The organism is Vreelandella halophila (assembly GCF_009856365.1).
GTDB classification, from domain to species: domain Bacteria; phylum Pseudomonadota; class Gammaproteobacteria; order Pseudomonadales; family Oleiphilaceae; genus Halospina; species Halospina utahensis_B.
In genome coordinates this window covers 395267-452457 of the sequence record NZ_WMEX01000002.1, presented here as the reverse complement: position 1 = coordinate 452457, position 57191 = coordinate 395267, and the positions used below count along the sequence as shown (strand labels likewise).

At 61.2% G+C, this 57191-nt stretch carries 52 protein-coding genes (2 of these 52 running past the window's edge); 30 read left to right on the top strand and 22 right to left on the bottom strand.

The window, feature by feature from the left end:
• The 4 genes from GLW01_RS05385 to GLW01_RS05370 all read left to right on the top strand — a co-directional run.
• Positions 1–488, top strand: the 3' portion of a protein-coding gene (locus tag GLW01_RS05385; protein WP_160898403.1) for an acyl-CoA dehydrogenase C-terminal domain-containing protein. The gene continues 1288 nt to the left of window position 1, outside the view; the window shows 488 of its 1776 coding nt (coding positions 1289–1776); its start codon lies off the left edge, out of view; the stop codon is at positions 486–488.
• A gap of 78 nt (positions 489–566) precedes the next feature.
• Entirely contained in the window at positions 567–1472 is a 906-nt protein-coding gene (locus tag GLW01_RS05380) for a phospholipase A (RefSeq protein WP_160898402.1), read from the top strand.
• A 213-nt stretch (positions 1473–1685) separates the two neighbouring features.
• Positions 1686–2561, top strand: a complete 876-nt coding sequence (locus tag GLW01_RS05375) for a LysR family transcriptional regulator (RefSeq protein ID WP_151440683.1) — start codon at positions 1686–1688, stop codon at positions 2559–2561.
• Positions 2562–2622: 61 nt separating this feature from the next.
• Positions 2623–4482: a sensor domain-containing diguanylate cyclase gene (locus GLW01_RS05370; protein WP_160898401.1), complete on the top strand. Its 1860-nt coding sequence runs from the start codon at positions 2623–2625 to the stop codon at positions 4480–4482.
• Between the two features lie 5 nt (positions 4483–4487).
• Here the strand turns inward: GLW01_RS05370 and GLW01_RS05365 are convergent, their stop codons facing one another.
• Positions 4488–5129 carry a TetR family transcriptional regulator gene (locus GLW01_RS05365; RefSeq protein WP_095616398.1) on the bottom strand — a complete coding sequence of 214 codons (642 nt, stop codon included), beginning with the start codon at positions 5127–5129 and terminating at the stop codon, positions 4488–4490.
• Positions 5130–5211: 82 nt separating this feature from the next.
• Between GLW01_RS05365 and GLW01_RS05360 the strand changes: the two genes are divergently transcribed.
• From GLW01_RS05360 to GLW01_RS05350, 3 genes are read left to right on the top strand one after another with little or no spacing between them, the layout of a single operon-like run.
• Positions 5212–6393 (top strand): NAD(P)/FAD-dependent oxidoreductase, encoded by a 1182-nt coding sequence (locus GLW01_RS05360; RefSeq protein ID WP_160898400.1) that lies wholly within the window; start codon positions 5212–5214, stop codon positions 6391–6393.
• A gap of 9 nt (positions 6394–6402) precedes the next feature.
• Positions 6403–7272: an EamA family transporter gene (locus tag GLW01_RS05355; protein ID WP_160898399.1), complete on the top strand. Its 870-nt coding sequence runs from the start codon at positions 6403–6405 to the stop codon at positions 7270–7272.
• Complete coding sequence (locus tag GLW01_RS05350; RefSeq protein ID WP_160898398.1) at positions 7269–8189, top strand: alpha/beta fold hydrolase; 921 nt, start codon at positions 7269–7271, stop codon at positions 8187–8189. Before GLW01_RS05355 ends, GLW01_RS05350 begins: the two co-directional genes overlap by 4 nt.
• Here GLW01_RS05350 and GLW01_RS05345 read toward each other — a convergent pair.
• From GLW01_RS05345 to GLW01_RS05320, 6 genes are all read right to left on the bottom strand, one after another.
• Positions 8164–11352, bottom strand: coding sequence for an efflux RND transporter permease subunit (locus GLW01_RS05345; RefSeq protein ID WP_160898397.1), 3189 nt, complete (start codon positions 11350–11352; stop codon positions 8164–8166). The genes GLW01_RS05350 and GLW01_RS05345 overlap by 26 nt on opposite strands.
• Entirely contained in the window at positions 11352–12341 is a 990-nt protein-coding gene (locus tag GLW01_RS05340) for an efflux RND transporter periplasmic adaptor subunit (RefSeq protein WP_160898396.1), read from the bottom strand. Before GLW01_RS05340 ends, GLW01_RS05345 begins: the two co-directional genes overlap by 1 nt.
• A gap of 124 nt (positions 12342–12465) precedes the next feature.
• Positions 12466–13905 carry an efflux transporter outer membrane subunit gene (locus tag GLW01_RS05335; RefSeq protein ID WP_151440690.1) on the bottom strand — a complete coding sequence of 480 codons (1440 nt, stop codon included), beginning with the start codon at positions 13903–13905 and terminating at the stop codon, positions 12466–12468.
• Complete coding sequence (locus tag GLW01_RS05330; protein ID WP_160898395.1) at positions 13898–17038, bottom strand: efflux RND transporter permease subunit; 3141 nt, start codon at positions 17036–17038, stop codon at positions 13898–13900. Before GLW01_RS05330 ends, GLW01_RS05335 begins: the two co-directional genes overlap by 8 nt.
• Positions 17038–18252 (bottom strand): efflux RND transporter periplasmic adaptor subunit, encoded by a 1215-nt coding sequence (locus tag GLW01_RS05325; protein WP_160898394.1) that lies wholly within the window; start codon positions 18250–18252, stop codon positions 17038–17040. The genes GLW01_RS05330 and GLW01_RS05325 overlap by 1 nt, the downstream gene beginning before the upstream one ends.
• A gap of 56 nt (positions 18253–18308) precedes the next feature.
• Positions 18309–18929, bottom strand: a complete 621-nt coding sequence (locus tag GLW01_RS05320) for a TetR/AcrR family transcriptional regulator (protein WP_160898393.1) — start codon at positions 18927–18929, stop codon at positions 18309–18311.
• 142 nt (positions 18930–19071) lie between these two features.
• Between GLW01_RS05320 and tcdA the strand changes: the two genes are divergently transcribed.
• The 8 genes from tcdA (at position 19072) to GLW01_RS05280 (ending at position 28568) form a co-directional block, all read left to right on the top strand.
• Positions 19072–19890, top strand: a complete 819-nt coding sequence (gene tcdA, locus GLW01_RS05315) for a tRNA cyclic N6-threonylcarbamoyladenosine(37) synthase TcdA (RefSeq protein WP_160898392.1) — start codon at positions 19072–19074, stop codon at positions 19888–19890.
• Positions 19891–19892: 2 nt separating this feature from the next.
• A complete protein-coding gene (locus GLW01_RS05310) occupies positions 19893–20738 on the top strand; it encodes a fructosamine kinase family protein (protein ID WP_160898391.1) in 846 nt (281 codons plus the stop codon).
• Between the two features lie 94 nt (positions 20739–20832).
• Positions 20833–22215 carry a diguanylate cyclase gene (locus GLW01_RS05305; protein WP_160898390.1) on the top strand — a complete coding sequence of 461 codons (1383 nt, stop codon included), beginning with the start codon at positions 20833–20835 and terminating at the stop codon, positions 22213–22215.
• On the top strand, positions 22215–23531 hold the full coding sequence (locus tag GLW01_RS05300; RefSeq protein ID WP_160898389.1) for a glycosyltransferase family 2 protein: 1317 nt from the start codon (positions 22215–22217) through the stop codon (positions 23529–23531). Before GLW01_RS05305 ends, GLW01_RS05300 begins: the two co-directional genes overlap by 1 nt.
• 1 nt (position 23532) lies before the next feature.
• A complete protein-coding gene (locus GLW01_RS05295) occupies positions 23533–25662 on the top strand; it encodes a TolC family protein (RefSeq protein WP_160898388.1) in 2130 nt (709 codons plus the stop codon).
• A complete protein-coding gene (locus GLW01_RS05290) occupies positions 25659–26702 on the top strand; it encodes an HlyD family secretion protein (protein WP_160898387.1) in 1044 nt (347 codons plus the stop codon). The genes GLW01_RS05295 and GLW01_RS05290 overlap by 4 nt, the downstream gene beginning before the upstream one ends.
• Positions 26703–26826: 124 nt before the next feature.
• Complete coding sequence (locus tag GLW01_RS05285; RefSeq protein ID WP_202405575.1) at positions 26827–27363, top strand: DUF6795 domain-containing protein; 537 nt, start codon at positions 26827–26829, stop codon at positions 27361–27363.
• Positions 27364–27395: 32 nt separating this feature from the next.
• Positions 27396–28568 carry a lipase family protein gene (locus tag GLW01_RS05280; RefSeq protein WP_160898386.1) on the top strand — a complete coding sequence of 391 codons (1173 nt, stop codon included), beginning with the start codon at positions 27396–27398 and terminating at the stop codon, positions 28566–28568.
• A gap of 12 nt (positions 28569–28580) precedes the next feature.
• Here the strand turns inward: GLW01_RS05280 and GLW01_RS05275 are convergent, their stop codons facing one another.
• The 4 genes from GLW01_RS05275 to GLW01_RS05260 are packed head-to-tail and all read right to left on the bottom strand — an operon-like array spanning position 28581 to position 31878.
• Positions 28581–29525 (bottom strand): NADP-dependent oxidoreductase, encoded by a 945-nt coding sequence (locus GLW01_RS05275; protein ID WP_160898385.1) that lies wholly within the window; start codon positions 29523–29525, stop codon positions 28581–28583.
• A gap of 18 nt (positions 29526–29543) precedes the next feature.
• A complete protein-coding gene (locus tag GLW01_RS05270) occupies positions 29544–29987 on the bottom strand; it encodes an acyl-CoA thioesterase (protein WP_160898384.1) in 444 nt (147 codons plus the stop codon).
• The gene (locus GLW01_RS05265) at positions 29980–31077 is read right to left on the bottom strand and encodes an SMP-30/gluconolactonase/LRE family protein (protein WP_160898383.1); all 1098 of its coding nucleotides are present in this window, start codon (positions 31075–31077) and stop codon (positions 29980–29982) included. The genes GLW01_RS05270 and GLW01_RS05265 overlap by 8 nt, the downstream gene beginning before the upstream one ends.
• 21 nt (positions 31078–31098) lie before the next feature.
• The gene (locus GLW01_RS05260; RefSeq protein ID WP_237416490.1) at positions 31099–31878 is read right to left on the bottom strand and encodes an alpha/beta fold hydrolase; all 780 of its coding nucleotides are present in this window, start codon (positions 31876–31878) and stop codon (positions 31099–31101) included.
• 105 nt (positions 31879–31983) lie between these two features.
• On the opposite strand from GLW01_RS05260, the gene GLW01_RS05255 reads away from it, so the two are divergent.
• Both GLW01_RS05255 and GLW01_RS05250 read left to right on the top strand, forming a co-directional pair.
• Complete coding sequence (locus tag GLW01_RS05255) at positions 31984–32433, top strand: PilZ domain-containing protein (protein WP_151440701.1); 450 nt, start codon at positions 31984–31986, stop codon at positions 32431–32433.
• Between the two features lie 224 nt (positions 32434–32657).
• Positions 32658–33692 carry an AraC family transcriptional regulator gene (locus GLW01_RS05250; RefSeq protein WP_151440702.1) on the top strand — a complete coding sequence of 345 codons (1035 nt, stop codon included), beginning with the start codon at positions 32658–32660 and terminating at the stop codon, positions 33690–33692.
• On the opposite strand, the gene GLW01_RS05245 is transcribed toward GLW01_RS05250, so the two are convergent.
• Positions 33689–34474 (bottom strand): hypothetical protein, encoded by a 786-nt coding sequence (locus GLW01_RS05245; RefSeq protein WP_160898382.1) that lies wholly within the window; start codon positions 34472–34474, stop codon positions 33689–33691. The genes GLW01_RS05250 and GLW01_RS05245 overlap by 4 nt on opposite strands.
• A gap of 2 nt (positions 34475–34476) precedes the next feature.
• On the bottom strand, positions 34477–34836 hold the full coding sequence (locus GLW01_RS05240) for a DUF1499 domain-containing protein (protein WP_160898381.1): 360 nt from the start codon (positions 34834–34836) through the stop codon (positions 34477–34479).
• Positions 34837–34915: 79 nt separating this feature from the next.
• Here GLW01_RS05240 and GLW01_RS05235 point away from each other — a divergent pair, with 79 nt between their 5' ends.
• The gene (locus tag GLW01_RS05235) at positions 34916–36103 is read left to right on the top strand and encodes a M24 family metallopeptidase (protein WP_160898380.1); all 1188 of its coding nucleotides are present in this window, start codon (positions 34916–34918) and stop codon (positions 36101–36103) included.
• Positions 36100–37377 (top strand): D-amino acid dehydrogenase, encoded by a 1278-nt coding sequence (locus GLW01_RS05230; protein WP_160898379.1) that lies wholly within the window; start codon positions 36100–36102, stop codon positions 37375–37377. Before GLW01_RS05235 ends, GLW01_RS05230 begins: the two co-directional genes overlap by 4 nt.
• Here GLW01_RS05230 and GLW01_RS05225 read toward each other — a convergent pair.
• Positions 37334–38005, bottom strand: coding sequence for a class I SAM-dependent methyltransferase (locus GLW01_RS05225; RefSeq protein ID WP_237416489.1), 672 nt, complete (start codon positions 38003–38005; stop codon positions 37334–37336). The genes GLW01_RS05230 and GLW01_RS05225 overlap by 44 nt on opposite strands.
• Before the next feature lie 73 nt (positions 38006–38078).
• Between GLW01_RS05225 and GLW01_RS05220 the strand changes: the two genes are divergently transcribed.
• Entirely contained in the window at positions 38079–38963 is an 885-nt protein-coding gene (locus GLW01_RS05220; protein ID WP_160898377.1) for an alpha/beta fold hydrolase, read from the top strand.
• A gap of 78 nt (positions 38964–39041) precedes the next feature.
• On the opposite strand, the gene GLW01_RS05215 is transcribed toward GLW01_RS05220, so the two are convergent.
• Positions 39042–39650, bottom strand: coding sequence for a superoxide dismutase (locus tag GLW01_RS05215; protein ID WP_095616373.1), 609 nt, complete (start codon positions 39648–39650; stop codon positions 39042–39044).
• A gap of 201 nt (positions 39651–39851) precedes the next feature.
• Between GLW01_RS05215 and GLW01_RS05210 the strand changes: the two genes are divergently transcribed.
• The 8 genes from GLW01_RS05210 (at position 39852) to GLW01_RS05175 (ending at position 48300) form a co-directional block, all read left to right on the top strand.
• Positions 39852–40547 (top strand): GntR family transcriptional regulator, encoded by a 696-nt coding sequence (locus GLW01_RS05210; protein WP_160898376.1) that lies wholly within the window; start codon positions 39852–39854, stop codon positions 40545–40547.
• Entirely contained in the window at positions 40544–40876 is a 333-nt protein-coding gene (locus GLW01_RS05205; RefSeq protein WP_160898375.1) for a hypothetical protein, read from the top strand. The genes GLW01_RS05210 and GLW01_RS05205 overlap by 4 nt, the downstream gene beginning before the upstream one ends.
• A gap of 12 nt (positions 40877–40888) precedes the next feature.
• On the top strand, positions 40889–42928 hold the full coding sequence (locus GLW01_RS05200; protein ID WP_202405574.1) for a glycosyltransferase: 2040 nt from the start codon (positions 40889–40891) through the stop codon (positions 42926–42928).
• 567 nt (positions 42929–43495) lie between these two features.
• Positions 43496–44395, top strand: a complete 900-nt coding sequence (locus GLW01_RS05195) for a glycosyltransferase family A protein (protein ID WP_160898374.1) — start codon at positions 43496–43498, stop codon at positions 44393–44395.
• Between the two features lie 52 nt (positions 44396–44447).
• A complete protein-coding gene (locus GLW01_RS05190; protein ID WP_160898373.1) occupies positions 44448–45350 on the top strand; it encodes a glycosyltransferase family 2 protein in 903 nt (300 codons plus the stop codon).
• A 98-nt stretch (positions 45351–45448) separates the two neighbouring features.
• Positions 45449–46345 carry a glycosyltransferase gene (locus GLW01_RS05185; protein ID WP_160898372.1) on the top strand — a complete coding sequence of 299 codons (897 nt, stop codon included), beginning with the start codon at positions 45449–45451 and terminating at the stop codon, positions 46343–46345.
• Between the two features lie 30 nt (positions 46346–46375).
• On the top strand, positions 46376–47215 hold the full coding sequence (locus tag GLW01_RS05180) for a glycosyltransferase family 2 protein (RefSeq protein ID WP_160898371.1): 840 nt from the start codon (positions 46376–46378) through the stop codon (positions 47213–47215).
• Between the two features lie 380 nt (positions 47216–47595).
• Positions 47596–48300, top strand: coding sequence for a sulfotransferase family 2 domain-containing protein (locus GLW01_RS05175; RefSeq protein WP_160898370.1), 705 nt, complete (start codon positions 47596–47598; stop codon positions 48298–48300).
• Here the strand turns inward: GLW01_RS05175 and GLW01_RS05170 are convergent.
• Genes GLW01_RS05170 through GLW01_RS05160 form a run of 3 tightly spaced genes read right to left on the bottom strand, consistent with a single transcriptional unit; the run spans position 48297 to position 51069 of the window.
• Positions 48297–49373 (bottom strand): CDP-glycerol glycerophosphotransferase family protein, encoded by a 1077-nt coding sequence (locus GLW01_RS05170; protein WP_160898369.1) that lies wholly within the window; start codon positions 49371–49373, stop codon positions 48297–48299. The two genes, GLW01_RS05175 and GLW01_RS05170, sit on opposite strands and share 4 nt — an antisense overlap.
• Positions 49373–50341, bottom strand: a complete 969-nt coding sequence (locus GLW01_RS05165; RefSeq protein ID WP_160898368.1) for a glycosyl transferase family 90 — start codon at positions 50339–50341, stop codon at positions 49373–49375. The genes GLW01_RS05170 and GLW01_RS05165 overlap by 1 nt, the downstream gene beginning before the upstream one ends.
• The gene (locus tag GLW01_RS05160; protein WP_160898367.1) at positions 50338–51069 is read right to left on the bottom strand and encodes a 3-deoxy-D-manno-octulosonic acid kinase; all 732 of its coding nucleotides are present in this window, start codon (positions 51067–51069) and stop codon (positions 50338–50340) included. The genes GLW01_RS05165 and GLW01_RS05160 overlap by 4 nt, the downstream gene beginning before the upstream one ends.
• A 179-nt stretch (positions 51070–51248) precedes the next feature.
• On the opposite strand from GLW01_RS05160, the gene GLW01_RS05155 reads away from it, so the two are divergent.
• Complete coding sequence (locus GLW01_RS05155; RefSeq protein WP_160898366.1) at positions 51249–52316, top strand: glycosyltransferase family 9 protein; 1068 nt, start codon at positions 51249–51251, stop codon at positions 52314–52316.
• Between the two features lie 7 nt (positions 52317–52323).
• Here GLW01_RS05155 and GLW01_RS05150 read toward each other — a convergent pair whose 3' ends face one another.
• Both GLW01_RS05150 and GLW01_RS05145 read right to left on the bottom strand, forming a co-directional pair.
• Complete coding sequence (locus tag GLW01_RS05150; protein ID WP_160898365.1) at positions 52324–52722, bottom strand: DUF6165 family protein; 399 nt, start codon at positions 52720–52722, stop codon at positions 52324–52326.
• A 49-nt stretch (positions 52723–52771) separates the two neighbouring features.
• Positions 52772–53332 (bottom strand): hypothetical protein, encoded by a 561-nt coding sequence (locus GLW01_RS05145; protein ID WP_160898364.1) that lies wholly within the window; start codon positions 53330–53332, stop codon positions 52772–52774.
• 168 nt (positions 53333–53500) lie between these two features.
• On the opposite strand from GLW01_RS05145, the gene GLW01_RS05140 reads away from it, so the two are divergent.
• Positions 53501–53869 carry a hypothetical protein gene (locus GLW01_RS05140; RefSeq protein WP_151440723.1) on the top strand — a complete coding sequence of 123 codons (369 nt, stop codon included), beginning with the start codon at positions 53501–53503 and terminating at the stop codon, positions 53867–53869.
• A 6-nt stretch (positions 53870–53875) separates the two neighbouring features.
• Here the strand turns inward: GLW01_RS05140 and GLW01_RS05135 are convergent, their stop codons facing one another.
• Positions 53876–57055: an ATP-binding protein gene (locus GLW01_RS05135; RefSeq protein WP_160898363.1), complete on the bottom strand. Its 3180-nt coding sequence runs from the start codon at positions 57053–57055 to the stop codon at positions 53876–53878.
• A protein-coding gene (locus tag GLW01_RS05130) for a GGDEF domain-containing protein (RefSeq protein ID WP_160898362.1) crosses the window boundary here: on the bottom strand, positions 57055–57191 show its 3' portion. The gene runs 1579 nt beyond the window's last position; 137 of the gene's 1716 nt are visible here — the last part of the coding sequence; its start codon lies off the right edge, out of view; its stop codon occupies positions 57055–57057. The genes GLW01_RS05135 and GLW01_RS05130 overlap by 1 nt, the downstream gene beginning before the upstream one ends.

Below are 57191 nucleotides of genomic sequence, written 5' to 3'. Positions count from 1 at the left end.
GTCGCATCGCGCGCATCTATGAAGGCACCAATGGCATCCAGGCCATGGACCTGGTCGGACGCAAGCTCAGCCTGCACAAGGGCCGCCTGGTGCAGAGCCTGTTCGCAGACATGACCGACTACCTGAAACAGCATCCCGACTGCGCTCACCGGGACCAGCTGAAAGCCGCACTGGCAACCCTCGAGGAAGCCGTCAACTGGCTGAACACCAACGCACGGCAGGACCCGGAGCAGGCTGGTGCCGCGGCCACGCCCTTCCTGCGACTCACGGGGCTTACCGTCATCGCCTTCATGTGGGTGCGCATGGCTGAGGCTGCCCGGCAGGCTATCGCCAGTGGCGAGGGCAACCAGGCCTTCAATGAGGCCAAACAGGTCTCAGCGCGTTTCTTCTTCGACAAGCTTCTTCCGGAGAAGGATGCCCTGCTCGCGGACATCGTGGACGGCAAGGAGAGTCTTATGGCCCTCGATGACGACCAGTGGGCCCTGTAAGCCATCACGCCGCACCCGACGCCGGGCCCAGTGCCCGGCGTTTTTGTGTGCGACCCATGCCTGGCGTAAACTCCGACTATGAAGCGACTACACCACCTGACACTGCTGATGACCTTCCTGATCGGGCTCTACACGGTCCCCAGCCCGGCACACCCTCATGAGGACACCGACAGCGAAGCGGAGGCAACCTCCGAACCGCACCCCCGGGAGCGCATGCTCGGCGAGTCAAGCATCCTCCAGCCGCACCGGCGTAACTACCTGCTGCCGGCCACGCGGACGGGATCGCCCAACCAGATACCCACCACCCCCACCTATACGCCGCAACCCCATGGCGAGCAGGTGGAAAAGGAGGAGGTCAAGTTCCAGCTCAGCTTCCGCCTGCCCCTGCTGACCGGTGTGTTTGAAGGCCCCAACCGGCTGTGGTTCGGCTACACCCAGCTGGCGTTCTGGCAGCTGTACAACACCGAGGAATCCTCGCCGTTCCGCGAGATCAACTTCGAACCCGAAATCTTCATGACCCATAACCTGGGGTGGGAGATTGGCCCGGGCGAACTCGAAACGCTCATCATCGGTCTCAATCATGAATCGAATGGCCGTGAAGAGCCTTTTTCGCGCAGCTGGAACCGCGTGAAGGCGGGCATGGTCTACAGAACCGACAACTGGACGATCGCCCTGGAGCCCTGGTACCGGCTCAAGCCCTCAAGGGCAGAAGACGATAACCCGGACATTGAGCGGTATCTCGGATATGGCGAGCTCAACGCGGTCTACAACCCCACGGGAACCCACGCACTCGGCATCTCGCTGATGAATAATCTGAGGGATGAAAACAACCGGACCTCCGTCGAGATCAACTGGTCCTTCCCGGTAAGCGAGTCCATCAAGGCCCACATCCAGTACTACAACGGCTACGGTGAGTCCCTCATCGACTACAACGAACGCACCCACCGCATCGGGCTGGGCGTCTCCCTGAACGACTGGCTCTGAGCAACAGCGGAATCGGAAAGGAATGGGCAGGCGGACGCCTGCCCATGGAAGGGGCTGCCGGCCAGCCGAGGAGCCTGACCGGTAACCGGCTGCATCACAATGCACGGGCAAACCCGCTCTTCCCTGAACCCGCGCCTTGATGCTGGTTACACTTTACTCACGGCAATCGATGATGGAAAATGATTATTTCTATTCGATCCGTGAGTTCTGCTCATGATTCAGCGGCACCATCTTGAAATCCTCATGGCCCTGCACGAAAAGGGCACCCTTGGCGAAGCCGCCAGTCACCTCTGCCTGACCCAGTCGGCCCTCTCCCATTCCATGCATAAGCTGGAGGAGCAGAGCGGGGCCCGGCTGTGGTCCAAGCAGGGCCGGCGCCTGCAGCTGACGCAGGCCGGCAGCTACCTGCTGGAACTGGGCCAGCAGCTGCTGCCGCGTCTGCAGGAGGCGGATGCGACCCTGCGCGCCTTCGGTGAAGGGCGGCGCGGCCGCCTGCGGATCGGCATGGAATGCCATCCCTGCTACGAATGGCTGCTGACGGTTGTCCAGCCCTACCTGCGGCGCTGGCCGGACGTGGATCTGGACGTGATCCAGAAGTTCCGCTTCAACGGCCTCGAAGCCCTGACCCAGCACCGGATCGATATCCTCATCACCAGCGATCCCGTGTTCAGCAGTGACCTCTGCCACACACCGGTCTTTGACTACGAGCTCATGCTCGTGGCCGCGCAGGAACACGCCCTTGCCGGCGGCGGTGCCGTCACGCCGGAGCGCCTCAGCCAGACACGACTGATCCACTTCCCGGTGGCCCGGGAACGGCTGGATGTGTTCACTCACTTCCTCTCACCGGCCGGGCTGGAACCGCTTCACCAGCAGGAAGTGGAAGCCATGGAGATCATGCTCCAGCTGGTGGCGGCCAACCGGGGGGTCTGTACCCTGCCGGACTGGCTGGCTGAACGCTATCGCGACAGCCACCCCATCGCTACCCGGCGCCTGGGTGAGGAAGGGGTCCACAAGACACTGTATCTGGTGTACCGCCAGGCCGACGCCGGCATTGATTACCTGGCGGACTTCGTGGGTTACGGTCGGTAACCAGAGAGCAACACGGCATCCCGGGGCCGCCACTACACTGAGCGGAAAAGGGATGCTGATAATGAGCCGCATACTGATTCGGTTGCTACTCTACGGACTCCTGCTGCTGGCAAGCCCCGCGTCCGCAGAGACTGCCCAGTGGTCCGGGAACGAACGGAACCTCCCACTTGAGGGCCATACCCAGTCGTGGGTCGACACCAGTGGCGACGCCAGCCTCGGTGACGTCCGCAGCCTGCCGCGTGAAGCCTGGACCCCGGAAGAGCCGCCGTCCATCAGCCACGGCTATGTGGATGAGCCCTACTGGTTCCGGACCCGGATCCACAACCCCACGGACGCCCCGCTCAGTCCCTATCTGGAAATCGGTTACCCCGCACTGCACCACATTGACCTGCATGTACTCAGTGGTGGCGAGACGGTCCAGACACAGACCATGGGCAATCAGCTGCCTTTCGGGCAGCGCCCGCTGGAACACCGTAATTTCGTGATTCCGCTGCAACTCGCACCCGGGGAAACACTGACGGTGCTCATGCGCGTGGAGACGGGCAGCTCCATGCAGGTGCCGCTGACCCTCTGGGAATCGGAAGCGTTTCTGGTCTATGAACAGTCCGACCTGCTGTTCCAGGGCATCTATTTCGGCATTGCCGTGGCCATGATCTTCTATCACATCTTCGTCTACATCGCGGTGCGCGAACGGGCCTTCCTCTACTACATCGGTTACATCTCCGCCATGCCACTGTTCCTCGCCACGCTTGGCGGCCTCGCCTACCAGTTCCTCTGGCCCGGCGCGACCTGGTGGAACAACCAGCTGATGATGATCTTCCTGATGAGCGTGGTGGTCTTCGGTGCCCTGTTCACCATCCGCTTCCTGTCCATCAACAGCGACAACCATCCCTTCCTGCTGCGGGCTACCTCAAACCTGATCGCTGCCGCCCTGCTCATCATCCTGGTGGCCCTCTTCGTGCCCTTCAGCACCATTGTACTGCCGAGCATCGGCGTGGCCTTCGTGGCCTGCTGCCTGATGCTTCTTGTGGGGATTGTCCGTCTCCTCAAAGGAGTACAGGCAGCGCGTTACTATACGGTTGCCTGGTTCGCGATGCTTGCCGGCGGCATCATCCTGGCCCTGAGCAAATTCGCCCTGCTGCCCAACACCGTGTTCACCCAGAACGCGGTCCAGGTGGGCTCGGGCCTCGGAGTCATTGTGCTCTCATTCGCCATTGCGGATCGCCTCAACAAGGAGAAAAAAGCGGCGCTGGAGGCTCAGCAACAGGCCCTGAGGGAAGAGCGCAATGCCCGAATGGCGCAGGCGGAGACACTGCGGGTCCAGGAAGAGGCCAATACACGCCTGGAGCATCGGGTGCACGAGCGTACCGAGGCCCTGGAAGCCGCCAATGCCAAGCTGCTGGAATTCAGCACAACGGACGCCCTCACCGGCCTGCGCAACCGCGGCTACTTCGAAGAGGTTTTTCCGAACTATTGCGTGGAAGCATTCCGTTACCGCCAGCCGCTGTCCGTAATGGTCCTGGACATTGACCACTTCAAGGCCTTCAACGACCGTTACGGGCACCTGGTGGGTGACGACTGCCTGCGGATGGTGGCGGAATGCATTGCCAACCTGGTGACACGCCCCGAGGACATTGTCGCCCGCTATGGTGGCGAGGAGTTCGTGGTGGTGCTCCCGGATACCACGGCTGAAGGGGCCCGCTGCGTGGCCGAGCGGATCCGCCGGCGGGTGGCCGAAACGCCTTTCCAGGTCTCCCGGGAGACCATCCACCTGACGGTAAGCATCGGCATCAGCGGCCGGATTCCCGAGACGGTTGAGATCACGCAGCGCCTGTTTGAGGACGCGGACCAGGCCCTATATGCCGCCAAGCATTCCGGACGCAACCGGGTCACTGTCGACGGCGACGGGCAGCCGGCCTGAGTGCTCTAGGAGCCTGCCAGCCTGGCATCCAGACCCGGGGAAAGGATCTCGGCCATGGCCCCCATGAACTGGCGGCGCAGGAAGCGCTCCGTCTCCTTCTGGATGGCTTTCTGCTGCTCCGGGTACTCAATGTAATCCATACCGCGGAACAGCATGAACCGGACCACGGTCCGGGCAATGTCCAGCACCGTGGTCCGGTCCACCTGGGGGACCAGCTCCCGCTCGGTCACGTCATCGGCCATCTCGCTGGCGGCCTCCTCCAGCTGCCGCGCCAGGGCCTGCCTGAGCACCAGTGAGGGCCCGTGAAGTTCCCGCACCGCGACCATGACCACCGCCGGGTTAACGCGGAAGTACTCGTACACGAAATAGACCGAATCGTGGGCTGCCTGGTCCGAGGTCGCCGCCGCTGTGCGCAGACGCCGGACCTGACGCTTGACCTCGGAGGCGATGCATTCGAGCACGAACAGGCCGAAATCATCCAGATCCGAGAAGTGACGGTAAAAGGTGTTGGGATTGAGGCCGGCTTCACGGGCCAGCTCCCGGATACCCAGCGAACTGATGCTGCGACTGCTGGTCACCAGGCGCAGCGATGCCTGGAGCAGTTTCATCTTCCCTTCCGGGATGGACTGGGTGCCAGGTCCGATCATCGGCCTCTTTCCACTGGTTCACTCGGGTTCACGGGCCTTAGAATACGCGCTCAGCAGCACATTCGGACAGGCCACCCCCATCATGCCCACCACCTATGACGTCATCATCATCGGCGCCGGCGCCGCCGGGCTCATGTGCGCCGCGACTGCCGGCTACCGTGGCCGGCGTGTGCTGGTGATCGAGCACGCACGCCGCCCCGGGCGCAAGATCCTGATGTCCGGTGGGGGGCGCTGCAATTTTACCAACCTCAACAGCACCCCGGCGAACTTTCTCTCGGACAACCCGGGGTTCTGTATTTCCGCCCTCAAGCGCTACACCCCCGAACACTTCCTTGAGCTGGTGGAACGCCATGGCATCGAGCACGAGGAAAAAGCGGCGGGGCAGCTGTTCTGCCAGGACTCAAGCCGCGAGATCGTGGATCTTCTGATGACCGAGGCCGAGTGGGCTGGCGTCGATGTCATGACGCGCACGACGGTGGCAACGGTCGCCACCTCCGATAGCGGCTATACACTGGCGACCAGCGCTGGCGAATTCCACGCGGAAGCCCTGGTGGTTGCCTGCGGCGGCCTTTCCATCCCCACCATGGGGGCCACTGGTTTCGGCTATGAGCTGGCCCGCCAGTTCGGGCTCGATATCATACCCACCCGGGCCGGCCTGGTGCCCTTTACGCTGGCGCCGGAGCTCCGGGAGCAGCTGGCGCCACTGGCGGGCATCAGCTGCCCGGTGGCGGTCTCGTGCAACGGCGAACGATTCCGGGAACCCATGCTGGTGACCCATAAAGGGCTGAGCGGCCCCGCCATGCTGCAGATCTCCAGCTTCTGGGAACCCGGTGATGCCCTGGGGATCGACCTGCTGCCGGATCAGGATGCGAGCCAGTGGCTGACGGAACAGCGCCAGAAGCACCCGAACCGCAGCGCTGCACGGGCCCTCGGCGAGGAACTTCCGAAGCGCTTTGCCCAGGCCTTCTCGGAACTCCAGGGCTGGCGGGAACCGCTCCAGCATTTCAGCAGGGCAGACCTGACGCAGGCGGCACAGACCCTCAATGGCTGGCAGTTGACGCCGGCGGGCACCGAGGGTTACCGGACCGCCGAGGTTACCCTGGGCGGCGTGGATACGCGCTCGCTGTCCTCAAAAACCATGGAAGTCCACGACCAGCCCGGGCTTTTCTTCATCGGCGAGGTGGTGGACGTCACCGGCCACCTCGGCGGGCATAATTTCCAGTGGGCCTGGGCCTCCGGCGTCGCCGCCGGCCAGGCGGTCTAGGAGCAGCGTATGATCATCCTTGTTCTCGTCACCATCCTCTGGGCCTTTTCCTTCAGCCTGATCGGCGTCTATCTCGCCGGGAACGTGGACAACGACTTCGCCGTGCTGACCCGTGTGCTGTGCGGCGCGTTGGTGTTCCTGCCGCTTCTGCGCTGGCGCGGCGTTCCAGGCGGCTTCCGGCTGGGGATGATGCTGGTCGGCGCCAGCCAGTTCGGCATCACCTACCTGCTGCTGTACCGCTCATTCGCCTTCCTGACGGTGCCGGAGGTGTTGCTGTTCACGGTCTTCACGCCCATCTACATCACGCTTATGGATGACGCCCTCCACCGCCGGTTTGCCCCGGTGGCCCTTATGGCTGCCGCACTGGCCACGCTGGGGGCGGCGATCATCCGCTACGATGGGCTCAGTGAGTCCTACATCACCGGCTTTGTCATGCTGCAGGGCGCCAATCTCGCCTTTGCCGCCGGCCAGGTCGGGTACCGGCGCCTCTATGAGCGCTATTCGCTGACGGCGCCCGCCTGGCGGCTGTTCGGCTACTTCTTCCTGGGCGCCATACTGGTGGCGCTGCCGTCCTTCCTCATATTCGGCGACCGCACCATGCTGCCCGCCACGCCCTGGCAGTGGCTGGTTCTGGGCTGGCTGGGCTTCGCCGCCTCCGGGGCCGGCCTGTTCTTCTGGAACCAGGGGGCACGGAAAGTGGATGCGGGCACCCTGGCAGTCATGAACAATGCCCTGGTGCCCGCGGGACTGCTGGTGAACCTGCTGATCTGGAACCGGGATGCGGACCTGCTCGCGCTGGCTCTCGGCGGGGGACTGATCGGGATTTCGCTCTGGGTCAACCAGTACTTCCGCCCTGACCTGAAGGACGCTGCGGCATGAGCATCGACATAGAGGAACCTACACAGGTCCATACCCTGCGGACACCGGATAACCGGCAACTGGTGGGCCTGGAAACGGGCGCGGAAGACGGCATACCCGTGGTCTACGCGCACGGCATGCCCGGCTCAGCGCTGGAGGCTCTGTTCTTCCATGAACAGGCACGGATAGCCGGTTTCCGGATACTGGCGCTGGACAGGCCCGGCATCCGTGGCTCCAGTTACCAGCAGGACCGGACGCTGCTCGACTACCCCCGGGACCTGGCCCTGTTCCTGGATCACCTGGGGATCGATCGCTGCATCCACATGGGCTGGTCCAGTGGCGGATCCCGCACCCTGGCTGCCGCCCATGAACTGCCCGGGCGGATACGGCTCGCGATACTGCTCTCCAGCTATACCCATTTCCGGGAAATGGCCGGTGCCCGGCGACTGTTGCTGCGCACGCTCTGGCCCGGGCCTGTCATTGCGGATATCAGTCCCGCCCTGTTCCGGGCGACCGTCGCGCTGATCACCGCCATTGCCCAGCGGCGGCCTGATTTCTACATGGCCCGGGCACGCAGCCTGTTCAGCGACGCGGACCACGCCATCCTGGGAGATCCTGGCCAGATCCGGCGCTTCCGCGCCAGCCAGCTGGCCTGCCTCAACTCAGGCGCCCACGCCATTGCCACGGACCTGCTCACGGAGATGGGCGACTGGGGATTCCGGCTCGGGGCCATCCGGACACCAACACTGGTCCACCAGGGCGCCGAGGATCAGCTCCTGCCCCCGGCCTACGCCCGGCACCTGGCCGCCACACTCCCTGATGCCGAACTCACCATGCTCCCCCACTCCGGCCACTTCTATCCCCTGAGCCGGCCCTTCCAGGGGGATCTGTTCCAGCGTATCCAGGAGGCGCTCAGCGCACCTCCCGCTCACCGATGAACAGATAGTAGGCCAGCGGCACCACGATCACCGTCAGCAGGGTGGACATGGCCAGCCCGAAGATCAGTGAGATCGCCAGACCGTTGAAGATCGGGTCCGTCAGGATGAAGAAGGCCCCCAGCATGGCGGAGACGGCGGTCAGCGCTATGGGCTTGATGCGCACGGCGCTGGCCGTCACAACCGCCTCTTCCAGCGGTGTCCCCTCGCGCAGCAGATCCCGGATGAACACCACCAACAGGATGGAGTTGCGCACGATGATGCCGGCCAGCGCGATCATGCCGATCATGCTGGTCGCGGTGAATTCCTTACCCAACAGCGCATGGCCCGGCATGATCCCGATGAGCGTCAGTGGGATGGGCATCATCACGATCAGCGGCAGCCCGTAGGAGCCGAACTGCGCCACCAGAAGCAGGAAAATGGCGATGATCCCAACGGCATAGGCGATCCCCATGTCCCGGAAGGTCTCATAGGTGATCTGCCACTCCCCGTCCCATTTGATGGCAGCCTCACCCGGCCATTCCGGCTGCTGGATGTAGTACTGGGGCAGGTCTTCCAGGTCCTCGGCCATACGGAACATGCCGTACAGCGGGGAGTCCACGTCGCCGGCCATGTCGGCAGTGACGTAGGTAACCGGCATCAGGTTCTTGTGATGGATCGCCCCGGGCCAGCTGCTGGGCTCGATTGAGGCCACCTGCGCCAGCGGCACCCTATCGCCTGAACGGCTCCGGACCTTGAGGGACAGCAGCGCCGCTTTCTGAGCCCTGTCGCCTTCATCCAGGATCACCCGTATCGGAACAGCGTACTTGGCGTTCGGATCGTGGAAGTATTCAAGATTGCGCTTGCCCAGTGTGGTCGAGAGCAGCTCCACCACCTGGGCCTGGGAAACGCCCAGCGTGGCCGCCCGCTGGCGGTCAACCACCACACGCCAGCGCTCCACAGGGGCCTCCACCGTGGTGTCGATATCCACCAGCCCCTCGACACCTTCCATGCGCCGTGCCAGTGACGCCGCCTCCCGGGCACGCACCTCCGGACTGGGGCCGTAGACCTCAGCAACCAGCGGCGACAGCACCGGAGGCCCCGGCGGCACCTCCACCACCTTCACGGCAGCCCCATAACGTTCACCAATCTCTGTGAGGGGCTCACGCATCGCCTGGGCAATATCGTGGGAAGCCTTTTCCCGCTCGTCCTTCAGGTTGATCTGGAGATCGCCCTGCCAGGGTTCCTGGCGCAGATAGTACTGGCGCACCAGCCCATTGAAGTTGATGGGTGACGCCGTACCAGCATAGGCCTGCCAGTTGGTAACAGCCTCGTGACTCTCCAGATAACCACCCATCTCCGTCAGGACTTTCTGGGTGGTTTCCATGGGGGTGTCCTCAGGCATATCCACCACCACCTGGAGCTCCGACTTGTCATCAAAGGGGAGCATCTTGAGGATCACCAGCATGAACACCGGCAGGGCGGCAGCGCCCAGCGTCAGCGCGATGACCCCGGATGCCAGCCCATGGCGCCGCCAGCTGTGATTGCCCATGAAGGGCGTCAGAACCCGGCTGAAGAGACGGTAGAGGCGGGGGTTAACTTCCTCCGCTTCAGCACCCTCCGCCTCTTTCGCCCGGTCCCGGGGACGCACCAGCCGCAGTGCCAGCCAGGGAGTAAGGATGAACGCCACGAGCTGTGAAAGCACCATCCCGGCCGAGGCATTGATGGGAATAGGGCTCATATAGGGGCCCATAAGCCCCGTCACAAATGCCATTGGCAGAAGGGCGGCCATGATGGTGAGGCTCGCCATGATGGTTGGGGTCCCAACCTCATCCACCGCAGCAGGGATCACCCGGATGGCAGGGGCATCGGAGTTATGGATGCGCCGGTTGACGTTCTCGACGATCACAATGGCGTCATCCACCAGGATCCCGATGGCGAAGATGAGCGCGAACAGGGATACCCGGTTCAGGGTGAAGCCCCATGCCCAGGAAAACACCAGCGTCAGGAGCAGGGTCAGAAGCACCGAAAGACCGACCACCATGGCCTGGCGCCACCCCATGAACGCCAGAACCAGAAGCATGACGGACAGGGTGGCCATGATCAGGTCCGAGATGAGCTTGCGTGCCTTGTCACTGGCGGTCTGCCCATAGTTGCGGGTGGTGAGCACCTCAACATCATCGGGAATCACCCGCCCCCGCAGCTGTTCGAGCCGGTCTGAAACAGCGGCGGTTACATCAATGGCGTTCTCGCCGGCTTTCTTGGCAACGGCCACCGTCACTGCCGGATAGCGCTGACCGGGTTGGCCCTCACCCGCAGGGCCAAAGCCCAGCTGCACCGACGCATCCGGTACCGTGCCGCCACGGCTGACCGACGCCACATCCGAAAGGTGAACGGCAGCCCCATTGCTGTGCGCCACAACGAGCGACCTGAGCTCCTCGACCTGCTGGAGTGGCTCCCCCGGCTGAACCGGGATGGACAGCCCCGCACGCGTAACCCTGGTTTCCTGGCCGGTGGCATTGGCGGCCCGGACCGCCTGCTGGAGATCACTGATGCCCAGGCCATAACCGGCCAGGCTGGCGGGCTCAACCCGCACATCGATGCGATCCGGCACACCACCGACCGTGTAGATATCCCGTGTACCGGGCACCCGCTTGAGTTCCGTCTCCAGGGTATGGGCAAGACGGGTCAGGTCTTCGCCACTCTGGCGCCTCTGCGGGTCATAGAGAGTCAGGGTCATGACTGGAACGTCATCAATGCCCCGTGGCTTGACCACGGGTTCGCCCGCTCCCAGGCCCTCGGGGAACCAGTCGCGGTTGGACTGGACCTTGTTGTGGATGCGCACCAGGGCTTCCCGACGCGGCAGCCCCACCTCGAACTGGACCGTAATGACCGCCTGGCCCTGGCGCGAGACCGAATAGATGTCCTCAACGCCCCGGATCTCGTCCAGGATCTGTTCGCCCGGGGTGGCGATCAGGCTCTCCACCTCACGGGCACTGGCCCCGGGAAACGGCACCATGACGTCCACCATGGTGACGTCGATCTGGGGTTCTTCCTCCTTGGGCGTCACGATGACGGCAACAATACCGAGCAGCAGCCCGATCAGTGCAAGCAGAGGGGTGAGGCGACTGTTCTGGAAGACACGCGCGATCTGTCCGGATGGGCCCAACCTGCCATTCGGTGCCATCAGTACAGGGCCTCACGACGCACGGATTCACCCTCACTGACACCGGAGAGCACTTCCACCAGCCCATCCCGTCGGCTCCCGAGACGCACCTGGCGCAGACGGGGCTCGTCATCCGGGCCGCGCACGAACACGGCACGCAGTTCACCACGCCGATAGATGCTGGACTCGGGCACCCAGAGTGCCTCGCGCGTATCGGTCGGGATGCCCACACGCACCAGCATACCGGGGAAGAGACGGGCTTCGGGGTCGGCAAGCTCAAGCCTCAGCCGGAAGCTGTGGCTACGCTGATCCGCATAGGGATAGAACGTCATCCCATCGGTTTCGAGCTGTGCCCCGCCATTGAGGGTAACCACTGCCTCACGCTCAGAGCGCACGCGCTCCGCGTACTGCTGGGGAAGAGAGACCACCACCCGCAGCTGCTCCAGCGACAGACCCCGCATCAGCGGCTGCCCTGGCGAGACGGATTCCCCCACCTCGACCATGCGCTCGGTCACGATGCCACTGTAAGGGGCGTGTACACGGGTGTAACTGAGCTGCTCCCGTGCTTCGGAAAGTGCGCCTTCGGCGCGTGAGACACGGGCTCTGGCTGCATCAAAGCGATTCCGCGCCTGATCCAGTTCCTGCTGTGAGGCGACATCGCGTTCGTGCAGCTGCTCCACGCGCCCCAGGTTCTGGCGGGCATCCGTCAGGTCGGCGCGGGCCTCGTCCAGGCTGGCCCGGGCCTGCTCCACACGAGCCTGTTCATCACTGTCCTCAAGCCGGACAATCAGCTCGCCCTCCGGAACGGCGTCGTCGACGTCGTAGGGCAGCTCGACAACGGCTCCCGCTGTCTGGGCGGATACTGTGCTTTCCCGCACAGCCTCGATCATGCCATCAAGGCGGAGGGTTTCTGTCAGCGTTTCCCGCTTCACATCCACCCACTGTGCTGAGGCGGCCTGGACTGCGCCCGAAAGGCAGAAGCAGAGAACCATCATGAGGGCTCGGCGCATGCCTGCCTCCTTAAATTTAGTGTAACCTAATATTTAAGTCTAGCACCCGCATGGCCTGGCAGGAAGGTGGCGGCTGCCGGCTCCGCGCTTACACGGGCCGGCAAACCTGTAAACAGAGCCCTGGTCAGGAGTCTCCGCTCTCCGGCTCAACCGCCTTGCCGTCGGCCCAGCCGCCGCCCATCGCCTTGAACAGCGTGGCCGTGGCGTTGAGCCGGTCGCGGATGGCATTGGTGAGGGTCAGCTCCGCGTCCAACAGGACCCGCTGGGTATCCTGCACCGTCAGGAAGTCCGTGAGGCCTTCCTCGTAGCGCAGCTCGGCCAGCTCCAGCGTTTTCTCCAGCGCCTCGACCTGATCCCGGAGCCGGCTTACCCGTTCATCCGTGGCCTCATACACGGCCAGCGCATCGCGGACCTCGCGGAACGCCTGCTGCAGAGTGACCCGGTACTGGGTTTCAGCCTGGTCACGCAGGCTCTGGGCCGCCTCCACACGTGCTTTGTTACGGCCGAAGTCGAAGATGGGGCCGAGCACGGAGGCGCCGATTTCCCAGGTTTCCGCCGGACCGGTAAACAGGTCATCCGACTCGATGGCCGCGCTGCCGAAGGAGCCACGCAGATTGAAACTGGGCAGGCGCTGCGCCTGGGCGACGCCGACCTCCTCGGTCGCCGCAATGATGGCCGCCTCGGCCGCACGGATATCCGGCCGCCGCTCCAGCAGATCCGAGGGCAGCACTTCCGGGACTTCCTCAGGCAGGGTGATGTCACTGAGGCTGCCTTCGCCGAAATCCAGCTCGCTGGTGAGTTCGCGCGGGGTCATGCCCACAAGCACACCCAGAGCCGTCTTGAGCTGGGCGACACGCTGACGCTGCTGGGGCACCAGCGCACGGGTGGCTTCCAGTTCGGACACCGCCTGGCGCAGGGTCAGCTCATTGGTATCGCCGCCCTCGTAGCGCGCCCGCTCGATCCGCACGGTTTCCTCGCGCGTCTCCAGAGTGCGCTCGGTGATGGCGAGGGAGCGCTGGGCCGCTCGCAGCTCGGTGTAGGTGGCCACCACATCCGCAACCGTGCTCAGACGCACCGAGTCATGGGTGAACACCGATTCCTGCAGCGCCGCCTCGGCGGCATCGCTCTGACTCTCGAGCTTCCCCCAGAGGTCCACCTCATAGCTCAGAAGGCCGGTTACCGAGAACATGTTGCTGGTGGTACCGCCACCCAGCGGGTTGGCCGCCCCGGATTCACGCCCACGGGCGGCATCGGCCTGGCCTTCGACAGTCGGCATCTGCTGGGCGTCCGCCAGCCCCAGCCGCGCCCGCGCCTCCTGCAGCCGCTGGTACTGCAGCTGCATGTTGAGGTTGTCGTCCAGAGCCCGTTCCACCAGACGGTTGAGCACAGGGTCGTCAAACCGGTGCCACCAGTTGGACCAGTCAGCACGCTCCTCGCCGGTCAGCAAGACCTCGTCCGGCCATTCCTCCGGCAGATCCACCTGGGGCTCTTCGTATGCTGGGCCGACCGCACAGCCGGCCAGGAGCAGAGGGAACATCAGTGTTGCGAACAGTATCCTACGCATCGGAAACCTCTCTGGAGCTGTTGTTGCTCCCGCGATTGCTCAACCAGATCGAGAACTCCTCGAACAGCCGGTAGAACAGCGGCACGAAGAACAGGGCCAGGGTACTGGCGACGATCATGCCACCAACCACCACGGTGCCGATCTCCTGCCGGCTGGAAGCACCGGCGCCGGTCGCCACTACCAGTGGCAGCGAACCGATGATGAAGGTCAGCGCCGTCATCATGATGGCCCGGAAACGCTGCTGGGCTGCCGCAATCGCAGCATCCTTCGGTGACAGGCCCTCGCTGCGGTTCTGGGCCGCGAACTCCACAATCAGGATGGCGTTCTTCGCCGCCAGGCCGATCAGCACCAGCAGCCCCACCTGGAAATAGATGTCGTTGGGGAAGCCACGCAGCAGGGCGGCCAGAGCCGCGCCGAATACGCCGAAGGGGATGGCCGTGGCCACCGCCAACGGGAGCGTCAGGCGTTCATACTGCGCCGCCAGGATCAGGAACACCATGACCAGGCCCAGAGCAAACGCGATGGTCCCGGCCTGGCCGGCAGCCTGGAGCTGATAACCCTGGCCAATCCACCCGAGTGGCGTGTTGGCCCCCAGATTCTCGTCAGCCACCTCGCGCAGCGCCTTCATAGCATCGCCGGTGGTGTAGCCCGGTGCCGGGTCGGCGGCGATGTTGGCCGCGGGGTAGACATTGAATCGGTTGATGATATCGGCCCCGGTCTCGCGGGTCAGTGTGACCAGCGAGCTGAGAGGGATCATCTGACCGCTGTTGGAACGCACGAAGACACGGCGCAGATCCTCGGGCCGGCTGCGGAACTCGCCCTCGGCCTGCATGTTCACCTGCCAGTTACGCCCCTGCATAGTAAAGTCATTCACGTAGAAGGTGCCGAAGGTACTCTGCATGGCGGAGAACACCTCACCGATGGGCACATCCAGGGCCCTCGCCTTCTGACGGTCCACTTCGGCCTTATAGCGCGGAATGCTCACATCCAGATCGGTCCGGGCATTGGTGAGCACCGGATGCTGGTTCGCGGCCTTCACCACTTTCTGGGCCAGTGCATGGAGCTCCTTGGTACTCATGCCGCGCTGATCCTGAATAAACGCCTCCACGCCACCGGTGAGGGACAGCCCCTGGATCGGCGGCGGAGAGAACGACATGACATTCGCCTCTTCCACTCCTGCACCCATGCCCATGATTTTCTTGGACACGGCAGACGCTGACTGCCCTGGCCCCTGACGCTCAGCCCAGTCCTTCAGCGTTACGAATGCGATTCCGGCATTGGAACGGCTGGCACCGGCCAGAAGATCGTAGCCGGCGAAGGCCACAACGTTCTCGACTTCGGGCAGATTCAGCACATTACCAACCAGCTCCTCACGCACCGCCTCGGTCCGCCCGAGCGCCGATGCCGGCGGCAGGTAGGAGGCCATCAGTACATAGCCCTGGTCCTCCTGGGGCACCAGTCCCGAGGGCAAGCGGTCCAGCATCCAGAGGGTACTGCCGATGAACAGGAAGAAAAGCGCCACACCAATCACGGCATGATTCAGGATCCAGGTCACACCGCCCACGAACCCATTGGTGATTTTCTCGAAGGCGGCATTGAACCATTGGAAGGGCTTTGAGACGTCCTTGGGTTCACCATCCAGCAACCGGGCACACATGGCCGGGGTCAGCGTCAGCGCCACAATGCCGGAAATCACGATGGAGACCGCGATAGTCACCGCGAACTGGCGGTAGAGCTCACCGGTCAGCCCCCCCAGGAACCCAACGGGCGCGAACACGGCAACCAGCACCAGGGTGGAGGAAACCACGGCTCCGGATACCTGCCCCATGGTCTCCACGGAGGCGCCGTACGCCGTCATGCCGTGCTCCTGCATCAACCGTTCCACGTTCTCCATCACAATGATGGCGTTGTCCACCACCACCCCGATGGCAAGAATCAGTCCGAACAGGGTAAGCAGATTCACCGAGAAGCCGAGCACCGTCATCCCGGCAAAGGTACCGATCAGGGCAACCGGAATGGCCGCCAGCGGGATCAGCGTGGCACGCAGGTGCTGGAGAAAGATGAACGTCACCACCGACACCAGAACCAGGGCGATCACCAGTGTGATCAGAACCTCCTGAATCGACATCTTGATGAAAGTGGTGGTGTCGTAGGGGATATCGTACTGGATGTCCTCCGGAAACCGATCCTCCAGCTTCTGGAGTGCTTCACGCACATTGGTAGCGGTCTCGAGCGCGTTGGCCCCGGGCTGCAGGTAGACGCCGACCGGCACCGCCGCCTGGCCGTTGAAGCTGGCCGTGAAGTTATAGTTCTGCGCGCCCAGCTCGACCCGCGCGACATCGCCGAGACGCAGCGAAGCGCCATCGCTCGTGGTCCGCAGCATGATGTCCTCGAATTCGCTGGGATCACTCATCTGCTGCGGTGTGGAGACACTGAATGTGAACGCCTGATCCACGGGCGCCGGCTGCCCACCGAGACGGCCTGCTGCGTACTGGGCGTTCTGGGAACGCAGGGCACTGGCGACGTCCATCGGAGAGATGTTGTATTCCGCCATCTTGTCCGGCTGCAGCCAGATGCGCATGGAATAGTCCTTGGCGCCGAAGAGAGAGGCGTTACCCACACCCGGGGTCCGGACCAGCTCGTCGATGACGTTCAGCAGCGCGTAGTTGGAGATTTCGATGGTATCGGTGTCCCCGGACTTCGAGGACAGCGCCACGACCTGGAGAATCGAGGTGGAGCGGGCCTCAACGGTAACGCCCTGATCACGCACGGCCTGGGGCAGGCTGGCCATGGCCCGCTGGACACGGTTATTGACGTTGATGGTGGCCTGGTCCGGATCGGTGCCAACCTCGAAGGACACCGTGATCTGCACGCTGCCGGCGTTGGTGCTCCCCGACTCCATATAAATCATGTCGTCGACGCCGTTGATCTCCTGCTCCAGTGGCGCCGCCACACTGTCGGCCAGAACTTCAGCACTTGCACCAGGGTACCTGGCCTCAACCACGACTTCGGGCGGCACCACGTTCGGGTACTGCTTCACCGGCAGCCCCATGAGCGAGGCCGCGCCGGCGATCAGGATGATAATGGAGATGACCGCCGAGAAAATCGGGCGGTCAATGAAGAATCGGAACATCAGTTACTCTCCCCGCCTTTCTCGCCGTCTTTCTGACCATCCTTCCCGGCGCCTTCGACTTTCACCTTCATCCCCGGCTGACGGATACCGGCCATACCGCCGACCACCACGCGTTCACCGGCTTCAAGCCCGTCCGTGATGATGCGGCGACCATCAACCACCTGCCCTGTCTTAACCGAGCGTGGCTGCGCCTTGTTGTCCTCGGTCAGCACAAAGACCTGCAGACCGCCATTCTGGCCGTCGCCTATGGCCTTGGCGGGCACGGTCACCACATCATCGAGCGTCTTCAGCTTCACCCGGATGCGCACGAACTGACCCGGCACGATGCGCTGTTCTTCATTGGGGAATACGGCACGGGCGGTAACGGTACCGGTCTCCGCATCGATGGTGCTGGCCGTGAAGTCAATGGTACCGGTGTGTTCGTATTCGGAGCCGTCCGGCAGGATCAGCTTCGCGGTGCTGCGGTGATCGCCATTACCATCCGACTGCATGGCTTCCCGCGCCCGCCGGCGCGCCGCAGCATCGTTCTCCGGCAGCGCAAAGCGCACATGGACCGGGTTCATCTGGGTGATGTGAGTGAGTTCGGTACCGCGCTCGATCAGGTTGCCCTCGGACTGGGTCTCGAGGCCCGTCACACCGGTCACGGGTGCTTCCACATCGGTGTAGCCCAGTTCCAGTTCGGCACGGGCAACCTCGGCTTCTGCAACCGCAACCTGGGCCTGTGCCAGCTCAAATGCGGACTGCGCATTGTCCCGCTCACGCTCACTCACAGCGTTCTTCTGGTAGAGACTGGATACCCGGTTCCATTCCCGCTCAGCCTGGCTGAGATCCGCCTGCGCGGACTGGAGCTGGGCTTTAGCGGCCTGCAGGGCCACCTCAAAGGGTTCCGGGTCGATACGGAACAGGGGCTCACCCTGCTCGACCACCTTGCCCTCGTCGTAAAGGCGCTCTTCCAGAACACCCTCGACGCGGGCCCGCACAGCCACTTCACGGGCACCCCGGACACGCCCCGCATAGTCCTCGCGGATGGTCACATCCTCGGTCTGAACCTCAGTAACCGACACCGGGGGCGGCGGCATCCCAGCTCCTTTCTGCCCCTGGCCATTGCCGCCACAGGCAGCCAGCCCCAACGTCAGCACCAGCACGGTACTGACGCCGCCAATACGACGGGCTCGGCTGCCCCCTATGACTTCTGTCCGGGTCAACTGATTCATGGTTCCTTTCTCTCCGCAAAGTCTCAATCGGTGTGGAAAAGCTGTGTTCAGCCTGCTCAGCTCTCGGGCTTGAGGATGCCCCTGAACAATAATTCGCTGATTTCGTCCGCCCGCTCCGCACGCGATTCCCGATCGCCTGCAAGCAGCTGGGAAAAGACCGCCCCATAGAGCAGGTCGCTGAAGACCTCCTGGGCCAGCGCCGGCGACATGTCAGGTCGCATACGGCCCTGCTCAATCAGCTTCTCGAAGCGTGCCCGCCATTTGCCGCCGCTGGTTTCCTGATAAACAAAGTAAAGAGGCTTTCCATTCTTCGGAAACTCCGCCCGTTCCTGGATGAAAAGCTCCACCGTCTCAGGGTTGCACTCAAAAAACTCCAGGTAACGGTGAATGCCAAGGCGCAGCTGTTCGAGGGGATCCTCCAGCGGGTCGACCGCCTCGTTCACATAACAGGTCAGGTCCTCCAGCGCCTTTTCCACTGTTGCCATGAAGAGAGTCTCCTTGCTGGCAAAACAGCGGTACACCGTCCCCTTACCCGCGCCTGCGCGCTCGGCAATGCGATCCATCTCCGCGCAACGGTACCCAACCTCCGCGAACACCACGGCGGCGGCCTCCAGGACCTCCCTGCGGCGCTGTTCCGGTGCCTTGTGGGTGCGCGTCGGGCGCGAGGAATCGGTCACGTGTATCGGCCTCTTGAAGATGGACTGACCAGTCCGTCTAATCATACGCCCGCTAAAATGGACTGACAAGTCCGTAATCCTGAACCCCGGTTTCTGGTAGAATCCGCACAAACCGAGACCCCCCCCCATTACGGAGCCACCCATGACGCCGGATTCCTTTTCCCAGCGCTTCGGAGGCATGGAGCGCCTCTACGGCCAGGACACCGCCCGATCCCTCGCCGCCGCCCATGTCGCCATTGCCGGCGTCGGCGGCGTGGGTTCATGGGCGGCCGAGGCGCTCGCCCGCAGCGGCATCGGGGCTCTTACCCTGATCGACATGGATGACATCTGTGTGACCAACACCAACCGCCAGGTCCACACGCTGGCGGACACCATCGGGCGCCCGAAGGTTGAGGTGATGGCCGAACGGCTGCGGGCAATCAACCCGGAATGCCGGGTTACAGCAGTTCCGCAGTTTGTGACCACCCGCAGCATGGAGAGTGTGCTTCCCGGGAACTGCGATGCGGTGGTGGACGCCATCGATAGCGTCAACCACAAGGCGGCCCTTCTGGCCCACTGCCGCCGGCGCAAACAATGGGTGATCTGCGCCGGGGGCGCTGGGGGACAGATGGACCCAACCCGAATCCGCGTGGCCGACCTGAGTCGCACCACCCAGGACCCGTTGCTGGCCAAGGTACGGAACCTGCTCCGCCGTGAATACGGCTTCCCACGCAACCCGAAGCGGCGCTTTACTATCCCCGCCATCTATTCCGAGGAACAGCTCACCTACCCCACGCCGGAGGGCGGCACTACCCATGAAAAGCCCGGTGACGGCCCAACCCGGTTGGACTGCAGCACGGGCTTTGGCGCCGCCAGTTTCGTGACCGGCACCTTCGGCTTCGTGGCCGCCTCGAAGGTGCTTGAACATCTGGCCCGCCGCCATGAAACAATGCGCGCCAGAGCACAAACCGACGACGAGTGACCATGGCCCGCATCCCCGAGAGCCTCGCAGCACAGATCGACAGCCCGATTGCCACCGCCCAGCCAGTCGGCGGGGGCAGCATCAACGATGCCGCCCGGCTGACGCTCGAAGACGGTCGGATGCTGTTTCTCAAGACTCACCCCTCACCACCGGCCGGCTTTTTCGAGGCGGAAGCGGCCGGGTTGCAGGCACTGGGCAACGCGAATGCCGTGCGCATTCCCGCGGTGGTCGCGGTCGCAGAGGAGGGGCTGATTCTGGAATGGCTGGATGGCCGCCCCGGCCAGGACTTCGCCCGGCAGCTCGGGGAACAACTGGCGCAACTGCACAGCGTTACCGCCGGGGAGTTCGGTTTCGGGCGGGACAACTTCTGCGGGCTCACGCCCCAGCCCAACCCCCGCATGCAGGACGGCTTCCGTTTCTTTGCCGAGGCGCGTCTTCTGCACCAGGGCCGCATGGCTCAGGACAGCGGTCGTCTTGAGCGGGCTGATGTCAAGAAACTCGAATGGGTCGCTGGCCGGCTCGACCGCTGGATTCCAGAACAGCCCGCCAGCCTGATCCACGGCGACCTGTGGTCCGGCAACATCCACTGCGGCCCCGGCGGCGAACCGGTACTGATCGACCCGGCGACCCACTATGGCTGGGCCGAGGCAGACCTCGCCATGACCACGATGTTCGGCAGTCAGCCACCGGGGTTCTACGAAGCCTATCTGGCGAACAGTCCGGTTGATTCCGACTGGCAAGAGCGCGCGCCCCTTTATAACCTCTACCATGAACTCAACCACCTCAACCTCTTCGGTGGTCCCTGGGCGGGCGGCGTACGCCGGACCCTCCAGCGCTTCGGGGCATAAACCTGTCTTACCTTATAGTTGCGGGACTGAACCATTAAGCCTAGCCTGACGTATTAAGTGTCGTAACGTCGCCGCAGGCAGTAGGAAGTCGCGCATGCAGTCACCCAGCATTGGATGTCTCACCCGGGATCCTGGGTCCTTCTCCGAGTCCCGCTGGCACTATGCCAGCAGCCTGAATGAGCTCCGCGAGCAGGGCGAATATGATGTGGTGCTCGTGGATCTGGACGCTGCTGACGCTGCAGACGTGGTCTTTCTGCTCCGCTGCGATGCCCGCTACCACCTGACACTGATCTACGCCGGACGGGACCGGACCGGTAACGCACCGGAACTCAGTGACGGGTCGATTCCAACAGATCCGAACGCCATTACCGAAGCCTGGCGCAAATGGCACCAGAGACTCTCAGAGTTCAACCGGGGTCGCTACCCGGAACGCTTCGACGAGTACGTGCTTGCCTGGCTCTGGACCCGCCCGGAAGGGCGCCTCAAGCCAGTACGCCACCCGCATCATGCCCAGTTCTACTACTACCCCCTGCTGAGTGCGTTCGCCGACAACGAGCCGGTCAATGAGATGGTCTGGCTCCAGCTTATGATGGAACAGGGCTGGCTGGAACGGGGACCGCTCACCGATCGCATACGCCTCTGCACCCATTGCGGCTCAGCACGGCTCAACTACGTGGATGTCTGCCCGGACTGCCATGCTCTGGAGATCGCCCGGGAACCATCGCTGCATTGCTTCACCTGCGGTCACGTCGCGCCCCAGGATCATTTCCTCAAGCAGGGCCTGATGCTGTGCCCCAACTGCCTCACTCGCCTGCGCCACATTGGCAGTGATTACGACCGGCCACTCGAGAATTACCGCTGCCGGGCCTGCCAGAGCTTTTTCGTGGACGCCGAGGTTGAGGTGCGCTGCCTGGACTGCGACACGCACCATACCCCCGACGAATTACGCATCCGTGAGGTTCGACCCTACAGCCTGTCCGAGCAGGGCCGGTTGCGCTGTCGCCAGGGGTTCTCCGGGGAAGCTCAGGCCGAGAGCCACTTCGGGCGCCTGAACCTGGTTTCGGCCAATGCCTTTACCAACCTGCTGAACTGGCAGATCCAGCAGAGCCGACGCTATGGAGAAACCGCTCACGGCTCCCTGGTGCTGTTGCGCTTTGCCAATCTGGGTGAAGCACTCAGCCAGGAACGCGGCACGACGCTTCTGGACAGCCTGATTGACCGCATCCGGGAGACAATCCGCGAAACGGATCGCTGCGCCCGGACACGGGATGAATTGCTCTGGCTGCTGCTGCCCCACACCGACCGCCAGGGCATGGACCGGTTGCGCGAACGCCTGACCGAACTGAACCGGCTCTTCCGTGAGCAGGACGGGATTCACATCGACCTGCGCACGGTGGGAATCACTCTGCCGGAAAACCTGCTTCCCCAGGAAGACAGCGACCTTTTGATGGCCCGCCTCGGTGGCGAGGTCAGCTGATGCTGGAGGCACTCGCGGTATTCCCGAACGAACTCGCTGCAGGAGGTTTAACCCGGCTTTTCCTCGTGCTCTTCCCGTTCTTCGTCCTTCTGGAACTGCCGTTGAGCCTGTTGGTGCTTGCCGGTGTCATCCGCTGGTATACACGCAACCTCATGACCACGCCTCGGGCCAGCCTTTACCGGCCCAGGGTGTCGTGCATCATCACGTGCTACTCGGAAGGCAGGGATGTCCAGAACACCCTGCTGAGCCTGTGCGAGCAACTCTATCCCGGGGAGGTCGAGCTGATACCGGTGGTGGATGGTGCCACCGCCAATGAGGCGACCATGGAGGCCGTGCGCGACTTCCGGGTCGATCCTGTGCGTTACCCGAACCGGTTTCTACGCCCGATCGCCAAGTGGCAGCGCGGTGGCCGGGTTTCGTCGCTCAACGCCGGTCTGAGCCACGCCACCGGCGAGATCGTTTTCGCGCTGGACGGCGACACCTCTTTTGATAACGCCATGATCGGCGCCATGGTGCGCCACTTCGAGGATCCATCGGTCCCCGCTGTGTCCGGAAGCCTGCGTGTACGCAACAGCTGGCACTCACTCGCTACCGTGATGCAGTCTCTGGAATACTTCCTGTCAATCCAGACGTCCAGGGTAGGCCTCGGGGAATGGAACACGGTCAATAACATATCCGGCGCCTTCGGAGCCTTTCGCACCTCTTTCCTGCGCCATATCGGCGGCTGGGACACGCACACCGCCGAGGACCTTGACCTCACCCTGCGCATCAAGAGCTATTTCGGGCGCCACCCGCTGCGTATCCCGTTTGAACCAACCGCTGTCGGTCACACGGATGTCCCTGACACGCTGCGGGGCTTTTTCATGCAACGGCTGCGCTGGGACGGCGACCTGTTCTTCCTCTACATCCGCAAGCACCGCCACAGCATGACGCCACGGGTCCTGGGCTGGCGCAACTTTCTGATGACGCTTTTCAGCGGTTTCTTTTTCCAGCTGGTACTGCCCTTCCTGATCGTCGGGTACACGCTGGCCGGGCTGGTCCTGCTGCCCCTGAACGTCATTGCGGTGCTGGCAGTGCTGATTTACGCGGTTTACCTGCTCCAGACTCTCATCCTGTACCTGGCCGGCCTTCTGATGGTGTCCGAGCGCCCCTGGAACGACCTTAAGCTCGCCATTGCGTTGCCCGTCTTCCCGGTATTCATGTTTTTCCTGCGTGGCTGGGGCGTGATCTGCACCCTCAACGAAATGTTCCGGCGCGGTCACGAGGAAACCAGCATGGCACCCTGGTGGGTACTTCGGCGGGGAAGGAGGTTCTGAGATGCGATCACTCCGTGTGCGACTCCTGCTGCTGTCAGTCGGCCTGCTCCTGGCCCTGCCGGCCAATGCCGTGTCACTGGAAAACCTTCTGGAACGCATGGACGCCGGGCCTGAGGTGAAAGCTGCCAGGGCCGAACAACGAGCCCTCGCCGGGGAACGGCGGGAACGTTCGGAAGAGCGGGGCTGGTCCCTGTTCGGTGGGGCCACTGCCGGGCGCTTTCAGGAGCTGGAACCAACAGCCGGGCGCGTAGCCTACACCGGCTACGGAGCCCAATTGGGCCTGCGATACCCGTTACTCGGGACACTCCGGGACCGGACCGAAGCCCTGGTCAGGGCCAGTACCGCCGAGGAGCGCCAGAAACACCAGCGCGAGCTGGCAGAAACCGAGCAGCGACTGCGACTGCGCAGCACCTACATTGACTGGTGGGAAGCCCAGCAATACAGACGTCTCTGCCGCGCGATCGAACCCCTGGCGAGCGATGAACTCAGCCTGGTCCGCAAGCGCGCGCGTACCCGTGACCTGCGCACCTCGGAGCAGATGCTGCTGGAGCAGCGATGGTCACGCCGGCTGGACAGCTGCCAGCGCCGGGCCGCACGCGGAGCCGAACTGAGGTACCGGCTTGAGAGCCTCAGCGGCGTCTCACTGCCGGCCGACGCCCGGGCGGAATCGGCCCTTCTGCCGCTCTCACCGGCAGCCACAGAGCGCTGGCAATCCGCCCTCCGTCAGCATCCTCTCATGGCCCAACAGCGCAGTGTGCTCGAAGGAGCCCAGCGCGTGCGGCGCGATCGCTGGTACCACGATATTGATGCGGACTTTACCCTGGCCCAGCAGTTCGATTGGCGGAATGATATCCCGGGCACGGGAACCGGTCTGGTTGCGGGCCTCCGGTTCGAGGTGCCACTGCGTTCGCTGGGGAGCTATCAACAGAACAGCCGCTCAAACCAACGCTACCACGCCGCCCGGTATGAGTTGGATGCCACCCATAACCGGCTGAAGCGCAATCTCAGTGACGCACTGGCTCAATACAAACAAGCACTTGCTGAAACCCGGGACCAGATGCGTCAGGTCGAACTGAGTCGCCGCGTTGAAAGCGAACGCCAGGGGCGTGCACAGGTCGACCAGGAAGGGAGCTTCATGGCCCTGCGACTGGCCCGGGTCCAGACAGCCGACGCCATGCACGACTTCATCCGCAGCTGGCGCAACACCTGGCAGGAGGAAACCCAGCTGCGCCTGCTCGCCGGTTACGCTGAGACGGATACGCGTTACCTCGGACACCAGGGCCTCCCCTGGCCTGGCGCCGATGCGCGCGGCGAAAGCGACCCCGTAACGCTTTCTCAAAGCGACCAGGCTGGACGCCAGAAGAATTGGTCCCGCGCCGTGTACGTGTGGAACAGCTCCCGGCTACTGGCCCCGGAATCGCGGCAGGGTGAGTTGAATGCACTGGAGGAGGCGGGGTTCGATACGCTCCACCTGGGACTCAGCGCCAGGCAGCTTGCGAACAGTCAAGGCCTGAGCCAGCGGCTGCGCCAGCTGCTCGAAAGCGCCCATGCACGGAACCTCAATGTAACGCTCCTGCTGGGCGAGCCCAGCTGGCTCCGCCCCGACAAACGGCACAACCTGCGTGACCTGATCCAGCGCCTTGCCGGCCTGGACTTCGATGGCCTTCACCTTGATCTCGAAGTGGAGCAGCTCGGTTGGCCGGTCCCGGATGAACGCCTGGAGAACTGGCTGGCAACGGTGGCCATGGCACAGCAGGCCAGCCCCTGGCCTATCAGCCTGGTCAGTCACCACCGTTGGTTCGCGCCGGACCGGGACGGCCTGTGCATCCCGTGCCGACTCTCCGCCATGGGCGTTGAGTCCGTTTCCCTGATGATCTACACCACCAACCAGGCCAGCCTGACCGAACGCGCCACTGCCATCGCCACCCACTGGCCCGACATGGCCTTCCGTATTGTCCAGAGCGCCGAGGCGGACCTGGAATCGGCCAACAGCTGGCGTGGTACCCCCCTGAAAACGCTCAGATCAATGGAACGGGACTGGCGCCAGTCGATGGGGACCTCTGGCATTACGGGGATTGAATGGCAGGACTGGCGCAACTACCAGGCGATACCTGAAGAGGACCAACCATGAAAGTGCGCTTTTCCAGCCGCAAGGAATCCAATCCCACTGAAGAAGGCGGGCTCCGGGTGCTGTACGCGCCAGGCAAACGGGCTGCCTACCGGCTACGCTGGTACCTGATCCTGTTGCTGGTGGCCACGCCCTTCCTGTGGTTCCTGGGGCGTATTGGCTGGGAAGTACTGGTCATTGAGGCCCCGGGCCAGGTCGTTCAGCCGATCACTGAGATCCGCGCCCTGGAAGCCGGACGGGTGATGCGGATTAACCCCGAAGAACACGACCAGGTCAGCCCCGGCGATGAACTTGTCCAACTGGACAATCCCGCCCTTCGGGCGAAGCTGGCATCGCTTGATACGCTCGCCACCGCCAACGCGGCGACCGCCGCCGGGACCCGCCAGAAAGCAGCACTGGAACGGCGACTCGAACGGGCCCGGAACCGTGTCGAATCACTGGCTGAGCTCGTACAGCAGGGGGTGGCCACCCAGGGAGAATTCCAGGCAGCTGAAAACGAGGTGGACGCCCGCGAAAACGAATTGGCGGCGCTTGAGCGCACAAGTGCCGAGGAGATCATGGACACCAAGGCACTGACCACTCGACTGGAGCGCCAACGGGCCCTGGTTGAACAGCAGCTCGCACAGTTGACGATACATTCCCCCGTAAAAGGTACTGTCCATGCCATCGAGGTGGTGGCGGGAGAAAATGTCGGCCCCGGCACTACGCTGATGCGGATCGAACCGATGGGGGAGCCACGCATTCATCTCTATCTGGACACCGATCAGATCGACCTTGCAACCGTAGGCCAGCCGGTCAAGCTGCAATTCCCCGACGGCCAATGGCTCGATGCCCGTATTGCCGGTCACCCCATTGATGTCCAGCGGCGCCCGCCTTCATTGCGCTCCGCCTTTGGTGGGGACGACCAGAGTCTGCTGGTCGCGGCAATCCCCGAGGGAACCATTCCGGAGCGCTGGCGCGTGAATGAGGCACCGGTCACAGCCCGCTTTCCCAATGCATTGACCCGATGGTTCTCAGAACCCCGGGGTATTGACGGGCAGTAACGGGGTGGCCTAAATTTTCGATCCAGACAGGACGTCAGCCACAGGACAGGGACATGGTCGGCAAGCCCCTAACGGTTCCATCCCAACTCTCTATCGCTAACAAGATGCTAGCGAGGGGTCAGTGATGCCGAACCATCGCTCCATCTCATCGGGACTACTCCCCCTCACCCTTCTCCTGGTGGCTGCCAGCTACTTTCTGTATTCCAGCGAGGTCATGGCCGATATGTTCGGATGGTTCAAACGTTATGACGTGCATCTTTCGCCGGAGGTGAAGGGGCGGATTCTTAAGGATGGGGAGCCAATAGCCGACGTCGAAGTTTATCGGGAACTCATGCACGCCAAAAACTATATGGAGAAAACCGTAACTGATTCCGAGGGACGGTTTTCATTTCCAGAGAAAACAATACGTTCGCGAGAGCCGGGTAAACTGCTCGGCGTAGAGCATATCACCCAGTCCATCACGGCAGACCACGGTCAGACGACCTACCTCCTGTGGCGAACAACGACTACCAGCACAACCCCTGAAAAGGTCATCGTGGAAAAGCTGAACCACATGGAATGCGACCTAAGCGATCCCGAGAAGCTGCACCATTTTACCATGGCGGAACACCCCAACTTCACTCACAACATAAGAGGCATCTGCCGCTGGCCAGATAGTTGAACCACGGACGACAACTCACAAAAGGACTTGATATGAGTACGATCCCACCGAAGATAGCATCAGAGCTTGCAGACGCTGTTTACCAAGTTCGAAAACCGGACCGCACAGGAAGCTACGCTCTGGAAATCAACCCTAGCCTCCGGAAAGCTTTCAACATTGAACCCAAGAAGGACCTCGTCATCGGAGAAACGGGCGGCTTCTTTGGGCTTTATACCAAGAAATCCGGATTTGCCGTTATAGGGGAAGGCCAAAATCGGTTCCGCAGGGACACAGTAATTGCAGTACGAGGCAGTAGAACGGATGCCGATTACCTGACTAACTTCGACGTTGGCATTTCTACCGGCACAAATAATCAGAGCGTTCACTCGGGATTCGAAGAAACTTTCTCAAGTATGCGTCCTGTAATGGAGAAAAGGCTCCGGACACGTATGGATCAGGTTCGGGGCGAACACACCATTCACTGTGTGGGGCACAGTCTCGGCGGCGCTCTAGCATCACTGATAGCGGACTGGGTTAAATCTCGATTCCAAACCCAAGTCAACCTCTACACTTTCGGCGCCCCCAGAGTTGGACTGAATGGCTACGCTTTGACCAATACTGCCCGCATTGATAATCACTACCGCTGCACTCATGGAGCCGACCCCGTTCCATTAGTTCCCGTTTGGCCGTTCATTCATGCTCCAACAGAAGGAGCTGGCGAATACCGTCTTGATAGCGCCGAAGGTATCAGCTTTCCAGCCCACTCCATGGGAATCAATGGCACACCCGGCTACAGGAATACGGCTATGGCCGATGACTGGAGCGCGTTAAAGCGTCAATCCACCCGCTTCCTTAATCAACCCGTCCGGCTACGTTATGAAGACCGGCTCCAAGCCTCTTTCACGAATTACTGGTCAGAGAAGTTAAACGCTGCACTGATCACCCTGCTGAAAGATGCCGGATATTATTCCGTACTTGCCATTCAGAACACCATGAGCTCTGCTCTGACCTTCTACGACCGACTCGCAAAATCACTGGAGAAAATTGCGGACGCATCAACTGAGTTCGCTGAACAGACAGCAGGCCTTCTGGGCCACATGCTGGTCTTTGCCGGGAAAGCTGCAGTAGCGGTGACAAAACTCACCTACCAGTTCATCCGCTGGGTGTTCGAAACCACCATTGGCGCTCTCAACCGCTGCGTCAAAAAAGCGCTGGAATCCCTTTAGCGAGAAGCCAGGCTATGGCTGCAAAACCAGCTTCCCCCGCACATGCCCATCCTCCTGCCGGCGATGGGCAGCAGCCGCATCACCGAGGGGGAAGGCGGCGGCGATATGGAGTTCCGCGTCACGGCGGTTAAGCAGTGCCAGGATCTCCTCGAGCTGGTCGGTATCCGGCTCAACCACGTAACCCGCCGCCTGGATGCCTTTCTCGGAGGCAAGGTCCTTGATGGCCTGGGCCGTCACCGTGGGAACGGTGACAAGCTTACCGTGTTCCCCGAGGGTGCTGAGCGCGGCCTTGCCGTCCTCGCCGCCCACCAGGTCGAGGACGGCGTCCAATCCATAGCAGACGTCATGGACGTCTTCCTGTTCATAATTGATGACGTCGTCAGCGCCCAACTGGTGGAGGAAATCCTCGTTGGCACCGGACCCCGTGGTTACCACATGAGCCCCATGCTGAGCGGCAAACTGCACGGCAAAATGACCTACACCTCCGGCACCCCCAAGAATCAGAAGCTTCTGGCCGGGCTGAAGCCCAAGATGGCTGAACAGGCCCTGCCAGGCGGTGAGGGCGGCCAGGGGGACGGCTCCGATTTCTTCCAGTTTCAGCCCCTCCGGCGCCCGGCAGAGTTCGTCGGCGCGCACCAGGGTCTGCTCCGCGTAACCGCCACCGGCCCGAGGGAACCCGGTCATGCCAACAACCGGGTCACCTTTTTGCCAGCCATCAACACCGGTGCCCACCGCATCAATGGTGCCAGCCACTTCAAAGCCCGGCACCCAGGGCAGATGATCACGTATGGCATTGGCCACGAATCCCTGGCCAGAGCGGGTCTTGAAATCGATGGGATTGACCCCGGCACTGGCTACGCGCACACGCACCTGGCCCTCGCCGGGCTGAGGCAGCGCCGCTTCACGCAGTTCAAGGACGCCGGCATCACCGAATTCGGGAATGACGATCTGGCGCATGGCATATCCTCCAGGAGGTTACTGATCGTGGCTGGCCTTCTTTAACAGCTCGGCCATGGGCTCCGGAATCCGTGCCGGCCGCTGGGTCGCGGTATCAATACAGACATGGCGGGACTCCGCTTCCACCAGCGTCCGGCCATCACTGGGCCGGACCAGCTGGAACTGACGCCCGGAACGCAGCTTGCCGTCGAATTCGGTCAGCCAGGTTCCAAGGATCAGGTCATCATCGGCCAGCGCCGCGGCTTTGTAATCAATTTCGGTGCGCACAATCGCCATAGCGCGGCCAAGCTCTTCCTGCAGCTCCCAGGTCAGGCCCACGGATTCAATGTGCGCCCAGCTGATCTCTTCCATCCACTGCAGATAGACGGTGTTGTTGGCGTGCCCAAGGCGATCCACGTCCTGTTCAGAAACCCTGATGTTCATCGTGAACGGATCGGCCATCTGCCAGTGCCAGTCACTCATCCGGTTGCTCCCTCAGGGCTTTCATCGCCCGATCGTAATCCAGTCGACCAATGCGGTCATTGTAGAGTGAACCAAAATAGAGCGCACCGTCTCGCGCTTTCACCGAGGTTAACATCTGCACACGCTCCCCCGTCGGGTCATGCAGACTGCCCAGCATCTTCCCCTGCTGATCGAAAGCCAGTACCAGACCATAGGACTCGGGGCTCGGCTGCAGGAATTCCGGCAGCTTGGCCACCTGCTCCTTGAGCCAGGGACTCGGGTGGAAGGCGTCCATCTGTGGGTTGCGCCTGGTCGGCAGGGCCACCCAGATGATGCCGTTGTGATCCGCGGAGAGGTTATCCGGGAAGCCCGGTAGATTCCGGGCGAAGATTTCACTGGTACCGGCCTTATCGCCTTCGAGCCAGTACTGCTGGATGCGGTAGCGCCAGGTTTCGTTCACCAGCACCGAGCGCTCATCCTCGGTCAGCGCCACGCCGTTGGCGAAGTGGAGGTCGCCCATCAGTGTTTCGGTTTCGCCGGTCTCCGGGTCGTAACGGAGCAGGCGCCCGTGCGGGCGGCTCTCGAGCATATCCAGGCGGTAGTCCGGCTGATGGAAGCGGCTGCTGGCGTCCGAGAAGTAGATGCGCCCGTCCGAGGCAATGGCCAGGTCATCGGTGAAAGCAAAGGGGGTGCCTTCGGATCCAGTGGTCAGCACCTCAACAGTGCCATCCGGGGCGACCGACAGCAGCCCCTTCCAGGCGTCTGCAACGATCAGGTTCCCGTCATCGTCGAACTCCATGCCCAGGGGACGACCGCCGGTATCCGCGAAGGTCTCCACCTCGCCTTCCGGTGTCACGCGGATGATCCGCCCATCCTGCAGGCCGCCATAGACATTGCCCTCGCCATCCACCTCAGTGTCCTCCGGGCCTTCGATCTCACCCTTGGCAAGCACATCAGCGTCCTGCAGTGCTTCATTCGGTTTCGCTGGTCCTTCCAGTCCCGGCGCCTCCGGCGGCTCCCAGGCGGCGGAATCCACTGGAGAAGGCCAAAGAAAAAAGAGACCAAGGAACAGCAGAATGAGGACCAGGAGTGTGAGCAGGATTTTTTTCATTGTTATTCCGACTTGCTGGTTTCAGTTGTCTTCGGCCAGGAAGCGCTGACAGATGCGGGCAAACAGTTCGGGTTTTTCCGCGTGGAGCCAGTGCCCGACCTCGGGAATCACTTTCAGTTCAGCCCGTGGAAAATAGCGCTGAACAGCGTCCTGGTGGCGGCTCTGGATATAGTCCGAATTGCCACCGCGAATGAAAAGGGTCGGGCCCTCATAGGCGCGCTCCGTCGTCGGGCCAGCCATGATCTGTTCGTAGCAGGCCAGGATTCCCGACACATTCATCCGCCACCGGAACCCGCCGTCCGCCGGCACCAGATTGGTCAGCAGAAACTGCCGCACGCCTTTCTCACCGATGTATTCCGCCAGCACCCCATCGGCTTCACGGCGGGATTTCACGGCGGCCGGATCCAGCGCCTCAAGTGCATCCTGAATGGCGTCATGGTGGGGCGCATAGGCCACCGGCGCAATGTCGGCAACGATCAGGCGCCGAACCCGCTCCGGCGCCATCAGTGCCATTTCCATGGCGGTCTTGCCGCCCATGGAATGGCCCAGAAGATGGGCTGTCTCCAACCCTGCCCGATCCATGTAGGCCAGCACGTCCGCTGCCATTTCGGGGTAGCTCATGCTCCGTGTATGCGGTGATTCACCGTGGTTGCGCAGGTCCAGGCTGTGCACCTCGAATTCCGGCGCCAGGCGTCGACGCACACCGCCCAGGGTATCGCCGGCGCCGAAGAGGCCATGCATGAGTATCAGGGGCGGGCCATCACCCTTGACGCCCGCATTGAGTTCCACCGTGTCTGTCAAAGCTGTTTCTCCGTGCCATAGCGCTCACCCGCCACTGGCGAAGAGCGGGCGACGGGCTTAGACTCGTAACATCAAGCAGTGTAAGCCTAAACGGAACCTGACCCCATGGCCACAGCAGCACCCCTTCACGATGAACGCCGCCACCTGCAGCGTTTCCCCGCCGCGGAACTGGAAGTCCGGTTGAAGCCAGGGCGCAGCCGCTTCAGGCGTGGAGAAGTCGTCGAAGCCGCCGATTTCACACGCGAGGGTGTCGCCATCATCACGTCCCGGAAACTGCGCATGGGGCAGAAGGTACTGGTGGATCTGACTCTGCGCCTGGACCGGAGCGAACTCCACCAGAACCGCCTGGTTGCGGTGGTCACAAACGTGCGCGCTGAAGGGGAACAGCACCGTTACGGTCTGAAATTCGACTTCCGGGCCAATGCCACGATGCGTGCCCTGGAGACCCAGGCCCGCCTGGGGCGCATGGAGGGGATTCTGGAGCGCATACAAAAAATGAAGGCCCGTCACCGCAGCGGTGAGGACCTCATCAGAACCTATTCAGGTCAGGGGTAAGAGCGGACCCCTCAGTTGAACGCGGGGATCTCGCTCAGATAATCGGACAGAGCCTTGAGATTGGCTTTTTCTTCTTCAGTGTGCGGAACACAGATTTCGAGGTTGGTATCCATATCCATGACGCGACTCCTTGGGTTTGTCAGGATTTCAGGTATTATCCTACGTCGCAATGCCTGAGCCGGCTTGACGCACCCGCTCAACCTTTTGACAGGTGGTAACAGTCGATGACAGACAGTCCCACGGTGAGCGCTTCCGGCACTCTTGCTCTCACCCACTACCTGACCAGCCGGGGATTCGCTTCCCAGGACCACATTGACGGCATTCTTGGGATCTCGTCAGAGGAACTTGAGGATCCCGACTGCCGTGTTGCTGTGCACAGCCATAATCAGCTGTGGCAGGAGGCACTCCTTCTGACCGGGGACCCGGCACTGGGATTGCGGCTGGGTGAGATTGTGGACCCGGACCGCATGGGGTTGATGAGCCACATCGTGTTCAACAGCGACACCATTGAACACGCGCTGGAGGAATACATGCGGCTTCACCGGCTCGTGAATGAGGCGGTGCACCTCTACCAGACCCGGGAGGGCGACCGGATACGGGTCACCTGGCATGTGCCCGACCCGGCGCTGTACTGCACTCCGGACATGGACCGCACCCTGTCCGCTGCGGTCACCCGTGCGCGCCACTTCATCCATCCCAGGCTGGCCATCGAGCAGCTGAGCCTGGCTCACGAGGACCCCGGCTACCGGGCCCACTACGAGCGGATCTTCCAGTGCCCGGTCACCTTCGGCACCGGTGAGACCAGCCTGTGTTTTCCGGCCCGCTACCTGGATTCGCCGCTGCCCCACCGCAACCCCTATGTGCATTCTGCCCTGACCACACACGTCAACCGGCTGCTGCGCCAGTTGCGCCCGCGCAAGACCGTTTCGGAACGGGTCCGGCGGATCGTCCAGAAACAGCTTCCGCGCACACCGGACGTGGACCGGGTGGCCTCGGCCATGCACATGAGCCGCCAGACGCTTTACCGCAAGCTGAAGAAAGAGGGCGAGAGCTTCCAGAACCTGGCGGAGACGGTGCGGCGGGAACGGGCACTGCAGTATGTGGCTGAGGGCGAATACGGGCTGACGGAAGTGGCGTTCCTGCTGGGATTCTCGGAGCTGAGTGCCTTCAGCCGGGCCTTCAAGCGCTGGACCGGGGAAAGCCCTGGCCACTACCGGGCACGGCACCGCGAAGAGCGCGCCTCAACGATGGCGGACTAATCCTCGCCGAACTGCAACACCAGATGATTCACCAGGCGCTGCAGACGCGCCCGGGCATGGCGCGCATTCACCGCGACCTGCTGCGCCGATGCCGATTCCTCCAGATCCCCGGGTGACAGATCCGGCCAATACAGCTCACAGGCAAGCCCCAGTTTGGGAATGCGCCCGCCCAGCAACCAGGGCAGGCTCACCACACCACTCTGGTTCACAGCACGGCGCAGGTGTTCGGGCAGACGCTCTATCAGGAAGCGGGCTGAAGCCGGAATGGGAATCGGCCGCCCCAGCCTTTCAGTACCACTGTGAGCCAGCAGCAGTACCGGCGCCTCCGCCCTCACAGCCGCTTCTATGAAGCGCTGGCTGCGGAACGGCTGTATGTCGATGCCGTTGCCGACATTACTGTATTCGCCTTCCGGCATGATGCAGCAGTCATTGAAGGTGCCGTTGCTCAGCTTGGCAACAACATCCTCGACCCCGGAATCCGCGGAGGTCTGCACCAGGCGCTCCAACAGAGGACCGACACCGGGCACCCGGTAGAACCCCCTCCAGGTCACTCCGAACGGCACCCTGTCACCTCCGCCGTGGCGCACCATGCTTCGCACCAGCGCTGCCAGTGCGGGCGCTGGGCCGAGTACGGGGCCATGATTCATGATGATCATCAGTCGGGGATGCGTCTGGAGGATGCCGGCCAGTTCGTCCATGCCGACACCATCCGCTTCTTCGCGGTAGAACAGCGGCGCCAGCCGATCGGCGATCGGGAGGAGGTCCTGGTAGGTGTGCGCCATGGCTACCTCTTCTTCAGCTCACTGCGCACGGTTTCCAGCCGCCGCCGGTTCACGCCGAAATCCGAATAGCCGAGCCGTGAAGCCGAACGCACCTGGATCACGCCCTGCTCCGGGTCACGGACAAAATCCAGATCGTCCACGAACCGCAGCACCCGGGTGCGGGCCTCGGCGCGGATGGTCTCCGCCGTCTGCTCCACGAGCCGTACGCCCCCCAGGGCCTCCAGCACGCCAGGCAGCCGCTCCCATGTGCCTTCATCCCCCGGCAAGGGCTCTATGTACTGCTTCCCCCGGCCCTGGCTGGAAACACAATTGGGCTTGCGCGGACACGGCCTGAGTTGCGGACTTCCTGCATCAGTACTCATACGGACTCCATTCTGGACGACAGGGTCGGGGTAAATCTGCTTCACTTGCGTAAAGGTCAGACATTACCAGAGGCCAGCCATGGATCACACCGCGTACCTTGAGGCACTGCGAAGCACAGCAGCAGGCACTGAACAGAGCTTCGACGCCGAAGAATTCCGGGCACGCCGCCAGCGGGTGGCCAGGGCCATGCGCGAGGCCGGCCTTGAGGCACTGCTGGTGACCAATCCAGGCGAGATCAACTACCTCACCGGTTACCGGACCTTTGAGGTCTCGGTCCATGCGGCACTGGTCTTCCGCCCGGAGCGCTGCTTCCTCCAGGTGCCCTCCATTGAAACCGGCCCCGCTGCGGCGACGGCCCTGGTGGACGAGGTGGATGGATACCGGTGGGAGTCTGTCCAGTCCGTGATCGGCCCCCTGGTGGACCAGCTCCGGGACTGCCGCGCCATCGGCATCAACCAGTGGGGCAACGGCCTGCGCCCCGGCGTGCTGGACGCCCTTCGGGCCCAGTTGCCCGATACGGCCTTCCATGAATCCAGCGCCGTGCTGGACCGCGTCCGGCGCGTCAAGACAGCAGCAGAGCTGGAACGTCTGCACGAGAGCGCACGCATGACCATGGCCGGCCTGGAGGCCGCCATGGCCGTGATCGAACCGGGCGTGGACGAGAACACCATTGCGGCGGAAGGCGCCCGCGCCATGCTGGCCGCCGGCAGCGAGTTCATGAGCCTGCAGCCCATTGTGGTCAGCGGGCCACGCAGCAGCGTGATCCACCTCAACCATCAGAGTCGGGTTATCAAGAAGAACGAATCCGTCTTCCTCGAATTCGGAGCCGTGCGCCACCGCTACACCGCGCCGCAGATGCGTACAGCCGTTGCGGGGCAGGCGTCGGACCGGATGAAACGGCTCAACGATGTCTGCCACCGTCTTCACGACACGCTGGTCTCGGAGATGCGTCCGGGGCAGCGCTTTACAGACGCGGCAACAGCCGCCAATCGGGTCCTGGCGGAAGTTGCGGACGAGGTCTTTTTCTCCGGTGTCTTCGGCTACACCGTGGGGGCGCAGTTCCCTCCGAGCTGGGTCGAGGGGACCGGCTTCATCGCCGAGGGCGAGGAATCCCCGTTCGAGCCGGGCATGGTCTTCCACCTGCCCCTGTGCCTGCGGGCACCGGGTGAGTTCGGAATCGGTATGAGCAACACGGTCGTCGTAGGTGATAACGGGGCCACTCCCATCACCTGTAACGACTGGCAGCTGCGGGAGCCATCCTCATGAGAGCACTTGTCGTCGGCGCCGGCATTGTCGGTTTAACCACCGCCCGGATGCTGGCCCGCAGAGGGTATTCAGTGACGGTGGTCGAAGCGCACGAGGGCCCGGGCATGGAGACAAGCTATGCCAATGCCGGCCAGCGCTCCTACGGCCACGTCTCCCCCTGGGCGGCACCGGATCTGATCGGCGTGGGCCTTAAGGGCCTGGTGCGTCGGCAGGGCCCGCTGAAGATGCACATGCCGCCAGCACCGAGAACGATCAGCTTTCTCTTCCAGACGCTGCGCTACGCCTGGGAGAGCGGCCGCTATGACGCCAGCAACCGCGCCATGCTCCAGCTTGGCCAGGTCAGCCGTAATGCGTTCCACGCGATTGACGAGGAACTGCCGGAAGGCTTTGATGGCCATCATGAGGGGCTGCTGGAAATCAGCCGCGACCCGGTGGAATACGCCGGTCTGCAGACCAAGGCCCGAGCTTTGGCGGAACAGAGCATCGAGCATGAGTGGCTGAACGCCGACTCAGTCAATCGCCAGGAACCCGCGCTGGCGGCAACCGGGGACCTGCAGCCATCCCTTCTGATCAACGGTGACGGCACCGGCGACTGCCATCGCCTTTCACAACTGCTCATGGCTCAATGCCGGGAAGCGGGTGTCCGGTTCTTCTTCGGCACGAGCGTGACACAGTGGGAACATAACGGTGATGCCCTGGAAGGCGCTCATGTTTCCGACGGCAACAGGAGCTGGCTTGAGGCGGCTGATGCGACCGTTGTCTGTGCCGGCTGCGCCTCGCGGGACCTTGTCCGGCCACTGGGCCTCAAGCTCTCCGTCTACCCGGTCAAGGGCTACTCCCTGACGGCACCCCTGGACAATCCCGACAAAGCGCCCCGCTCCACGGTGGTAGACCTGGACAACAAGGTTGCCATCACCCGTCTCGGAGACCGGATGCGGATCACCGGCTTCGCGGAGCTGGCCGGCTTCAACCGCCGGATACCGGAATCACGACTGCAGGTGCTTCAGGAAGCCATCAACGAGCGCTTCCCGGGCGCCGCAGATTTCAATCATGCGGAGCCCTGGACCGGCTTCCGGCCCATGCTGCCTGATGGCCCGCCGGCCCTCGGCGCCGGCCCCTTACAGAACCTGTGGCTCAATACGGGCCATGGAACCTTTGGGTGGACCCTCTCGGCAGGAAGCGCGGAGCTGCTGGGCATGATGATGCACTCCGAGCCGACGCCCATTGATGTCAGCGCTTTTGACCCGTGCCGCTTCGGGGGCTCTCGCCGCTGACAGCCAGCCCGGTATTCCCTTCAATCACCGGTTGCACCAACGGCAGGGGGATATCCGGATGACGCTGGACCTCGACGCCGCTCATATCAAAGCCGGCACGCTCAAAAACCCGACGGGTATCCCGGTTGATATTGCAGCCACAGGCAAGCGGTCTCCAGAGGGGGTTGAGACGCTGCTGCCAGCGGGCCAAGCCCGGCTCGCGGGCGGCCACATGTTCGAAGAACAGCAGCCGGCCGCCCGGCTTCAGCACCCGCGCCATCTCAAGCGCGGCCCGGTCCGCCTCCGGGATGGTGCAGAACACCAGGAACGCCACCACGGTATCGAACCGGTTGTCCTCAAAGGGCATGGACTCAGCCCCCGCCTGCACCAGTTCCACCGGTGGCCCCTCATGGCGCGAAGCCACACGCTCCCGGCATTCGCCCAGCAGGACCTCCGAGGGCTCCAGGCCCACAATCCGTTCCACGGCTGGTCCGTAATGGCTCAGGCTCAGGCTGAGCCCGGAACCGATGCCGATCTCCAGCACTTCCCCCGACGCCTGGCTGAGCAGCTCCCGGCGGACATCCGCCAGCGTCCGCTCGGCCAGTTTCAGAACGGGCGGAAAGACGTGTCGTTCGTAAAATCCAGCCAATGACACAGCGCCTGCCTCCCGGATGATGGGTGATCGACAAGCATAACCCGGATCACCGCTACAGGTCAGACCCATGCGAACACGGACTCTCAGACGCCCCCAGACGGAACTCCATATTGTGGAGGATGGCGACCCGGCCAATCCGGCCATCCTCTTCCTGCACGGCTTCCCCGACTGCCACGACCTCTGGCTGCCCCATATGCAGGCACTGAGTAGCGACTACCACGTGATCGGTTTCGACATGCGGGGGGCAGGACAGAGCACACCGCCAGCGCGTGCCGAAGGCTACCGGATCCCCTGCCTTCTGGAGGACATTGATGCCGTGATCACGGCTACCCGGGGCGGGGAAGGCACCGCACACCTGGTGGGCCACGACTGGGGTTCGATCATCGGCTGGAGCTTCGTTGCCGACCCGGTCTATGGCCGCCGGGCCGAATCCTGGACCAGCCTTTCCGGCCCGCATCTTGGAGCGGCGGCCGAATGGGTCCGGAACGGGATCCTGAAGGGCGGTGGCGACCGCAAACCGGCACTGAACCAGGTGCTGCACTCCTGGTACATGCTGGCACTGAATGTTCCCGGCCTTGGTCAGGCTGTGTTCAGCACCGTCGGCACGCCGGTTTACCGTGCTGCCCTGACCATGGGTGGCGTCCCGGCCGATCACCCTCACCTGGCACGCTCACGCGATGAGGTTACCCGCCTGACGCGCCATACGTTCCAGCTCTATCGCCAGAATGCGCTCAGCCCGCCGCCCACGCCACGCCCGGGCAGCATCAGAACGCCCAGCCAGATACTGATCCTGGAAGAGGACGCCTTCGCGACACCAGCAGTGTACGAGGCCATGACCCGTTACTGCCAGCAGGTGAGCTGCAAGCGGCTGGCGGCCAATCACTGGGCGCCGGTCACGCACCCTGAATGGATCCAGGAGCGCATCAGGGGGCTGGTAGCCAGCCTTCACTGACACACACAGAAAACCCCCGGCCGGACGCACCGGGCGGGGGTTGAGGCGCGCCCTTACAAGAGGGCAGCCAGGGCCGGTTTACGCCTTGTTGAGCTGTTCCTCGGCGTACTCGTAATTGGCCAGGTTGTTCAGGAAGTTCATGACATAGTCCGGACGACGGTTGCGGAAGTCCAGATAGTAACTGTGCTCCCAGACGTCCAGTGCCAGCAGAACCTTGCCTTCACCGGTTGCCAGCGGGTTGACGGCGTTCGGGGTCTTGGTGACCTTCAGCTTGCCGTCGTTGCCCAGCACGAGCCAGCCCCAGCCAGAACCGAACTGGCCGACAGCGGTGGTCTTGAACTGCTCCTTGAAGTCATCCACGGAACCGAAGTCCTCGACCAGCTTCTGCTCCAGCTTGCCCGGAATACCGCCACCGTTGGGGGACATGTTTTCCCAGAAGAAGTTGTGGTTCCAGTGCTGGCCAGCCTGGTTGAATACTTTCTGCAGGTCATCACGGCCATAGGCGAGCTTGACGATTTCTTCCAGCGACTTGCCCTGCAGGTTGCTGTCCTGCTCGACCAGACTGTTCAGGGTCGTGACATAGGTGTTGTGGTGCTTGCCGTGGTGGAGCTCAAGCGTTTCCTGGCACATCCCCTTTTCCGCGAGTGCGTTGTAGGAATAGGGAAGATTGGGGAGTTCAAAAGCCATAGTGTTTCCTCCTTAACGGCCTTCAGTATTGGGGGCTCGACCCCTCGGTGCCGACAAAGTCAACCGAGCCCCTTCGTTGGGGTCTACGTTACCACTTTGGGATCAGTTTGAGAGAAATCAAGGGCCGACTTGCACAACCGCTGATTTGTGCAACGATGACATGATACGATCCTCCCATAAAAATGAACCCGAGTTCCGGCAATGCAGTCGTTCAAACCCCGCGAAACCCTGAGTGAACAGGTTGCCCGTCACCTTGAGAACATGATCGCCTTTGAACAGCTCAGTTCAGGCGATCGGATCCATGAAAGCAACATGGCCAAAGAGCTGGACGTGAGCCATGGCGCCGTAAGGGAGGCGCTGCTGATGCTGGAGAAACGCCACCTGGTGCGCAACGTGCCCCGTAAGGGGGCATTTGTGACCACGCTGGATGAGGACTTCGTACGAAGCCTGTACGAAGCGATGAGTGTGTTTCTGGGCCACACCGGGCGCAAGCTGGTCCGCCAGTGGGAAACCGGCGATATGGAGCGGTTGGAATCGCTGTACCAAAGCATGTGCGAGTCCTTCCGTAACGGCCAGCTTATGGAATTCCTGGATACCGGCATTGAATACACCCAGGCCTCGCTGGCCTATGCCAACAACTACTTCATCACCGCCGCCATCAATGACCTCTGGCCCTCGGCCAAACGCTGCGCGTTTGTGGCCCTGCGCCAGGGCAATAGGGTACTGGAGGACAATCTCAATCACATGCGTGAATCGCTCGACCTGCTGCGCGCCCGTGATGAGGAAGGGCTGGTGCAGAACGTCCATGAATACGCGATGAAGCAGTGTGAGCAGGTGATTGCATGCCTGCCGGACAACACGGAAGGATCGGGGTCCCAGGGAGCGACCGGCTCATGAAACGCCACCAGGTTCTGCTGCTCACAACGCTGATACTGCTGCTGGCTGGCTGCAGTCTGGTCCAGCCTGAAAAAAAGACTCCTTCGGAGCCGGAAGCGGACATTGACTGTGAATGGACGATAATGCGTGGCGTTGCGGAACTGGTGAGTTTCGAGGAAAATACCGCGGCGATGGATTTCTTCCCCGGGGAGATCCGATTCCATACTGAGATGGATGATCGCGACTGGGCTCCAGGGGATGAATTCAAGGTGCTTCTCGAAACATCGGATCATCCTGAGTGCGGAGAGCCGAGAGTGCGTGAATTGAGCCCGCTGGGGCCAGACGCCTGACCGGAGTCGACATTGCCCTTTTCCCTTCATGCTCTGGTCGCATTTGCTGTTACCAGCCTCTTTGCCGTCGCAATCGCCGGCTCCCTGCTCGTTGACAGCCTTCTTTCAGGCGCCACCTACGGCGTTGCCCTTGCCGGCCTCGGATTCATCGTCATGGCCAGGCTGCGCGGCGCCCGTGCGCTTCCTCCCGCTGACCGGGAGATCAAGCTGATCGGCTTTGCCCTGGCGTTCTTTGCACTCGTCAGCCTTGCCACCTGGGCCCTGAACGGTTTCGGGTACGAGGACTTCAAGAACCTGGGCAAACACGGGCGCCTACTGCTTTTCTGGCCACTTCTTGTCGCGCTGGCCTACTCAGGGTTACGGGAAAGAGCGGCCCTTCTGGGGCTGGCGGGGTGTGCGGCCCTCGCAGGCCTGGTCGCGGCAGACCCCCTGCTCTGGGGTGAAAGTGTTCACCGGGCTAACGGTGCCACCAACGCCATTCCCTTCGGCAACCTGTCACTGCTCAGTGGCCTGATGCTTCTGGGTCTGGCAGGACCCCTTTTCAGCAACAGGCACTATACGCCCTGCCTGCTGGCACTGCTCGCCGGTCTGTTGGGCCTTACCGCCGCCTACCTGTCCGGCACCCGGAACAACGTTCTGGTCCTGCCGGTCCTGCTTCTCTTTCTGGTTCTTTTTGCCGGCCGCCGCCAGCGGATTGTCTCGGCCATCGCCGGACTGCTGATTCTGGGACTGTTCGTGGGCCTGGAATCACGGCTCGGGGAAGGGATTATGGCAGTGCTGGACGGGGACTATGGCCGGGGCATCCAGTACCGGTTCGATGTCTGGCAGCACGCGCTGGCCCTCTTTACCAGCGCCCCTTTCTCCGGCGTGGGCGTCCAGGGTTACGCGCAAGCGTTACAGGCCAGCATTGAAGCGGGCGAGCTGCCCCAGGGGCTGGCCCGCTGCTGTCTCGACCACGCGCACAACGACCTGTTCCAGATCCTGGCCACCCGGGGCCTTCTCGGGGCGCTCTCCTGGCTGTTGGTGCTCGGTATCCCATTCACCCAGTTCCTGCGTTACGCCCGGCATGAGAATGATCGGGTCGCTTCACTGGCTCGGGTTGGCGCCATGGTCCCGCTTGCCTACCTGATCTTCGGGCTGACCGAAGCCACGCTTGAGCGCGGCATCTACATCACCTTCTACCTGCTGAGCGTAACCTTAGTGACCCACCTCCTGTTCCGGGCTCTCGATGAGAGCCTGACCCGTACGCGAAGCCAGCGACTCAGCGCCACCGTGATCACCTACAACGAAGCGGACAACATTGGCCCCTGCCTCGAATCCCTGAAGGGCCTCGCGGACGAAATCATTGTTGTGGACAGCGGGAGCACCGACGACACGGTCGCCATTGCCCGGCAATACACAGACAGAATCACTGTCACTGACTGGCCCGGCTTCGGCCCCCAGAAACAACGGGCCCTGGAACAGGCAACAGGGGAATGGGTATTGTCCATCGATGCCGATGAACGGATAACGCCCTACCTCGCCCGGGAAATCAACCACAGGCTTGCCGGGGAACCCAATGCGGATGCTTTCAAGCTCCGCTGGGCCGTGACCATTTACGGCAAACGTCTGGACTTCGGCCGCAGCGCCCGCGCCCCGCTGCGCGTGTTCCGCCGAGAAGGCTCCGCGTTCTCCAGCGCCCAGGTCCACGAAGCCATACTCCTTCCGGACGGTGCCCGTATCAGGACACTGCGTGGCCGCCTGACCCATTACACCCACCGCGATTATGGCCACGCCCTGGCCAAGAGCGCCCAGTACTCCTGGCTGAGCGCCCAACAGAAAGCGGAGAAAGGTAAGCGGACCTGGACACTGCTCTACCCGACACTGAGGGCCATTACAACCTTCATTCAGGTCTATATACTACGGCTTGGATTCCTTGATGGGCCGGTGGGTTACCTGATGGCAGTGACCTATGCCCAGACCAGCTTTAATACGTATGCGGGGCTCTGGACGCTGGGCCGAGAAACGTCGGCTGACAATGACTCAGGAATACAAGACGGCACGAATGAGTAAGCTCCTTAGAAACCGAGTCACTATTCCCTAGATCGCTTTCTACCGTCGATACCCCTATTCTGATGGCATCTCCATCAATAGCGCTGACGCACGGGGGCTCGTGGACTTTTATCTGGGGGGCTTCTGTGATCGGATTCCCAAGCCAGCCAACTCGTCCGTCGTTGTTAACCTTGCCTACCGAAGATACGGAGATGAAATCCCATCCAAAGAGGCAAAGAAACTCTTCAGAGCGCCGTCCCAGCTCAGGGGGCGCGAAGTCAAGCGTTTGCCTGAGCTTTTCCGGTTTGTGTTCGTCCGCCCCCCTACACAAGAGTTCTTCCGGCATTTCTGGACAAGGTTGACCCGTAGGGAACGGCACATGAAAAGCGGATTTCACTCTCTGACTGATTTTTATAACAGAGGTTTGCCGATCTCCAGCCCCCACGCCGCCAAGGTCTGCCAGAGGTCCTTTACCTACAGTAGCGAGCTGTTTACAGTTACACTAGCTTGCACTCTCCTTGAACACCCACCGTGCCGGCGTTAGATACCGATGCGGTACCGAGTAATTCAAGAAACTGGCAAACTTTCATGCGTGAGACAAAACTTTATCCGCAACGTTGGTACGATCCTATCCTGGCGTTTTTCTTTCGGCTTGCCGCCAGCGGCTATGTACCGGCAAGCTGGTTTCGGGCTCCCATTCCCGAACCACAATCAAGAAACGCCGTGCATGGCATCCCCACCTTGGAAGTGGTTAGCCATTGTTGGCAGTACTCCAACATGCTCGCCTATCAGCTGAGCTCTTTCGTCAACTACCCTCCTACGCGTCTGAAACTCATCGTCACCGTGTTCTACTGCCCCGAGGACGAGGGCACCTCCGAGCTACTCAAGTTCATTGAACAAAATGATGTCGAAAATGTTACCTGGAACTGGCACGCCTTGCCCAAAGAACAACTGTTCAGGCGGGGTATCGGACGCAATAGAGCAGCAAAATCGACTCAAGCGGACTGGGTATGGTTCACCGACTGCGACATCATATTCCATCAGAACTGTCTGGACTCCCTCGCTAACGAGCTTCAGGGGAGACGCGATGTACTCGTCTTTCCCCGGGAAGAGAGAACCACACCCATGCTGGCCAGAGACGATGGCATGTTGAAGGCAGGAAGCAAGCCGCAACTGGTAGATATCAAAGCCGACAACCTGACTCGCTTTTCCCGGGATCGTGCTAAAGGGGCATTTCAGATTGTGCACGGTGATGTCGCAAGGGCCATCGGCTATTGCGAAGGTATCTCTATCTATCAAACCCCCGCGGACCATTGGTGCAAATGCTATGAAGACCGAGCGTTCCGCTGGCTAGTAGGGACACAAGGTACGCCCATCAATGTGGATGGCGTCTATCAGGTCCGCCATATACACAAAGGCCGTTACAAGCAGAATTCCATCTGGTCCAGGATACGAAGCAAGATTCGCCGACTGCAGGAACAAGGATAAGACCTTTCCCAACCTGACCTAAAAATTGACTAGATTTTCGAGTATATAATTCATGTACTTCTGTATATTTTCATTCAACCGCGGCCGCTTTTTAGAGAACTGTGTAGAATCGATCGAGCACTGCGTTCAGGACCCCGTTATTCTGATATTTGATGATGAGAGCAACGACCCGGAAACAGTCTCAATACTGGACGCGTTGTCCAAGCATTATCAGGTCATCCAGCCGGAAAAAACCGAAGCCTTAGCCTACAAGTGCGGTGGCTTATATAACAATATGCAATCCTCGCTTTCCTATATACCTGAAGGCGAACTTGTATATTTTGTACAGGATGATACTCAATTAGTGCGAAAGCTGAACGAACAGGATATCAACGATATTGAATGTTTCTTCAACGAGCACCCCGATGCAGCATTTTTGCATCATGCCTTTGTACGTCAGAAGAACCGCAGCTATAACCAAAAAACAATGGAGTATCACCAAGACAGTCACGCCTATATCCGGAATGACTCCAACCGCAGCTCCGGAATTTATTTCTCTGCCTTATCGATTGCCCATGTTGACCGACTAAAAGCCGCGAACTGGGTTTTCAAACCGACAGAAAAAGAGAACGAATTACAGGCACGCACTAAATTCAGTAAAATGGGGATAATGCGTGATCCCTTTGTTATGTGGCTTCCCAGTGTTCCCTGTTATCGAGGAAAAGTGAAAACGCTAGCCTTGACACTGGCGGAGAAAAAACAAAATTGTGGTTTTTATCCATTTGAAATTCTATCCGATGAAAAAAACCGAGCCTTTAAAGTCAGACATGCAAAGATACTGCCGACTGCCGAGGATTTTCTAACCGTTAGCAATGCCACTTTAAAGAAACCATGGATCACACATCCCCTGCAGAGTCAACCGCTACTGAAATGGCTTAATAAATTGGAAATAAATTTACGCAAATGGTCCAGATGATCGACCCCATTCGCCGTCCCTTACCCGCACTTTCGGTGATTCAGTGAATCAGTGAACTGGGAATGGGTTGTCCTTGAAAGACGACGAGGGAACACGTCATGCCGCCTTTAGTTTCCGTACTTATTCCTGCTTACAATGTCGCCCCGTACATCAGAGAAGCTGTCGACAGCATTATCAATCAAACCTATACGAATCTGGAAATCATCATCACCAACGACGGCTCAACCGATGATACCCTGAAAATTGCACAAGAATATACTGAGGATCCCCGTGTTAAAGTCTTTTCACAGGAGAACCAGGGATTATCCAGTGCACGTAACAATGCGATCGCTCGGGCCAGCGGGGAGTATATTTATCACTTCGATTCTGACGATGTTCTTGAACCAAGCGCAATCGAAGAATGTGTTGACCACCTTGTAAAGGATGACTTGGATATAATTGGTTTTTCGGGAGCGCCTTTTATTGATGACAGTATCGATTTCAATTTTAAAACCGATCGTTACCAGCGTGATGATACACCGATCATGAGCGGTCAGGATTTTATCGAAACCTACATCGAAAGCAAAACCTATGCGACTTCCGTGTGCCTTTATCTCTCAAGAAAAAACATTGTCACGGATAATAATATACAGTTTATTGATCGTATCCCGCACCAAGATGAAACCTATACCTTCGACATTTTTTACCATGCCAGACGCGTAAAATGCTTATCCAATACATATTTTAGGCGTCGTTATCGTATCGGGTCGGTGATGACCAGCAAGAAAAGCGAAGTAAATGCGAGGGCCTTATTGAAAGTAAATGCCTATTTCGAGCAACACTATTACCACTATCCTCCAGGGCAGCATCAGATTAAAAAACTTCATCGCCGTATCAGCCAGGTTATTATGAAGAACAATCTGCCTTACTCGGTGATGGAGGGCTTTGATTTCTCTATTCCCTTCAAATATTGGTTAAAGTATTTACCCAAGCGGATAATAGCCAAGCTCGGATAAGTCCTGTATCACTAAAAACAGTAGATCGTCATGAATGTCACCGTTTTGTTCACCACCTATAATTCCCCGAAATGGCTTGAAAAGGTATTGTGGGGTTTTAGTGTCCAAACCCATCGGGATTTCGATATCATTATTGCCGATGATGGTTCTACCGATGAAACCCGGCAACTAATTGATCGAATGCGCTCCGAAACAGGAATAAGAATTAAGCATGTCTGGCATGAAGATCATGGATTTCAGAAATGCGAAATTCTAAACAAAGCGATTTTACAGGTTGAAAGCGACTACATTATTTTTACCGACGGCGACTGCATTCCCCGCGCGGATTTTGTTGAGGAGCATTTAAAATGCGCCAAACCCGGCTGCTTTTTAACAGGTTCGGTGGCCCGTTTACCTATGTCGACAAGTGAACACATTGGCAAGGAAGATATCACGTCGGGCGCTTGCTTTAACTGGGATTGGTTAGTGGAAAACGGCCTTCTGGTCACCCGTAAAAACATGAAACTTAGAGCCAGGAAATACGCCGGAAATATCCTCAATCATCTTACGCCTGCCAGAACCAACTTTACAGGATGCAATGCATCGGCGTGGACTAAAGATGTGATCGCCGTAAATGGTTTTGACCAGCGCATGTCGCATGGCGGCTTGGATCGGGAATTTGGTGTTCGCTTAAAAAACCTAGGCATTAAAGGCAAGCATGTACGGTACAATGCCCAGATCATTCACCTGGACCATGCCCGTGGTTACAGTGACCCTGAAAACATACGCAAGAACAAAGCGTTGCGTATTCATAATGCGAAGCGAAAAATAAAGATAACCGAATATGGGCTTAATCTAGTCAAGGACCAAGCCGTACGAATTACGGGATGACCATCATTTGGTTCAAGGAGCCTAGCATTCTGCCCGGGTAGTTCGGTTACCTATTTGCATTATCGATAGCACTCAGCTTTGTATGTTTCACGGCAACGGACACTTTAGCATAACCGAACTGACATTTGATGGCGCAAAACGGATGCTCGACCTTCACACGAACACTCCCCCTGATCCTTTCCGCCCTGATAAGATCGCTCCTTCCAGCAGTTGGCGTATGCGTTCCATGGACGACTAGGGGCGAGTCCTGCGCTTGGCTAAACCTGACTTAGTCCATGAGGTGATTCCCTGTAGGTTGTTCTCATACTATCGTCGCAGCCACTCTCAAGCTGCTATTATCGGCGTCTTAGCCCTAAGATCTGATTCAAGATTTAAAACATATGATCATTTCCCATAAGCACCAGTTCATTTTTCTCAAAACAACCAAAACGGCAGGCACCTCTATAGAATTGGCGCTCTCCCGGTTCTGTGGTCCAAACGACATCATTACCCCGTTATCCTCTGAAGAAGAGAAGATAAGACAGAAAATTGGAGGAACGCCCCCTCAGAATTACCGACCGACTTCCAGATTCCAGTATACCGGCCGCGATTGGTGGAAGCTGCTTAGCAGGGGAAAGCCTCCGCGTCGCTATCGGGAACACATGCCAGCCCGCAAGATCAGACGCCACGTCAGGCATGAAACATGGAACCAGTATTTTAAGTTCTGTGTCGCACGGAACCCCTGGGACCGGGTAATCTCCCAATATTACTGGCGACAGAGGAATCTGCGTCAGGAGGAAATGCCGTCCATTATGGAGTTCCTGGACTCGAAACATACGCAGTCACTGCTTCGAAAGGGATTTGGGCTTTACACCCTGAAGGGCCAAGTCGCAGTTGATAAAATCTGTCGTTATGAGTCTCTGGAAGAAGATCTGGAAGAAGTCCGGCAACACCTGGGTCTCCCGGAACCACTAGAGCTCCCCAAGGCCAAGTCAGGAGTCCGCAAGGACAAGCGCCACTACAGCGACGTGCTCTCTGAAGCCGAGAAAGATCGGATTGCGGACCTCTTCAAGGATGAAATTAAACTTATGGGATACCAGTTCTAGTCAGCATTATCATCAAGCACTGCCTGTAGGCGCAGAGCCCGGCGCAATTTCAGCCAGACCCTGAGCTTGCGCCACAAGTTCAACGGTTTCAGTTGATCCTTGCCCTCCTCAATAAACTGATCAACCGCCTCAAGCACCCGCTCACTCGAGCGCCCGTCCGTAAAGCTGTGCAGCTCCCGGCAATACGCGCGCATCGCGGAAACCAGTGATTCCGGCCGCTGCAGCGCTCTCTCCAGAGCAGGCTCAACCTCGGAAGCTTCCGCCACATCAATCAGCCACGGCCCAGGCATCCGGGTATTGAGCGTCACCACCGGCCGGTCCAGGAACATGAACTCGAACATGATGGATGACGTGTCGCAGAGCATGACGTCCGCCTGCGGGAGATACGGAATCAGGTCCTCATCACTTTCGATGAAGGTCAGGTTCGGGCCCGCCAGGGCACGGTAGCGTGCCACCCATTCCGGATCCATCTTGGGGTGCAGCGTGACCAGGAAATGCCAGCGGCCGGAATCGGCCATGCGGGCAATCTCGTCATACAGTGCCGGGGCGGCTGTTACGCTGCGGCTGAAGGTGGAGGCGAAGAATACGGTCGGTCTGTCGCTGCTCTCCGCGGGGCCCGGGCTCTCAGCCTCCTTCAGCAGCGGGTCCAGCTTGGGCCAGCCGGTATGAGCCACGGAGAAGAATCTCTTCTCCCGGGCCAGCTCCTGGAAACGTTCAGTGTCTCCCTCGGCATGGGTGCAGTACAGGTCGAACCAGCCGCGGATCCGGTAGTGGTCGCTCTCCGCCTCGGTCTCGTGGCCCCGCTTGTTTCGTGCCAGACCGTGGAACACCTCCACCTTGATGCCCGGAAAGAACCAGGGTACCCAGTCGCCCGGCACAAAGGTGGCGACCGCGCCGTACGCCATGACCTCCCGCACCGTCTCCAGCCTCAACTCGTTCTCCCGCAGTGGAGCCGTGCTGCACCCGGCCACGAACCACGCGACCTCGTCCCCACGTGCACGAATGGCCTCCTGGAGGGGGCGCAGGATGGAGTAGGAATAGGGCTGGTTCACGAAGAACAGATAGCGCGCCATCAGGCCTCGACCTTCTCGAAATAGCGCCTCATGACCAGCAGCGAGATCAGCCATTCGCGGCGTGTGTCCATGAAGCGGGCCACATGGGCCTGTGCGTTGCGGATGATGGCTTCGGCCGCCTCCGGATGGGCATTGTAGTAGCGGATCTGCTCTTCCAGATCCGAATGGTCATCCGCCAGACAGGCGTAGTGCACATCGGGTTCCAGCGCCCCTTCCATGAACCAGGTCTCGTAGCGCGGCCGCCGCATCAGGCACAGGGAGTTGGAAGCCAGGATCCATTTCAGGTTGGTCGCCACATCGTTCCCTTCAATGCTCACGATGTAGCGGTAATTCAGCTGTTCAGAGGCGGGCATGAAGCCCGTATGCCAGGGCTTGCCGATCGACTCCTCATGGTTGCAGCCGACATCACAGAGCGGGCTGTCATGATAGCGCTCGAGAAAAGCTTTCCGTTGGGGCTGGCTGCCCTTGCCCCGCCAGATGGCGACGGGCTCTTTCTCCCGGAACGACAGAGGGTCCGGCACCATGAAGTAATGGCGAACCTGGTTGAGCTTGAGCAGGACGGAGTTGGCGTTTTCGCCCGCTGACGCAACAGGGCGGCTTTTCACGAAACTCGGGTATTCCGGCACCCAGGTTACATCCCCGAACTCATAGCGGAAGGGCCGGTCATCGGGAAGGCAACGGAGCAGGCGCTTGAAGTCCAGGTAGTAGGCGGAGCGCTGGCCCCGGCGTGAAAACTGCTGTGGCCGTATCGCCTCGGGGCCTGGATTGAACGGTGCTTCCAGCCGGTTGTACCAGGCCACCCGCGCATCCACCTCCGCCTTCGCTTCCGGCTCCAGCGCCGCGTATTCCTCCATCAGGCGCTGCCCGTGCCACAGCCAGTAGGAGCGGGGCACCACCAGGTCGAACAGTGCGGTGAGGTAATAGCCCAGCTTGTGCAGATTCCGTTCATACCGGGTCGTCAGCTTCATGGGTGACCCGCTCCTTCACTGTAGCCCGCAAGAACATGCTCCCAGGCTGTGTCCAGCCCCAGTGGCGAGTCAGTCCAGTCCAGCTTCAAAAGTGACCGGTGAAAGCGGTGCAGGTTGCCACGCTGCCAGCGTGCCCCCGTAATGCCGCGCGCCCGCTGTCGCCCCTTGTCGAAATCAATCACGTAGACCGAGCCATTAACCCAGAGGATATTGAAGGCGTTGAGATCCGCATGATCGATGCCCTCGTCATGAAACCTGCGGACGGTTCGGCCCACCGCTTCCCAGTGTTCCGCTGCCAGGGTACCGAGCACGGACGGCAATGGCTGGGCGGATTCCAGCCGCTCCACCAGGATCGCCGCCCGGTAGAATACGCCCGCCCGCGGCCAGAAAGCAGCAGCCACCGGCGCTGGAACAGGCAGCCCCCGTTCGACCATGCGCTGAAGCAGATCAAATTCCGCAAAGGCCCGGCTCTGGACAACCCCGGTGCGGACATAGGCATCCCTGGAAAGATGGGCCATAAGCCCACCGCGCTGGTAGAACCGCAACACCAGTTCACCACCCGGCGCCGTCACGAACCAGGCACCACCCCGGCCGCCCGCGTCCACCGGCCGTGCAGCGCTTCCCCAGGCATTGGGTCGGAACCAATCAGTGTTGAATGAAGGCGACCAGACGGCGCTAACCCGGAAACGGGCACCATCATCGCCGAAAAAGTCTGAGGAATGGCTCATCGGGGCTGCTCTGATCGGATTCGCTCGCGTCGATTTGCTGCGGGAAATGGGACGTCACAGGCATACTGCGTTATGATATGCCTTCGTTGATGCAGATGGGTGATGGTGCGCCCGCTGCCTGCGGCATTCTAGCAAGCAACAATCAGACGACTCCAACCCGGGCCAGTCCGACCTAATCCATGCTGAATGATTCATCCGGCACATCCGTCAACTCCATCTGCATCCTCCGCCTTTCCGCGATCGGCGACGTCACGCATGTACTGCCGGTCATACACAGCCTGCAGAAACAGATGCCCGGCGTACGCATCACCTGGATCATCGGTAAGATGGAGGCGCGCCTGCTCGAGGGGCTGCCCGGTGTCGAGTTTATTGTATTCGACAAGAGCGCCGGTCTGCGTGGTTACATTGACCTCTGGCGTCAGCTGCGGGGCCGGCGGTTTGATGTACTGTTCCACATGCAGGTGGCACTGCGCGCCAATATTGCAGCCCTGCTTGTGCCAGCGAGCACCCGGGTTGGCTACGACCGCGAGCGCAGCAAGGACCTCCACGGCCTGTTCATCAACCAGCGTATACCCAGAAGAAGCGGGCAGCACGTGCTTGACTGCCTGGCCAGCTTCCCTACGGCCCTGGGGCTCAAACCAGCGGAACCCGAGTGGCACCTCCCGGTTGCCGAAACGGACAACGCATTTGCGGACCGTGTACTGGACCCTGCCCGCCCGAACCTGGTGATCAGCCCCGTTGCCAGCCATGAGCTCAGGAACTGGCCTACACAGCGGTATGCGGCGCTGGCGGATTACGCGGTACACCAGTACGGGGTGCGCATCATCCTGGTCGGTGGTCCTTCGGAACAGGACCGGCAGTACTGTCAGGCGATCGAAGAGGCAATGCAGGAAGAGGTGCTCAACCTCTGCGGGCAGGACACCCTGAAACAGCTCGCGGCCCTCATGGCCCGGGCGGATCTTGTCATTGCCCCGGATACCGGACCGGCGCATATCGCCAACGCCATGGGCACCGACGTTCTGGGGCTCTTTGCCAGCTCCAATCCATACCGCTCAGGTCCCTATAACTCAATTGAGTGGTGCGTTAACCGTTACCCTCAGGCATTGGAGCGCTTTACCGGCAAGCGGGTCGAGAGCGCCCGCTGGGGTGCCAAGGCAGAGTTCAACGGCGCCATGGAACTGATAACCGTTGACGACGCCACCGCCATGCTTGACCACTGGATGGCCCGGCGCCGTCAGAGTGCCTGAGCCTCCATCAGCGGCTGTAATCGCGATAGGATTTCTCTTCCACGAAACGTGACCCCAGGGTGAGGTTGACCCGTTTCTTGAGCGCCGCGCGCTCGTCGTTGGTGAAATAGACCGAGCGGGCCAGCTCAATAAAGCGCTCACCGAAGCGCCCCGCAGCCTCCTCTTCCCGGATAGCGTCCTCAATCTCCCAGAGTTTCTCGTTGACCGCCTTCAGCTCCCGGCGCTCCGCAGCAACACGGTCGGGCTCCGTAATAGCCTCCTGCCAGTGCTGGCTCAATGCTTCGAGTTCCGTGTGCACGTGTTGGAGCTTGTCCGCATCCTCGATGCGCTCAGACTTGATCTCGAGGATGGTGATCTTATCCAGTACTTCACCAAAGGAAACCGGTATCCGGATCGTGTCAGTCATTGGCGTTCTGTCGCACCCCTGATGGCATGAAATCGAGCGCAGCAGTCTATCATCCGTTGCCCGCCTTTGGTTCATCAGCCAGTGACAGATGGGAAACATCCGGCGCCGGCGGCTCGGGCTTTTCCTCTTCAGCTCCGAGATCCTCGCCGGGCGGCGCCACCGACCATTCATCCAGGTGCTCGAACACGGGTTCCGGTTCCTCCCGTGTGTCCCCCAGCCGCTCGCCCGGAGCGCCCAGGCTGAGATCCGAGCCGGCCAGAATGGAATCCACCTTCTCACCCGCCACCGGCAGCCGGTCACCCGGTTCCACGGCCACATCGCCGCCTGCAGGCGATGGGTCACGGCCCTCATTCGAGCGGGCTTGTGGTTGCTCCACCGCCCCGGCCTGCTGCATGGGCTCAATATGCGCCACCAGCCCGTTCTTCTTCATGGCGGCCTGATACTTGTGCGCCGTGGCCTCATCAAGCCGGTTCCTGATCACCACGCGCTCACCGGAGAACATCTTCTCCAGCTGGGCATCATTGGCCTTGAACAACCCCCTGGCCCGTTCCCGCGCCGACTGTTCGTCGAGGCCTGCTTCCCACTCCCCGCGAAACACCAGTTGATACATAGCATTTGCCCGTCGTTTGCCTGCGTCTGTTTCACAGCATAGCGCACATGACGCCTGTGAGCGCTGTAGCAGAGCGAACGCTGGAATATTAAAAAGCTGTCAAACCGGCTGCATTATCCGGAACAGCCGAGGATAATACAGCTGTTACGTTCTGTTACGTTGAATGCGATGATGCTACGAGTTTCGACAGGATACTGGCTCACCGTTCTGGCAACCACGCTGCTGCTCACCCCGGCTGCGATGGCTGGCGCCAGCGAGCGTCTCGAGGACCGCCTGGCCTCGACCCTGAAGCAGGTACATGCCAGCTATGAGGGCTACGAGCAGGCCACAGTCCCCGAGGATGGACACCCCAAGACCTATCTGCTTCTGGACTTTGAGGGCGACAACCTCAGCCGCCGCGAGCAGCGCCAGGAGCGTATCCATCACATCTGCAGCCGCATACTCACCAACCGGGACCTGGTGGAGGATCTGTCCCGGCGGGGCGTTCATATGGTGTCCGTCGCCTTCGACCGCCAATACCAGTACGACTGCCTCTGAACAGCCCTACTCCGGTTCCGGCAGAAAAGCCTCCCCCGCGAACTGTTCCAGCAGCTGCTGCACCCGGTCCAATTCGAAGCCGGCCACGGCCTCCGCCAGCTGATCGGCGAAGGCCACCAGCTCCTCAACGCCCTGGTCCCGCGCCTGTGACTGCAGTTCTTCGGCAAACGCCTGGAGCGCCTCCGGGTCGCCGCTGTCGACCAGAGACGTGGCCTGCGGGATCAGGGAATAACGCAGCGCGCGCATCACCCGCTTCTGCTGCTCCTCGCTGAGGTCGCTCCAGGCTGTCAGATTCTCCGGCTCACTCCCCTCATCCGTCTGTTCCAGATCAATGCGTTCATGGGTGAGGTAATCCGCCAGCTCCCCGAGCAGGATCTCCCGGCTCACGGGTTTGTGCAGATAGCCATCAAATCCGGCCTCGCGGATGCGCGCGGCCTCGCTGGTCATGACCGAAGCAGTAAGCGCCACGATCGGGATATCACTGAGCTTGCGATCCTCGCCAAAGGCCCGAAGCGCCGCAAACCCGTCCATCTCAGGCATGCGGATATCCATCAGCACCAGGTCCGGACGGGAAGCACGCGCCTTCTCCAGCGCCTGAACACCATTCTCAGCCTCTTCAACCGCAAGCCCTTCGGGCTCAAGCACATCCCGCACCAGCTGGCGGTTCACCGGGTTGTCATCCACGATCAGGACCCGGCTGCAACTGAAGCGATAACGTACCGCCAGCGTCTCATCATTCACATCCGGTGCGGCCAGCGCTGTTTCCACATCACGCAGATGCACGCGGAAGGTCGTGCCCTCACCGGGCTGGCTGCGCACGCTGAGCTCACCGTTCATCATCTCGACCAGCTTGCGGCTGATTGCCAGTCCCAGACCGGTGCCGCCGTATAGTCGACTGCTCTGCCCGGCCTGCTGCTCAAAGGCCTCAAAGATCCGCTCCTGCTGCTCCTCGGGAATGCCGATGCCGGTGTCGACCACCTCGATGCACAGCTCGGGGGCCTCGCTCTCCTTCCAGGCCACACGCACCCGGACTTCACCATGGTCGGTGAACTTGATGGCATTACCCACCAGGTTGAACAGCACCTGGCGCAGGCGGGTTTCATCCAGGACCATCACCGGCGGCATGTTCTCGTCCATTTCAAAGACCAGTTCCAGCCCTTTCTCGCGAGCCCGGATCGTGAAGATATGGCGCACATCCTCCAGCAGCCGGCTGAGATCCAGTGGCCCGTACTCAAGCCGCATCTTGCCCGCCTCCACGCGCGACAGGTCCAGGATGTCGTTGATCAGCGTCAACAGACTGCGGCTGCCGGCCTTGATGGACTCCAGGTAGCCGCGCTGGCGCTCGTCGGTAATGGTGCGCTCAAGCAGTTCCGTGTAGCCGATGACCGCATTCATGGGGGTGCGGATCTCATGGGACATGTTGGCCAGGAACTCGCTCTTGGCGCGGTTCGCCTCCTCGGCCTGGTCCGCCAGGTCCTCGGCCCGCTGCTTGGCGTCGAGCAGTTCCTCCTCGCTGCGCTTCAGGGCCTGTTCGGAACGTACCCGTTCACCCACTTCCCGGGAGAGCTTGCGGTTCCAGTAGAAGAAAGCAGCCAGCACCAGCAGGGCGATGATCCCCACCCGACGGACCACGGTATAGTCCGCCTGCTGTTCCACGTCGAGTTTGATCCAGCGGTTGTAGACCTCATCCAGGGCCGAACGGTCAATGCGGCTCAGGGCCTTACCCAGAATCCCCACCAGTTGCGGGTATTCCGCCTTTACGGCCAGCCTTAGATCGTACTGGAAAGGCGCGATGCTGGTAATCCGGAGATTATCCAGACCGAGACGGGAGACGTTGTAGCTGACACCAGGGATATGAGTGATCATCACATCCAGCTCGTTATTGGCCACACGGCGCAGCCCCTGCTCGATGGAGGTCACTTCCGTGATATCCAGAGCCGAGTGGTGTCGGTTGAGGTATTCTCCGGCGGCCATGCCCTGGACCACACCGACCCGATCACTGTCATCGAGCTCGGAGAGATCGCCCACAAAGCTGTGGTCATCACGCACCACGATGGCCACCGGCAGACTGAGATAGCTGCGCGTGAACAGGTGCTCGTCCTGGCGATCCGGTGTGCGCGGAAGTGCGGGTACCACATCCACTGTCCCATCAGCGAGCATCGAATCCACCGTCTCGCCGGAGGGAACCGGCACCCGCTCAAACTCGTAATCAAGCTCCGCCTCGATCAGTGACAGAAGATCGGGAATCACGCCTTCCAGTTTGCTCTCGCCCCGGAACTCAACCGGGGGCCAACCGGTCCGCATGGCCACTTTCAGTTCCGGGTTGTCCTTCAGCCACTGGCGTTCATTCGCAGTGAGCACCACCTCTTCCTCGGTGTCCCCGAAAATCTCCTCATGGCCGATCCAGGCCCCCTGGATATTGCGGTGCTCCAGGGTGGTCATCGAATCAATGGCCGCATCCAGAATGCCCCGCAACTTTCCTTCCTCGAAGGGGACGGCGTAGGACATGGGCAAGGGGCGCTCCTCCATGACCTGCACCCTCTGGATAACGCGCAGGTCGTTGTTCTCCAGATACTGATCCCCCACCGGAACGGGAGCGAGCAGTGCATCCGCTTCCTCACTGCGCAGCATGTCCATGGCCTCACTCAGCGTCAGCGCTGCCAGGGGCGTGAACGAGGGGATGCGGTCGAGGAGCTGGAATGGGTAGCGGTCACCGTCCAGAAAGACCACGCGTTTGTCTTCCAGGCTGCCAAGCCGGCTGATGCTGGCGTTGTCCCGGCGGGCATAGATGCCGTAGCGCACCTGCATGTAGGGGCGGGTGAACCGGTACTTGCCGGTTGAGCGATTGGCGAAGCGCATGCTGATCGCGTCGATCTGGCCCTGGGCCAGCATGCGTTCAAGAAGCAGGGGGTTGCCGCCGACCATTTCCACACGGGTCCCCAGCTTGCGCTCAAGAAGCCGGGCATAGCCGGATTCGGTGCCCAGGACCCGACCAAATTCATTGCGGTAGGCCAGCGGCGGACGGCCCGAGGGAATGCCCAGGCGGATGCGTTCCTTGTCCTGCAGCCAGAGCTTCTGGTCCACACTGAGTTCGGGCAGGTTATCGGTCGCCGGGAACGGGATGGCCTGCCCCGCCACCGGGATGACCAGCGCCAGTAACGCCGCAAAAACCACCAGCAGCCGCATCAGCGCCCTCCTCCCGAGCGTTTGTCCTGCTCGGCAGCGGGAATGACGCGATTACGGCCCTGCTCCTTGGCGCGATACAGGGCACGGTCCGCCATATCCAGCAGCTGGTCCGGGCCATCAACCTCCATGAAGCCGG

Bases quoted from the DNA above. Each gene is read 5' to 3' on its own strand.
- GLW01_RS05380 (WP_160898402.1), top strand. From the start codon at position 567: ATGAAGCGACTACACCACCTGACACTGCTGATGACCTTCCTGATCGGG.
- GLW01_RS05375 (WP_151440683.1), top strand. From the start codon at position 1,686: ATGATTCAGCGGCACCATCTTGAAATCCTCATGGCCCTGCACGAAAAG.
- GLW01_RS05370 (WP_160898401.1), top strand. From the start codon at position 2,623: ATGAGCCGCATACTGATTCGGTTGCTACTCTACGGACTCCTGCTGCTG.
- GLW01_RS05365 (WP_095616398.1), bottom strand. From the start codon at position 5,129: ATGATCGGACCTGGCACCCAGTCCATCCCGGAAGGGAAGATGAAACTG.
- GLW01_RS05360 (WP_160898400.1), top strand. From the start codon at position 5,212: ATGCCCACCACCTATGACGTCATCATCATCGGCGCCGGCGCCGCCGGG.
- GLW01_RS05355 (WP_160898399.1), top strand. From the start codon at position 6,403: ATGATCATCCTTGTTCTCGTCACCATCCTCTGGGCCTTTTCCTTCAGC.
- GLW01_RS05350 (WP_160898398.1), top strand. From the start codon at position 7,269: ATGAGCATCGACATAGAGGAACCTACACAGGTCCATACCCTGCGGACA.
- GLW01_RS05345 (WP_160898397.1), bottom strand. From the start codon at position 11,352: ATGGCACCGAATGGCAGGTTGGGCCCATCCGGACAGATCGCGCGTGTC.
- GLW01_RS05340 (WP_160898396.1), bottom strand. From the start codon at position 12,341: ATGCGCCGAGCCCTCATGATGGTTCTCTGCTTCTGCCTTTCGGGCGCA.
- GLW01_RS05335 (WP_151440690.1), bottom strand. From the start codon at position 13,905: ATGCGTAGGATACTGTTCGCAACACTGATGTTCCCTCTGCTCCTGGCC.
- GLW01_RS05330 (WP_160898395.1), bottom strand. From the start codon at position 17,038: ATGTTCCGATTCTTCATTGACCGCCCGATTTTCTCGGCGGTCATCTCC.
- GLW01_RS05325 (WP_160898394.1), bottom strand. From the start codon at position 18,252: ATGAATCAGTTGACCCGGACAGAAGTCATAGGGGGCAGCCGAGCCCGT.
- tcdA (WP_160898392.1), top strand. From the start codon at position 19,072: ATGACGCCGGATTCCTTTTCCCAGCGCTTCGGAGGCATGGAGCGCCTC.
- GLW01_RS05310 (WP_160898391.1), top strand. From the start codon at position 19,893: ATGGCCCGCATCCCCGAGAGCCTCGCAGCACAGATCGACAGCCCGATT.
- GLW01_RS05305 (WP_160898390.1), top strand. From the start codon at position 20,833: ATGCAGTCACCCAGCATTGGATGTCTCACCCGGGATCCTGGGTCCTTC.
- GLW01_RS05300 (WP_160898389.1), top strand. From the start codon at position 22,215: ATGCTGGAGGCACTCGCGGTATTCCCGAACGAACTCGCTGCAGGAGGT.
- GLW01_RS05295 (WP_160898388.1), top strand. From the start codon at position 23,533: ATGCGATCACTCCGTGTGCGACTCCTGCTGCTGTCAGTCGGCCTGCTC.
- GLW01_RS05290 (WP_160898387.1), top strand. From the start codon at position 25,659: ATGAAAGTGCGCTTTTCCAGCCGCAAGGAATCCAATCCCACTGAAGAA.
- GLW01_RS05285 (WP_202405575.1), top strand. From the start codon at position 26,827: ATGCCGAACCATCGCTCCATCTCATCGGGACTACTCCCCCTCACCCTT.
- GLW01_RS05280 (WP_160898386.1), top strand. From the start codon at position 27,396: ATGAGTACGATCCCACCGAAGATAGCATCAGAGCTTGCAGACGCTGTT.
- GLW01_RS05275 (WP_160898385.1), bottom strand. From the start codon at position 29,525: ATGCGCCAGATCGTCATTCCCGAATTCGGTGATGCCGGCGTCCTTGAA.
- GLW01_RS05270 (WP_160898384.1), bottom strand. From the start codon at position 29,987: ATGAGTGACTGGCACTGGCAGATGGCCGATCCGTTCACGATGAACATC.
- GLW01_RS05265 (WP_160898383.1), bottom strand. From the start codon at position 31,077: ATGAAAAAAATCCTGCTCACACTCCTGGTCCTCATTCTGCTGTTCCTT.
- GLW01_RS05255 (WP_151440701.1), top strand. From the start codon at position 31,984: ATGGCCACAGCAGCACCCCTTCACGATGAACGCCGCCACCTGCAGCGT.
- GLW01_RS05250 (WP_151440702.1), top strand. From the start codon at position 32,658: ATGACAGACAGTCCCACGGTGAGCGCTTCCGGCACTCTTGCTCTCACC.
- GLW01_RS05245 (WP_160898382.1), bottom strand. From the start codon at position 34,474: ATGGCGCACACCTACCAGGACCTCCTCCCGATCGCCGATCGGCTGGCG.
- GLW01_RS05240 (WP_160898381.1), bottom strand. From the start codon at position 34,836: ATGAGTACTGATGCAGGAAGTCCGCAACTCAGGCCGTGTCCGCGCAAG.
- GLW01_RS05235 (WP_160898380.1), top strand. From the start codon at position 34,916: ATGGATCACACCGCGTACCTTGAGGCACTGCGAAGCACAGCAGCAGGC.
- GLW01_RS05230 (WP_160898379.1), top strand. From the start codon at position 36,100: ATGAGAGCACTTGTCGTCGGCGCCGGCATTGTCGGTTTAACCACCGCC.
- GLW01_RS05220 (WP_160898377.1), top strand. From the start codon at position 38,079: ATGCGAACACGGACTCTCAGACGCCCCCAGACGGAACTCCATATTGTG.
- GLW01_RS05215 (WP_095616373.1), bottom strand. From the start codon at position 39,650: ATGGCTTTTGAACTCCCCAATCTTCCCTATTCCTACAACGCACTCGCG.
- GLW01_RS05210 (WP_160898376.1), top strand. From the start codon at position 39,852: ATGCAGTCGTTCAAACCCCGCGAAACCCTGAGTGAACAGGTTGCCCGT.
- GLW01_RS05205 (WP_160898375.1), top strand. From the start codon at position 40,544: ATGAAACGCCACCAGGTTCTGCTGCTCACAACGCTGATACTGCTGCTG.
- GLW01_RS05195 (WP_160898374.1), top strand. From the start codon at position 43,496: ATGCGTGAGACAAAACTTTATCCGCAACGTTGGTACGATCCTATCCTG.
- GLW01_RS05190 (WP_160898373.1), top strand. From the start codon at position 44,448: ATGTACTTCTGTATATTTTCATTCAACCGCGGCCGCTTTTTAGAGAAC.
- GLW01_RS05185 (WP_160898372.1), top strand. From the start codon at position 45,449: ATGCCGCCTTTAGTTTCCGTACTTATTCCTGCTTACAATGTCGCCCCG.
- GLW01_RS05180 (WP_160898371.1), top strand. From the start codon at position 46,376: ATGAATGTCACCGTTTTGTTCACCACCTATAATTCCCCGAAATGGCTT.
- GLW01_RS05175 (WP_160898370.1), top strand. From the start codon at position 47,596: ATGATCATTTCCCATAAGCACCAGTTCATTTTTCTCAAAACAACCAAA.
- GLW01_RS05170 (WP_160898369.1), bottom strand. From the start codon at position 49,373: ATGGCGCGCTATCTGTTCTTCGTGAACCAGCCCTATTCCTACTCCATC.
- GLW01_RS05165 (WP_160898368.1), bottom strand. From the start codon at position 50,341: ATGAAGCTGACGACCCGGTATGAACGGAATCTGCACAAGCTGGGCTAT.
- GLW01_RS05160 (WP_160898367.1), bottom strand. From the start codon at position 51,069: ATGAGCCATTCCTCAGACTTTTTCGGCGATGATGGTGCCCGTTTCCGG.
- GLW01_RS05155 (WP_160898366.1), top strand. From the start codon at position 51,249: ATGCTGAATGATTCATCCGGCACATCCGTCAACTCCATCTGCATCCTC.
- GLW01_RS05150 (WP_160898365.1), bottom strand. From the start codon at position 52,722: ATGACTGACACGATCCGGATACCGGTTTCCTTTGGTGAAGTACTGGAT.
- GLW01_RS05145 (WP_160898364.1), bottom strand. From the start codon at position 53,332: ATGTATCAACTGGTGTTTCGCGGGGAGTGGGAAGCAGGCCTCGACGAA.
- GLW01_RS05140 (WP_151440723.1), top strand. From the start codon at position 53,501: ATGATGCTACGAGTTTCGACAGGATACTGGCTCACCGTTCTGGCAACC.
- GLW01_RS05135 (WP_160898363.1), bottom strand. From the start codon at position 57,055: ATGCGGCTGCTGGTGGTTTTTGCGGCGTTACTGGCGCTGGTCATCCCG.